65 protein-coding genes are annotated in these 55,180 nt (G+C 46.2%); 38 read left to right on the forward strand and 27 right to left on the reverse strand.

The genetic code is table 11. The features are described from left to right. Positions 1-129: 129 nt before the first annotated feature. Positions 130-645: a CBO0543 family protein gene (locus LCM00_RS22365; RefSeq protein ID WP_318247647.1), complete on the reverse strand. Its 516-nt coding sequence runs from the start codon at positions 643-645 to the stop codon at positions 130-132. Between the two features lie 154 nt (positions 646-799). Here LCM00_RS22365 and LCM00_RS22370 point away from each other — a divergent pair, with 154 nt between their 5' ends. The 7 genes from LCM00_RS22370 to LCM00_RS22400 all read left to right on the forward strand — a co-directional run bounded on the left by LCM00_RS22370 (position 800) and on the right by LCM00_RS22400 (position 5,345). Further along, a complete protein-coding gene (locus LCM00_RS22370) occupies positions 800-1,648 on the forward strand; it encodes a P-loop NTPase family protein (protein WP_224906129.1) in 849 nt (282 codons plus the stop codon). Between the two features lie 86 nt (positions 1,649-1,734). Next, positions 1,735-1,908 (forward strand): hypothetical protein, encoded by a 174-nt coding sequence (locus tag LCM00_RS22375; protein ID WP_224906131.1) that lies wholly within the window; start codon positions 1,735-1,737, stop codon positions 1,906-1,908. 169 nt (positions 1,909-2,077) lie between these two features. Continuing rightward, positions 2,078-2,374 carry a hypothetical protein gene (locus LCM00_RS22380; RefSeq protein ID WP_224906133.1) on the forward strand — a complete coding sequence of 99 codons (297 nt, stop codon included), beginning with the start codon at positions 2,078-2,080 and terminating at the stop codon, positions 2,372-2,374. Between the two features lie 178 nt (positions 2,375-2,552). Further along, on the forward strand, positions 2,553-2,690 hold the full coding sequence (locus LCM00_RS24810) for a YczI family protein (protein ID WP_318247648.1): 138 nt from the start codon (positions 2,553-2,555) through the stop codon (positions 2,688-2,690). Between the two features lie 95 nt (positions 2,691-2,785). Continuing rightward, complete coding sequence (locus tag LCM00_RS22390) at positions 2,786-2,998, forward strand: PF20097 family protein (RefSeq protein ID WP_224906145.1); 213 nt, start codon at positions 2,786-2,788, stop codon at positions 2,996-2,998. An 820-nt stretch (positions 2,999-3,818) separates the two neighbouring features. After that, positions 3,819-4,313 (forward strand): GNAT family N-acetyltransferase, encoded by a 495-nt coding sequence (locus LCM00_RS22395; RefSeq protein ID WP_224906147.1) that lies wholly within the window; start codon positions 3,819-3,821, stop codon positions 4,311-4,313. Between the two features lie 15 nt (positions 4,314-4,328). Beyond that, positions 4,329-5,345, forward strand: coding sequence for a S66 family peptidase (locus LCM00_RS22400; RefSeq protein ID WP_224906149.1), 1,017 nt, complete (start codon positions 4,329-4,331; stop codon positions 5,343-5,345). Positions 5,346-5,400: 55 nt separating this feature from the next. On the opposite strand, the gene LCM00_RS22405 is transcribed toward LCM00_RS22400, so the two are convergent. Continuing rightward, entirely contained in the window at positions 5,401-5,712 is a 312-nt protein-coding gene (locus LCM00_RS22405) for a hypothetical protein (RefSeq protein ID WP_224906151.1), read from the reverse strand. A gap of 94 nt (positions 5,713-5,806) precedes the next feature. Here LCM00_RS22405 and LCM00_RS22410 point away from each other — a divergent pair, with 94 nt between their 5' ends. Continuing rightward, positions 5,807-6,151: a hypothetical protein gene (locus LCM00_RS22410; protein ID WP_224906153.1), complete on the forward strand. Its 345-nt coding sequence runs from the start codon at positions 5,807-5,809 to the stop codon at positions 6,149-6,151. Between the two features lie 219 nt (positions 6,152-6,370). Here the strand turns inward: LCM00_RS22410 and LCM00_RS22415 are convergent, their stop codons facing one another. The 3 genes from LCM00_RS22415 to LCM00_RS22425 all read right to left on the reverse strand — a co-directional run bounded on the left by LCM00_RS22415 (position 6,371) and on the right by LCM00_RS22425 (position 8,209). Next, complete coding sequence (locus tag LCM00_RS22415) at positions 6,371-6,553, reverse strand: DUF1272 domain-containing protein (RefSeq protein ID WP_224906155.1); 183 nt, start codon at positions 6,551-6,553, stop codon at positions 6,371-6,373. Between the two features lie 109 nt (positions 6,554-6,662). Beyond that, entirely contained in the window at positions 6,663-7,484 is an 822-nt protein-coding gene (locus LCM00_RS22420) for an SPL family radical SAM protein (protein WP_224906157.1), read from the reverse strand. Positions 7,485-7,495: 11 nt separating this feature from the next. Then, positions 7,496-8,209 carry a 2OG-Fe(II) oxygenase gene (locus LCM00_RS22425; protein ID WP_224906160.1) on the reverse strand — a complete coding sequence of 238 codons (714 nt, stop codon included), beginning with the start codon at positions 8,207-8,209 and terminating at the stop codon, positions 7,496-7,498. A 120-nt stretch (positions 8,210-8,329) separates the two neighbouring features. On the opposite strand from LCM00_RS22425, the gene LCM00_RS22430 reads away from it, so the two are divergent. Further along, complete coding sequence (locus LCM00_RS22430; RefSeq protein ID WP_224906161.1) at positions 8,330-8,458, forward strand: YrzO family protein; 129 nt, start codon at positions 8,330-8,332, stop codon at positions 8,456-8,458. 61 nt (positions 8,459-8,519) lie between these two features. Here the strand turns inward: LCM00_RS22430 and LCM00_RS22435 are convergent, their stop codons facing one another. Next, positions 8,520-9,467 (reverse strand): L-lactate dehydrogenase, encoded by a 948-nt coding sequence (locus tag LCM00_RS22435; RefSeq protein ID WP_224906163.1) that lies wholly within the window; start codon positions 9,465-9,467, stop codon positions 8,520-8,522. A 201-nt stretch (positions 9,468-9,668) separates the two neighbouring features. Further along, the gene (locus tag LCM00_RS22440) at positions 9,669-9,995 is read right to left on the reverse strand and encodes a hypothetical protein (protein ID WP_224906165.1); all 327 of its coding nucleotides are present in this window, start codon (positions 9,993-9,995) and stop codon (positions 9,669-9,671) included. A gap of 118 nt (positions 9,996-10,113) precedes the next feature. Between LCM00_RS22440 and LCM00_RS22445 the strand changes: the two genes are divergently transcribed. The 4 genes from LCM00_RS22445 to LCM00_RS22460 all read left to right on the forward strand — a co-directional run bounded on the left by LCM00_RS22445 (position 10,114) and on the right by LCM00_RS22460 (position 11,766). Continuing rightward, positions 10,114-10,266 (forward strand): YfhE family protein, encoded by a 153-nt coding sequence (locus LCM00_RS22445; RefSeq protein WP_129613668.1) that lies wholly within the window; start codon positions 10,114-10,116, stop codon positions 10,264-10,266. Between the two features lie 251 nt (positions 10,267-10,517). After that, entirely contained in the window at positions 10,518-10,940 is a 423-nt protein-coding gene (locus LCM00_RS22450; RefSeq protein WP_224906168.1) for a DUF1801 domain-containing protein, read from the forward strand. A gap of 18 nt (positions 10,941-10,958) precedes the next feature. Next, a complete protein-coding gene (locus tag LCM00_RS22455; protein ID WP_224906170.1) occupies positions 10,959-11,498 on the forward strand; it encodes a GNAT family N-acetyltransferase in 540 nt (179 codons plus the stop codon). Positions 11,499-11,511: 13 nt separating this feature from the next. Then, the gene (locus LCM00_RS22460; protein ID WP_224906172.1) at positions 11,512-11,766 is read left to right on the forward strand and encodes a hypothetical protein; all 255 of its coding nucleotides are present in this window, start codon (positions 11,512-11,514) and stop codon (positions 11,764-11,766) included. A gap of 25 nt (positions 11,767-11,791) precedes the next feature. Here LCM00_RS22460 and LCM00_RS22465 read toward each other — a convergent pair whose 3' ends face one another. After that, on the reverse strand, positions 11,792-12,457 hold the full coding sequence (locus LCM00_RS22465) for a hypothetical protein (protein WP_224906174.1): 666 nt from the start codon (positions 12,455-12,457) through the stop codon (positions 11,792-11,794). A gap of 93 nt (positions 12,458-12,550) precedes the next feature. On the opposite strand from LCM00_RS22465, the gene LCM00_RS22470 reads away from it, so the two are divergent. Beyond that, on the forward strand, positions 12,551-13,387 hold the full coding sequence (locus LCM00_RS22470) for a GNAT family N-acetyltransferase (protein WP_224906176.1): 837 nt from the start codon (positions 12,551-12,553) through the stop codon (positions 13,385-13,387). Positions 13,388-13,520: 133 nt separating this feature from the next. Continuing rightward, the gene (locus LCM00_RS22475; protein ID WP_224906178.1) at positions 13,521-15,566 is read left to right on the forward strand and encodes a catalase; all 2,046 of its coding nucleotides are present in this window, start codon (positions 13,521-13,523) and stop codon (positions 15,564-15,566) included. 45 nt (positions 15,567-15,611) lie between these two features. Here LCM00_RS22475 and LCM00_RS22480 read toward each other — a convergent pair whose 3' ends face one another. Next, a complete protein-coding gene (locus LCM00_RS22480; protein WP_224906180.1) occupies positions 15,612-16,862 on the reverse strand; it encodes a GGDEF domain-containing protein in 1,251 nt (416 codons plus the stop codon). A 402-nt stretch (positions 16,863-17,264) separates the two neighbouring features. Here LCM00_RS22480 and LCM00_RS22485 point away from each other — a divergent pair, with 402 nt between their 5' ends. Further along, positions 17,265-17,465 (forward strand): cold-shock protein, encoded by a 201-nt coding sequence (locus tag LCM00_RS22485; RefSeq protein ID WP_129613661.1) that lies wholly within the window; start codon positions 17,265-17,267, stop codon positions 17,463-17,465. A gap of 105 nt (positions 17,466-17,570) precedes the next feature. Here LCM00_RS22485 and LCM00_RS22490 read toward each other — a convergent pair whose 3' ends face one another. Beyond that, on the reverse strand, positions 17,571-18,827 hold the full coding sequence (locus LCM00_RS22490) for a cytochrome P450 (RefSeq protein ID WP_224906183.1): 1,257 nt from the start codon (positions 18,825-18,827) through the stop codon (positions 17,571-17,573). Between the two features lie 176 nt (positions 18,828-19,003). After that, entirely contained in the window at positions 19,004-19,513 is a 510-nt protein-coding gene (locus LCM00_RS22495) for an SRPBCC family protein (RefSeq protein WP_224906185.1), read from the reverse strand. A gap of 233 nt (positions 19,514-19,746) precedes the next feature. Here LCM00_RS22495 and LCM00_RS22500 point away from each other — a divergent pair, with 233 nt between their 5' ends. The 3 genes from LCM00_RS22500 to LCM00_RS22510 all read left to right on the forward strand — a co-directional run bounded on the left by LCM00_RS22500 (position 19,747) and on the right by LCM00_RS22510 (position 21,842). Continuing rightward, complete coding sequence (locus LCM00_RS22500; RefSeq protein WP_224906187.1) at positions 19,747-20,373, forward strand: metal-dependent hydrolase; 627 nt, start codon at positions 19,747-19,749, stop codon at positions 20,371-20,373. A gap of 213 nt (positions 20,374-20,586) precedes the next feature. Further along, positions 20,587-21,105 (forward strand): LemA family protein, encoded by a 519-nt coding sequence (locus LCM00_RS22505; RefSeq protein ID WP_404802187.1) that lies wholly within the window; start codon positions 20,587-20,589, stop codon positions 21,103-21,105. Continuing rightward, the gene (locus LCM00_RS22510) at positions 21,105-21,842 is read left to right on the forward strand and encodes a TPM domain-containing protein (protein WP_224906191.1); all 738 of its coding nucleotides are present in this window, start codon (positions 21,105-21,107) and stop codon (positions 21,840-21,842) included. The genes LCM00_RS22505 and LCM00_RS22510 overlap by 1 nt, the downstream gene beginning before the upstream one ends. A 265-nt stretch (positions 21,843-22,107) precedes the next feature. Here LCM00_RS22510 and LCM00_RS22515 read toward each other — a convergent pair whose 3' ends face one another. Further along, positions 22,108-22,428 carry an AlkZ-related protein gene (locus tag LCM00_RS22515; protein WP_455768457.1) on the reverse strand — a complete coding sequence of 107 codons (321 nt, stop codon included), beginning with the start codon at positions 22,426-22,428 and terminating at the stop codon, positions 22,108-22,110. Between the two features lie 36 nt (positions 22,429-22,464). Continuing rightward, positions 22,465-23,901, reverse strand: a complete 1,437-nt coding sequence (locus LCM00_RS22520) for a carbon starvation CstA family protein (protein ID WP_224906196.1) — start codon at positions 23,899-23,901, stop codon at positions 22,465-22,467. Positions 23,902-24,201: 300 nt separating this feature from the next. Here LCM00_RS22520 and LCM00_RS22525 point away from each other — a divergent pair, with 300 nt between their 5' ends. The 3 genes from LCM00_RS22525 (at position 24,202) to LCM00_RS22535 (ending at position 26,511) form a co-directional block, all read left to right on the forward strand. Beyond that, positions 24,202-24,762 (forward strand): hypothetical protein, encoded by a 561-nt coding sequence (locus LCM00_RS22525; RefSeq protein WP_224906198.1) that lies wholly within the window; start codon positions 24,202-24,204, stop codon positions 24,760-24,762. A 109-nt stretch (positions 24,763-24,871) separates the two neighbouring features. Further along, positions 24,872-25,603, forward strand: coding sequence for an HAD family hydrolase (locus LCM00_RS22530; protein WP_224906200.1), 732 nt, complete (start codon positions 24,872-24,874; stop codon positions 25,601-25,603). 8 nt (positions 25,604-25,611) lie between these two features. Beyond that, on the forward strand, positions 25,612-26,511 hold the full coding sequence (locus LCM00_RS22535; protein ID WP_224906202.1) for a gluzincin family metallopeptidase: 900 nt from the start codon (positions 25,612-25,614) through the stop codon (positions 26,509-26,511). 115 nt (positions 26,512-26,626) lie between these two features. Here the strand turns inward: LCM00_RS22535 and LCM00_RS22540 are convergent, their stop codons facing one another. Beyond that, positions 26,627-27,022 carry a YndM family protein gene (locus LCM00_RS22540; RefSeq protein WP_224906203.1) on the reverse strand — a complete coding sequence of 132 codons (396 nt, stop codon included), beginning with the start codon at positions 27,020-27,022 and terminating at the stop codon, positions 26,627-26,629. A 239-nt stretch (positions 27,023-27,261) separates the two neighbouring features. On the opposite strand from LCM00_RS22540, the gene LCM00_RS22545 reads away from it, so the two are divergent. Continuing rightward, positions 27,262-27,459, forward strand: a complete 198-nt coding sequence (locus LCM00_RS22545; protein WP_224906205.1) for a hypothetical protein — start codon at positions 27,262-27,264, stop codon at positions 27,457-27,459. A gap of 40 nt (positions 27,460-27,499) precedes the next feature. Further along, positions 27,500-28,231: a ZIP family metal transporter gene (locus LCM00_RS22550; RefSeq protein ID WP_224906206.1), complete on the forward strand. Its 732-nt coding sequence runs from the start codon at positions 27,500-27,502 to the stop codon at positions 28,229-28,231. 78 nt (positions 28,232-28,309) lie between these two features. Here LCM00_RS22550 and LCM00_RS22555 read toward each other — a convergent pair whose 3' ends face one another. Both LCM00_RS22555 and LCM00_RS22560 read right to left on the reverse strand, forming a co-directional pair. After that, on the reverse strand, positions 28,310-29,029 hold the full coding sequence (locus tag LCM00_RS22555; RefSeq protein ID WP_224906209.1) for a DUF3784 domain-containing protein: 720 nt from the start codon (positions 29,027-29,029) through the stop codon (positions 28,310-28,312). A 110-nt stretch (positions 29,030-29,139) separates the two neighbouring features. Then, a complete protein-coding gene (locus LCM00_RS22560; RefSeq protein WP_224906211.1) occupies positions 29,140-30,816 on the reverse strand; it encodes a glycoside hydrolase family 55 protein in 1,677 nt (558 codons plus the stop codon). A gap of 172 nt (positions 30,817-30,988) precedes the next feature. Between LCM00_RS22560 and LCM00_RS22565 the strand changes: the two genes are divergently transcribed. The 5 genes from LCM00_RS22565 (at position 30,989) to LCM00_RS22585 (ending at position 36,232) form a co-directional block, all read left to right on the forward strand. Beyond that, positions 30,989-31,924, forward strand: coding sequence for a DODA-type extradiol aromatic ring-opening family dioxygenase (locus tag LCM00_RS22565; RefSeq protein WP_224906213.1), 936 nt, complete (start codon positions 30,989-30,991; stop codon positions 31,922-31,924). After that, a complete protein-coding gene (gene pepV / locus LCM00_RS22570) occupies positions 31,917-33,326 on the forward strand; it encodes a dipeptidase PepV (RefSeq protein WP_224906215.1) in 1,410 nt (469 codons plus the stop codon). Before LCM00_RS22565 ends, pepV begins: the two co-directional genes overlap by 8 nt. 207 nt (positions 33,327-33,533) lie before the next feature. Further along, entirely contained in the window at positions 33,534-34,973 is a 1,440-nt protein-coding gene (locus LCM00_RS22575; protein ID WP_224906217.1) for a PstS family phosphate ABC transporter substrate-binding protein, read from the forward strand. A 112-nt stretch (positions 34,974-35,085) separates the two neighbouring features. After that, positions 35,086-35,424, forward strand: a complete 339-nt coding sequence (locus LCM00_RS22580) for a DUF6054 family protein (protein WP_224906219.1) — start codon at positions 35,086-35,088, stop codon at positions 35,422-35,424. Positions 35,425-35,521: 97 nt separating this feature from the next. Continuing rightward, positions 35,522-36,232: a hypothetical protein gene (locus LCM00_RS22585; RefSeq protein WP_224906221.1), complete on the forward strand. Its 711-nt coding sequence runs from the start codon at positions 35,522-35,524 to the stop codon at positions 36,230-36,232. On the opposite strand, the gene LCM00_RS24725 is transcribed toward LCM00_RS22585, so the two are convergent. Further along, the gene (locus LCM00_RS24725) at positions 36,220-36,345 is read right to left on the reverse strand and encodes a hypothetical protein (RefSeq protein WP_263623472.1); all 126 of its coding nucleotides are present in this window, start codon (positions 36,343-36,345) and stop codon (positions 36,220-36,222) included. The two genes, LCM00_RS22585 and LCM00_RS24725, sit on opposite strands and share 13 nt — an antisense overlap. A 123-nt stretch (positions 36,346-36,468) precedes the next feature. On the opposite strand from LCM00_RS24725, the gene LCM00_RS22590 reads away from it, so the two are divergent. After that, positions 36,469-37,188, forward strand: coding sequence for a YebC/PmpR family DNA-binding transcriptional regulator (locus LCM00_RS22590; RefSeq protein ID WP_129613642.1), 720 nt, complete (start codon positions 36,469-36,471; stop codon positions 37,186-37,188). A gap of 45 nt (positions 37,189-37,233) precedes the next feature. Here the strand turns inward: LCM00_RS22590 and LCM00_RS22595 are convergent, their stop codons facing one another. After that, a complete protein-coding gene (locus LCM00_RS22595; RefSeq protein WP_224906224.1) occupies positions 37,234-37,689 on the reverse strand; it encodes a DinB family protein in 456 nt (151 codons plus the stop codon). 186 nt (positions 37,690-37,875) lie between these two features. Between LCM00_RS22595 and LCM00_RS22600 the strand changes: the two genes are divergently transcribed. After that, positions 37,876-38,268: a VOC family protein gene (locus LCM00_RS22600; protein WP_224906226.1), complete on the forward strand. Its 393-nt coding sequence runs from the start codon at positions 37,876-37,878 to the stop codon at positions 38,266-38,268. A 36-nt stretch (positions 38,269-38,304) separates the two neighbouring features. On the opposite strand, the gene LCM00_RS22605 is transcribed toward LCM00_RS22600, so the two are convergent. From LCM00_RS22605 to corA, 3 genes are all read right to left on the reverse strand, one after another. Beyond that, the gene (locus tag LCM00_RS22605) at positions 38,305-39,177 is read right to left on the reverse strand and encodes a flagellar basal body L-ring protein FlgH (protein WP_224906228.1); all 873 of its coding nucleotides are present in this window, start codon (positions 39,175-39,177) and stop codon (positions 38,305-38,307) included. 578 nt (positions 39,178-39,755) lie between these two features. Beyond that, a complete protein-coding gene (locus tag LCM00_RS22610) occupies positions 39,756-40,463 on the reverse strand; it encodes a hypothetical protein (RefSeq protein ID WP_224906230.1) in 708 nt (235 codons plus the stop codon). Positions 40,464-40,490: 27 nt separating this feature from the next. Further along, positions 40,491-41,441 (reverse strand): magnesium/cobalt transporter CorA, encoded by a 951-nt coding sequence (corA, locus tag LCM00_RS22615; protein ID WP_224906232.1) that lies wholly within the window; start codon positions 41,439-41,441, stop codon positions 40,491-40,493. 208 nt (positions 41,442-41,649) lie between these two features. Between corA and LCM00_RS22620 the strand changes: the two genes are divergently transcribed. Both LCM00_RS22620 and LCM00_RS22625 read left to right on the forward strand, forming a co-directional pair. Next, positions 41,650-41,919 carry an IDEAL domain-containing protein gene (locus LCM00_RS22620; RefSeq protein ID WP_224906234.1) on the forward strand — a complete coding sequence of 90 codons (270 nt, stop codon included), beginning with the start codon at positions 41,650-41,652 and terminating at the stop codon, positions 41,917-41,919. 164 nt (positions 41,920-42,083) lie between these two features. Beyond that, a complete protein-coding gene (locus tag LCM00_RS22625; RefSeq protein ID WP_224906236.1) occupies positions 42,084-44,315 on the forward strand; it encodes an EAL domain-containing protein in 2,232 nt (743 codons plus the stop codon). A 40-nt stretch (positions 44,316-44,355) separates the two neighbouring features. On the opposite strand, the gene LCM00_RS22630 is transcribed toward LCM00_RS22625, so the two are convergent. Together LCM00_RS22630 and LCM00_RS22635 are read right to left on the reverse strand one after the other, a co-directional pair. Beyond that, a complete protein-coding gene (locus LCM00_RS22630) occupies positions 44,356-45,099 on the reverse strand; it encodes a MerR family transcriptional regulator (RefSeq protein ID WP_224906238.1) in 744 nt (247 codons plus the stop codon). Positions 45,100-45,564: 465 nt separating this feature from the next. Beyond that, positions 45,565-45,936, reverse strand: coding sequence for a winged helix-turn-helix transcriptional regulator (locus LCM00_RS22635; protein ID WP_224906240.1), 372 nt, complete (start codon positions 45,934-45,936; stop codon positions 45,565-45,567). 174 nt (positions 45,937-46,110) lie between these two features. On the opposite strand from LCM00_RS22635, the gene LCM00_RS22640 reads away from it, so the two are divergent. Next, a complete protein-coding gene (locus LCM00_RS22640; protein WP_224906243.1) occupies positions 46,111-47,319 on the forward strand; it encodes an MFS transporter in 1,209 nt (402 codons plus the stop codon). Positions 47,320-47,353: 34 nt separating this feature from the next. Then, a complete protein-coding gene (locus LCM00_RS22645; protein ID WP_318247649.1) occupies positions 47,354-48,190 on the forward strand; it encodes an aldo/keto reductase in 837 nt (278 codons plus the stop codon). A gap of 44 nt (positions 48,191-48,234) precedes the next feature. Here LCM00_RS22645 and LCM00_RS22650 read toward each other — a convergent pair whose 3' ends face one another. Then, entirely contained in the window at positions 48,235-49,662 is a 1,428-nt protein-coding gene (locus LCM00_RS22650; protein ID WP_224906247.1) for a vWA domain-containing protein, read from the reverse strand. Positions 49,663-49,868: 206 nt separating this feature from the next. Between LCM00_RS22650 and LCM00_RS22655 the strand changes: the two genes are divergently transcribed. Further along, positions 49,869-50,417 carry a glutathione peroxidase gene (locus LCM00_RS22655; RefSeq protein WP_224906267.1) on the forward strand — a complete coding sequence of 183 codons (549 nt, stop codon included), beginning with the start codon at positions 49,869-49,871 and terminating at the stop codon, positions 50,415-50,417. 44 nt (positions 50,418-50,461) lie between these two features. On the opposite strand, the gene LCM00_RS22660 is transcribed toward LCM00_RS22655, so the two are convergent. Continuing rightward, the gene (locus LCM00_RS22660) at positions 50,462-51,055 is read right to left on the reverse strand and encodes a hypothetical protein (RefSeq protein WP_224906249.1); all 594 of its coding nucleotides are present in this window, start codon (positions 51,053-51,055) and stop codon (positions 50,462-50,464) included. Between the two features lie 171 nt (positions 51,056-51,226). Here LCM00_RS22660 and LCM00_RS22665 point away from each other — a divergent pair, with 171 nt between their 5' ends. Continuing rightward, a complete protein-coding gene (locus LCM00_RS22665) occupies positions 51,227-51,661 on the forward strand; it encodes a DUF2383 domain-containing protein (protein WP_224906251.1) in 435 nt (144 codons plus the stop codon). Between the two features lie 341 nt (positions 51,662-52,002). On the opposite strand, the gene LCM00_RS22670 is transcribed toward LCM00_RS22665, so the two are convergent. Then, positions 52,003-53,496: a peptide MFS transporter gene (locus tag LCM00_RS22670; protein ID WP_224906253.1), complete on the reverse strand. Its 1,494-nt coding sequence runs from the start codon at positions 53,494-53,496 to the stop codon at positions 52,003-52,005. A gap of 354 nt (positions 53,497-53,850) precedes the next feature. Next, positions 53,851-54,558, reverse strand: coding sequence for a nitroreductase family protein (locus LCM00_RS22675; RefSeq protein ID WP_224906255.1), 708 nt, complete (start codon positions 54,556-54,558; stop codon positions 53,851-53,853). 218 nt (positions 54,559-54,776) lie between these two features. Between LCM00_RS22675 and LCM00_RS22680 the strand changes: the two genes are divergently transcribed. Then, positions 54,777-55,127, forward strand: coding sequence for a hypothetical protein (locus LCM00_RS22680; protein ID WP_224906257.1), 351 nt, complete (start codon positions 54,777-54,779; stop codon positions 55,125-55,127). Positions 55,128-55,180: the final 53 nt, after the last annotated feature.

The raw sequence follows: 55,180 nt of genomic DNA on the forward strand, positions 1-55,180 counted from the left end.
GCAAAGCTGATTTTCGAGCTTTAAATGGCTGTACTCGTTTGTCATTTTTTCACCGCTTATCGTTATAGTCTGTATGTATACTATAACCTCCGCACTGCATTTAATAAACTAAACTGCATACCGTTTTCCTTAATAGGGAGTCGGAACATCAAATATAAGATAGAGAGCTGCTATAAAAATCCCGCCAAGGAGCCATGCGGTCCACGGCTTGCGACAATGGGCAATCAGAAGTGTGAACGTCACAATATTGAACAGAAAGGACCAGCGGAAGGACCAGCCATGATGGTGGTCAATGCTGTCATTTATATAGGCGATGAGCTCCACCCCTGTAAAAAAAATCGACCAGACGAGTATCCACCCTGCCTGGCCCCGCAGCTTTAGCGGAAGCCTTCCAAGAAAAACAGGCAGCACAACAGGGTAGATGATAAATGCAATGGCCATGGAAATGGCGGTATGAGTCGGCAGAAGAAGATGGTCAAATCCGACAGGCTTGAATTCCCAGACCTGAAAGCTGGATAACAGCAGTTCATAAATCAGATTGGCAATAATCCAGTACAAAAGCGTGCTACAGTACTGAGCAAAATTTCTCCAAACTCCAAAAATGATTCCAAAAATAATGAAGAAAATCGCGAATGAAGACTGCATGTCTTTACCCTTCTTATAAATGATATAAGGATAGGTTATCCAGCCGGCGGAAAAATAACCTCCTCCCAGAGGCCGGCTGAAAAAGGAAAATCGGCAACTGGCGGCGAATTAGGAGAAAGCAGAAGTTTATCTCAAGACAACAGAGGTGCAAAGAATGAAAACCAAACTAATACTCGTTGAAGGGCTTCCCGGCTTCGGCAAGTCAACAACTGCCCAATATACAAAAGAGATACTTGAAGAGGCAGGGAAGGAGGCCAGGTTATTCCTTGAAGGCAATCTCGACCATCCTGCCGACTATGATGGAGTCGCTTATGCAGCGGAAAAAGAGATGGAGAAGCTGCTGAAGGAAGCAGGAGGCCAGGCAGAACTTATTAAACCATATACAATTGAAAAGGAAGGCTATTATCTAGTTCAATATGAAAAAATGAAACGGAAATATCCTGATGCATTTCCTGATGGCCTGCTGGATTCTATTTTCCGGAACGATATTTATGAATTGCCGATGAAGCTGCATATGGAGCTGATGGAGGCAAGCTGGCGCAGCTTTGCAGAGAGGGCAGCCAATGAAGATGCCGTCTATATATTTGAATGCTGCTTCATCCAGAACCCTTTAACCATCGGTATGATCAAGTACAATGAGCCGGCAAATGAAATAATGGCTTATGTTAAGCGGCTTGGAGAAACGATTAAAGAACTTGATCCGCTTCTGATCTATCTGGAGCAGGATGATCTGGAGTCAGCTTTCAGGAAGGCTGTGAGAGAGAGGCCGATAGAGTGGTCAGAGGGATTTACTGAATATTATACTGGTCAAGGGTACGGACTCAGCCGCGGATGGAAAGGCCTGGAGGGAACGCTGAAGGTGCTGGAGGCAAGGAAGCAGCTGGAGCTGGACACGATGGAACAGCTTGATCTGAAAAAGGCTGTAGTGAATAATTCCTGGTTCGATCCGGACAGCCATAAGGAATTGCTCAGGCAGGAGCTGAAGGAACAAGGAGTCATTTAGGAAGAAATCTGTTTCAAGGACAGCCTAATGTGTTTTATGAAGCAGGTGTGCGGGAATTTCCCCAAAACAGGCGATGGGGATTAGAATTGAAATTCAATAAAGATGACCTCACAAAAGTGATTAAAACTGCAGCAGATAAAGTAAGTGGAGACAATGCAGGCCAAACATCCAATAGTGATGTTCAAACCCAGATAGACAGCATCAACAGGCGGCTCTCATTGCTTGAGGAAGAGCTTAGACAGATGAAGGAGAAGATATAAGGGCCATGGAGGCCCTTTTTGTTTAGGGCAGAAATATTCATCCTGGTCAGGAATTGGCTTTAAGCTACCGCAAATTCTTCTATTTAATAAATCCTGCCGTCCGGGATGCAGGCTGAAACCTTCCCTTTTCTATAAACGTATATTAATGAAAGGCATGGGAGGGTTTCAAATGAAAAGGTATAAAGTGCTGGCTATAGCTGCTATTCTAATCATCTTATTCCTGCTTGCCGGAAACCATTTCATCATACATACAGGAGAAGCAGAAGCGGGGGCAGTCGAAGATAAAGGAAAAGAGGGCACAGAACTTTATGTTCTCCTTGATGGGCAGAAGCTGCTGGTCGAGGACGAAAATGTCTGGAATCTGATCGAAGTGGGCGGAACCTATGACATTGCTTATGAATGGTATGGAAAGAAAGATCCAGTTATAACAAGCATTACATTTCCCGGGGATGAGGGCAGCCATTGATGGGCGGCTGGATTAAAAGATGTTAATTCTACGGGTTATTGAAGCCCGGCAGGTTTGCATATAAGGCTATTATGGGGTGTTTTAATTGTTAATGATTTTAAGAGTAATTCTTGCAGTAATCAGTGCTAGTATTGCAGTATATGGATTAATTACTGCAAATTTTGAGTTCCAATCGTATATGTTATTTTTTCTAGGTTTAATGATGCTCGTAATGGGTTTAGAAGAATTTCAGAAAGAACGAAAAGTGATGGGGTGGATTAGCATCATGGCTTTTGTATTTGTATTATTTGTATCACTTCAAGGCTTCTTTTTGTAAACAACGGTCTTATTTTGCTGCTAAACCAGGCAGCTTTTTTCGAATAGTAAATAGAAATAATTGAAGAGGAAATTGGAAATGGCGGGTGAGTAAATATGATCGATATTGAAAAATGTCCAGAATGCAGTAATGAGGCAGAGCAGGGGTTTATTTTTTCTCCTCGGAGAATTTGCTGGTCAGAGTCGGCTGATTCAATTCTTGCTGATTTTGGAAGTGAAGTATTAGTAAAAGATGCAATTTTAAAAATACGTAAAATACCGGTAATTAAATGTGAAAGATGTAATTTAGTTACTTTTAAATACAATTAACCAATCCTTCCCTTTAACTAACGAGTTTAGGTTCAAGATCAGCTGAAAATTAGACAGCTTTTCTTATTTAAAAAAGGAGCAGGTTAGCAAAAGAATAAATTGTATAAATAGGTAGTACTTGAAGGAAAAAAATTTGATATTCCAAACCAGTATATAAGTGAGGATTGAGATAGTAGGGAGCTGGAAGATGAAAAATAAAAAAAGGAATAGAGGCGGCTTTATTAAAGATGGACTAATTGAACTAATTGGAGAAGTCATTTGGAACATCTTAATGTTTATACCAAGATTGATCATTCGCTTAATAAGTAATATTTGGTGAAGCAGTTATAGTCAACCGCTGGGAATGGTTTTGGAAAAGAAGTATTATCCATATTTGAGTGACCAGCAAGCCTTAAGATAAGCGGAGAATTTCCGGTTAAGCTGCTGAATATGGCACGGGTGGGTGTAAATAAGCGGCGAATTTCCGGTTAAGCGAAGCGAAGTTGCTTCTTTTCCTGTTTGTTGAGTAGATAGTGGGAATTTCTCCGTCTATTTGGGCTATTTTTATAGATTTTTCAAAATTAGGGGGAATCTCTCCGCTTATTTTTCAAGGAGTCACTGATTCCCTCATTCAGGTCCGGGGAAGGCCTGTTCTTTTTGGGTGGGCGGGAAAGAAAAAAATTGCTCTTGCGGCTTTCGTCGAGTCTATTACTTTTTTGAAAATATTTAGGACTAGGCAGGAATAAGAGCCTGCATAATCGAATATACGTTCTTTAATGAAAGGCTGGATACCCATGGTGATTTGCGGCATCAGGGCCTGAAAGATAGAAGGTGGCTTTTATTGGAACATACAGCAGTGAAGAAAATAGTTTCCCTGAAATTGTACAAAAACGAAGATGAAGAGCGGCTCAAGAGCTATCAGCTCCCGGAAGAGCAGCTTGCCTTTACCTCAATGCCGATTCCTGCGATTGAGGCCTGCCTGCAGGAGGATGACCGGCATCCTGTTATCATTCAATATGGAGAAGATATAGCCGGCTTCTTTGTCCTTCATGGCGAAGGCGGGGCCATTAAATACAGCCCGAATGAACGGGCGATCCTGCTTCGTGCCTACTCAGTCAGCTCTGATTATCAGGGGAAAGGAATTGCGGGTGAATCATTGAGGATCCTGCCTGACTTTGTAAGAAAGCATTTTCCTGGCAAAAATGAAATTGTCCTGGGCGTCAATCACAGCAATCATGCGGCCCAGCATGTTTATAAAAAGGCTGGATTCATTGACCAGGGACTGAGGATCACCGGAAAAAAAGGCGAGCAGTATGTGCTGCACATGCAGCTTTAGAAAGGGAATGAAGATATGATTAGATATCCGATTTTAAAAAATGATGCCGTAATTGGTGTAACAGCAACATCGTCAGGGGTGCCGGAAGAGCTTCATGACATGATCCGCTCCGCCTGCAAGCGCATGGAGTCAAGGGGATTCCGTGTGAAATGCGGGGACACTCTGTGGACACAGGAAAAAGCAAAGTCGGCCCCGGCACCGGTTAGAGCGGAAGAATTTAATGAAATGATGGCAGACAGCGAAGTAGACTTAATTATTCCTCCGTGGGGCGGGGAGCTTTTAGTAGAAATATTGGATAAAGTCGATTTCGCCGGAATGAAAGAAAAGTGGATATTAGGCTATTCAGATACAAGTTTGCTGCTATTGGCCTCCACTTTGATGACAGGGATGGCGACGGCCCATGGAACCAATCTTGCCGATCTGCGCGGCGAGCAAATGGATGAGACAACGGCCAGGTGGCTGGATGTTTTGAAAACCAAAGAGGGAGGGTCGGTCAAACAGGAATCTTCCCGCAACTATCAGAAAGAATGGCAGCATGATAACCCTTCACCATATGTATTCCATTTAACAGAATCAACGAGCTGGAAAACCATATCCGGCAGTCCGGAGAGGATGGAGGGCAGGCTGCTTGGCGGATGCATTGATGTCATCAGGCATCTGATCGGCACCCCTTATGGCCGTGTCCGTGAATTTCAGCGGGAGCACCTTGGCGGGGATCCTATTGTCTGGTATTTTGAGAACTGTGAAATGACAACAACCGATCTGCGGAGGACCTTGGTCCATATGAAGCTGGCAGGCTGGTTTGAAGACAGCGCGGGAATCATGTTCGGGCGCAGCAGCGCCAACACAGCAGTTGGCGGGTATACTGCAGAGGATGTATACAGAGAGCTTTCATCTGAGCTCAAGGTGCCGGTCATCTATGATATTGACTGCGGCCATGTTCCTCCACAGGTCACTTTGATTAACGGAGCATACGCGGAAATTGAAGCCCGGGACGGGAAAGGCATCGTAGTTCAGCATTTTAAAGCATAAGAAAAGGGCAGGCTGCGGAGTCTGCCTTTTTCATCGTATCTAATGGGGAAAGGCATTAAGCTTCACCATAATACTCAGCAAAATAAAGGAAACCGAATTTCCTGACGAGATAGTTTCTTAACTGTCCAGCAGTTGCTTTTTCAATAGGAGGCTCTGTAAGTGTATAAGCTTTGCCGTTTAGCCTGGAAAATTTCCCGGAATCTGCTTTGTTATGATAGTTATCCTCGATAATTCCTGAAGTCAAAGCAGCACCAGGATAGCCGCTTATAAAAACATGGGTCCTGAGGGCAAGGTGAGGGGTTGAATGCAGCAGCAGGAAAATGATCACTATACCGGCAAGAACCAGTTTCTCTTTTTTATATTTCATGAAAGATATTCTCCTCACCTTTAATTTCTTATAACTATTCCATGGTCCGTATAATAATCCTGCTAAAATCTATCAAAAAGGAGTGAAGCAAAATATGAAGAGAATAGTCCTGTTTCTTTTTATGGCGGCTGCTGCCGGTCTGGCTGGAGCCTGCAGCGCATCCGGCCAATCCCCGGGAAGCTATCAAGTCGTTATCATTGGGGGAGATGAGGAATTGAGCGGTGCATTCAGTGATTTTGCCGGCAATGGCGGACCGGTTGGCGAGCTTCGGTATATTGCAGATCCTGAGGAGGCCCGTAAAGAGTTTCCGAAGTATGACTTTGAAGAGGTCCCGGCGATATTCATTTTTGAGACCGGGGGAAGCGGCGCAATGAAAAAGCTTGTGCTGGAAACGAATGAGGTGGAAGAGGCACAGGCATTTTTAGAGGGAAAGGACTAAAAAAGAGGCAGTTGGTAAATTAACTGACGAAGTTGGTAGAATAATGAATGAAGTCGGTAGATTATGCCCTGAATCGGTAGAATAACCGGCGAAGTTGGTAGATTATCAGGCCGATTAATAGAATGAACCCAAAAAGGGGCCGGCTGCCTGCTCTCCCAGCGCCATACTGCCTGTAAACCGGCTTGAAGAACGCTATCCAAGCCGGCAAAACAGCTTTCTTCATGCATCAGCAGTCATTCTTGGCCTCCTGACAAGCTCGCCGCCGCAGTTCGGGCAAATATTCTCCATCTCCCCCGTGCAATCCGAGCAAAAAGTGCATTCATGTACACATATAAAAGCTGTTTCATCCAACCTCAAGGGAGCACTGCATCTTTCACATTCTTTTTTCATTTCCAAACCCATAGAAAGCCCTCCATCCGTCTATTTTCATAGCTAAGATTAGCAGAGATTGGGGCAATCTTTCAGGGACAGATCCCAACTATTTTCTGGGGTCAGCAGCGGCTGAAAAACCTTATCCCGGAAGGAAGCCTTCCTTGCTGATCAAAACCTGTTCCGGGGGAAATACTTCTGTAAATCTTTTATATACCTTTCTATAAGCGGTCCTGTTGTACCATTCTTTTAGATTCAGTTGTTCGTAAAGAGAAGGGATGCCGATCTTTTCCGTTCTTCGGCCACCGCTTCCATCTCCCATAAAATAATCATCAATGCAAATCCGGTTTACAAGGGGGAGAAGCAATTCCGGGAACCTCTCACTGCTGGGGAGCAGGGGGGCAATGGCAGCCTGGACGGGTATTCCCGCTTCCTTCAGCTCCCGCAGGGCCTTCAGCCTTGCCGGGATAGGCGGCGCTGAAGGTGTGAAATGCTTTCTTATTTTCTCGCTGTCCGTTTCCACTGTCATGCTGATCCGCACCTTTTCTCCAAGCTTTTGAAACAGATCCGCATCCCTTGATGCAAGGGGGCTTCTTGTTTGGACAAACAAGAAATCCGGCTGATTTTCTGTCATAGCTTCAAGCAGGGAGCGGGTGATTTTTTCAGAATGCTCAGCCGGCTGATAGGGGTCTGTGCTGGAAGACATGAAAATGGTCACAGGGCCTTTCTTTTTTGCTTTTGTTATTTCTTTATCAAGCAGTTCTGCGGCACCCTGCTTTACGTCGACCCAGCTGCCCCATTCTTCGCTGCGGAAGATGGAGACGGGCATTTCCCTGACATAGCAGTAGGAGCAGCCGAACGCACAGCCTGTATAAGGGTTAAGCGAGTGGCTGTAGCCGGAAAGGAACCCGGTGCCTTTTGTCAAAATGGTCTTAGGAGTTTTATAAGCTATATTAGCTTTCATTGTTATCATCCTTATTTTGCATTGTGGAAGATGATTCCCAATCCATACCTGGTACCGGAGGAGAGTGTGCTGACACCGTGGCGGACAGTGTTCTTGTAATAGCCTCTTTTCCCCTGGACCGGCCTGCTGCTCGTAGGGAAAATCAATGCCTCGCCCTGTTCGAGCGTAATCACATGCCCCCGGCTTTGGGCCCTTGGGCGCTGTTCGACGAGCAGGGATTCACCGCCGGTGTAATCCTGGCCTCTTCTGCTTAATGTGAATAATACCTGGAAAGGAAAATACACATCTCCGTACAGATCCTGGTGCAGGCAGTTGTATCCTCCCTGTTCATATCTCAGGATAAGCGGGGTTGTCCGTTCCTGGCCATGCTGCCTGCACTCTTCCAGGAATTCTTCCAGGGTGCCGGGATAGGCAGGCTGTTTGCCAAGCAAGACAAGCCAGCGGTTGGCAGCTTTCGCAAGCTCAGGGTAAAAAGCGGTGCGGAGCTCCTGCAAAAGAGGGGGAAGCGGATCCGTGAAATATTTGTATTCACCTTTCCCAAAACGGTAGCGCTCCATATTGATGATGCTTCTATAAAGGCTTTCATCTTCATACATACTGATGAAAGAGTCGCATTCTGCAGGGGATAGAAGGGTACCTAATTTTACAAATCCATCTTCATCCAAGGACTGATGGAGTACCTCCCAATCAAGGGTGCTTATCTTATTGCCCATTTCACTGTCCATACTGTGGCCTCCTTTATATGTAATGATATTGTCTATTATTTGCAAAGTCTTGTATTAAGAGTGAGTTATAATGTGGTAAATAAAGGATATATGGACTGATATTCAAAAAGGAGCAATACGATGATCATATTTATTGTGCTTGCCGCTTTTATCACACTATTTTCCATTGAGGTAAATCTGCGGAAGACAGTAAAACAAAATCAAGAAATGATTGAATTGCTAAAGGAGATGAAGAAAGGAGAAAAGTAGATTGAATGCCTCTAAAGCAGAAAAGAGCCGGCAGCATGGTTCAGCCGGCTCCTTTCTGATATTAAAGTGTATTGGCCATAATCTCCTTTAATACTTTAGCAGAGTGGCTGAACTGTTCTTTTTCTTTCTCATTCAGATCAATTTCAATTATTTCACGGATGCCTTCCCGGTTGATGATGGCGGGAACACCTATATAAAGATCCTTTTCTCCATATTCGCCGTCCAAATAAGCAGAAATAGTCAGGATGCAATTTTCGTTATGGAGGATTGCTTTTGTAATCCTGGCCAGCGACATTCCGATCCCATAATAGGTCGCACCTTTTCTTTGGATAATATCGTAGGCTGCATCACGTACATTGATGAATATTTTTTCGAGACAGTCCGGGTTCACGTCTTCTTTGCGCTTCATAAAGCTGCCAAGGGGTTCAATTCCGATACTGCTATGGCTCCAGACAGGGAATTCCGTATCTCCGTGTTCCCCGATGATCGCTGCGTGGACATTCCTTGTATCCACATTAAAATACTCGCCCAGCTTAAAGCGCAGCCTGGCTGAATCAAGGACAGTGCCGGAGCCGATGACTTTTTCTTTCGGGAGGCCGGATTCTTTCCATGTTACATATGTCAGGATATCAACCGGATTTGTTGCGACCAGGATAATGCCGTCAAAGCCGCTCGCCATAATTTGTTTGACAATGGTTTTGAAAATGCCGGTGTTCTTCGCTACAAGGTCAAGCCTTGTTTCACCAGGCTTTTGGGGCAAGCCTGCAGTAATGACAACAAGATCAGCTTCCCTGCAGTCGTCATAAGTTCCGTTCCACAGCCTGACTGGTGAAGGGGCAAAAGGCATCCCGTGATTAAGATCCATTGCTTCACCTTCGGCCTTAGCTTCGTTAACATCAATCAGGACAATTTCTTCTGCAGCACCCTGGTTGACCATTGAGTAAGCAAAGCTGCAGCCCACAGCTCCAGTGCCGATTACAACAACTCTGTTCACTTTATTTGTTTTCATCCTGAATTTCTCCCTTCAATTATAAGAGTCATACTTATGCTTATATCCCGCGAGGCAGTTATTTAAGATACTTTTATTATATATTATAAATGTGAAATTTATCACAAACTCTATGGCTATTTTGTGAAAAGTTTCACAAAGACTCCGGAAAATAACGGCTATGATCCTGTCATAGCCGCTAAACCAGCTGTTCTGAGCCTTTTATTCAGCCCGGTCCAGCCTTTTTCTGAAGTCTGAGGGGGAGAGGAGAGTGTAATCTGTATTTTTCTTTAAACCTTCAAGGAAACTAAGATCGGCTTCGTAAAGCTCCTCTTCATCGTATTTATTGCTGTAATAAAGCTGTTCTGAGCCATTTTGGAGAAGGAGACTAAGCTCCAGAGCCATCGAGGAGCCGCTGGGACTGTCTTCGTCTCCAAGCAAAGCACCCGGATGAGAGGATTCCTCCTGGCTGATGTATAAACGGGAATCGTCCGCATGTTCCGCCGCCTTCACCAATTCGGGAAGCGTTCCTACCTTTTTCAATGTCATTCTTCATCACCTCTATTATCTGTTTACCTAATTAAAGGGGGCTTCTAAACTTTCCGTTTGCAGGAATGTCTGGAGGGTAAAAGAATAATGAATATAAATTGGAAAGGAGAATGCTGAAGTGGCAGACAAAAAGGCACCATACAAAGGGTTCAACACAGAACAGAACAACGGGCTATCCGATGCCCAGGAAGTGAACTACAGCAGTGATTTCAAGAAAGCCTATAAAGCTGAAAAGAAACAAGACTCTGATTCCAGCGAAAAAAGTGAATAATGGGAAGGAAAAGCCCTGCCGGCAGACGGCGGGGCTTTTTGCTTCTTATAAAAAGGTTGTGTTAGTGTACCTTGCTGATTTTGGGCTCATTCGTGTGAAACTTTGTTCCACACGCATTTCAGCACAGCTGAAATGAGCCCAAAATCAACAACAATGTTTAACAAAGCCTATAAAAAGGCCGTCTGCAGGAAGGAGTTCAGCTCTTCCTGTAGAAATGTACACTAACAAAATAGAACTTAAGGAGGGAAATGATGTACGAGCAGAAGACGAAGGAAAACGATAAAAGTGTAGAAGAATTCATCGAAAATGTAGATAGCCCGAAGAAACGGCAGGATGCATACAGACTGATTGAGATTTTTGAAGAAACAAGCGGATTCAAGGCGAAGATGTGGGGAGACAGCATTATCGGATTTGGATCTTATCATTATAAATATAAGACCGGACATGAAGGGGACGCACCGCTTGTCGGCTTTTCTCCGAGGAAGGCTAAGATCAGCCTCTATTTTGCCACAGGGGACAGCCAAAGAGGAGAGCTGCTTGAAAGATTCGGCAAGCATACAGCCGGCAAGGCATGTGTTTACATAAATAAGCTGGCAGATGTAAATGAAGAGGTCTTAAGGGAGCTGATTCTCCAATCGATACAATTTCTAAGGAATACATATCCGGAATCCTAGGAGATGGGAGGTAGAAGATTGAAGATCAGAAGAGCGGAGGACCAGGATGCAGAAGGAATCGCCAAAGTCCATGTGGAAACGTGGAGGACTGCTTATAGGGGCATTATTGATGATGATTATCTTTCAGCCCTTTCCGTGGAAAAAAGGACAGAGCTGTGGCACCGGAATATAGCGATACCCGGAAACATCGTCCTTGTGGCAGAGGAAAATGGCAGGATAGTTGGCTTTACAGACGGAAGCCAGGAGGAAACAGGCGAGTATGACGGCTTTAAGGGGGATGTCACCTGTCTTTATGGGCTTGAAGAGCATCAGGGAACTGGACTTGGGAAGGCACTCCTGCATGAGCTTTTTCATGCATTTCAAAAAGAGGGGATTCGTTCTGCTATAGTAAAGGTTTTGAAAGAAAATGACGCCTGCAGCTTTTATGAACGCACGGGTGCAAGACTGCTGAAGGATGCTATCCCAATAAAAATCGGCAGCGGCCGGGAGCTCGAGCTCTGTGTGTATGGGTGGAAGGACTTTAACCCAGCATTTTTGCAGCAGGAAAATCAAGAATAGGAGAGACAAAACGATGAAACTGGCTCTAAAAGCATGTATCCTGTCAGCAGCATGCCATCTGATGTATGCGGCTTATTCTGTGGTGAATGGCTATATACAAACCAAAAACTATGAACCTGATATGGACAGGGCCTGGCATGAAGCTGCCTCAGCACCGGCCTCGGTTTCGTTTGGACTGGCACCTTCTCCCTGGATATTACCTCTGACTTTTATAGCCGGTGCCTGCCTGTTTGGAGCAGTGATGTCGTGGAAAAGGAGTGACCGGTGACAGGGCCATAAGAAATCCTCCAGCATTATGCCCTGCTGGAGGATTCCTTTTTATTTTCATATTCACTTGCACCGGTTCTCTCTATCCCTATATTTTCAAGCAGATGTTCTATTGCTGTTAAGTGCTTTTTGTCCGGCACAACAATGACGCCTGGCTGAAACAGGCGATTCTTCACCTTGAGCTTTAATTGATAGCCATTGTCTGCGCGGGAGTCCAGCCCGTAAAGGGGATGCCAGCGGACAATTTTCTCTGTTTCAAAAGAGCGGATTTCGCTCTGGCTGTAAAACCTTCCGTGCAAAATGATGCCGTCCTTCATGATAAATAGATTTTGCGGCTGGCGGATGAAGCTTGCAATTGTAGTGAATATATAAGCCGCATTCAAGAAGGCGGGGTCAAACCAATCTGTTATAAGCAGGAGCAGGAGGAAACCGGCCATGAGGAAAAAAGCACATATCGTTCCCCATTTTATATACTGATAGGATTTAGTATTTTTCGTGATCGGCTGCATTTCCTTCCATTCGCCTGGCAGCAGGATGCCTGAATATTCTTCCTGTGACCGCGGGAATAGTGCTTGTCCCGACAAATCGGCCGCTTTTTTTATACGAAGCCGGAGCTGCAGCAGGTAATAGCATCCGATGAGGAACATGATGATAAAGAAAAGGTCAAGCCACATAGTTTTCCGTCCTCTCATTGTCTAAAATTTTTGCTCCTTGCTGTACTAATTAATACGGAGGAGATGGAAAAAGGTTCCCTATTTCTTAAAAACAGAAGGAGGCTCAGAAAAATGAGAATGACAGACCGCCTGAAAAGAATCATCCATCTGGCAGAAGGAGAACGAAAGAAGACTGGCTGCCAGTTTATCCAGCCTGAGCATCTGCTATCAGGCTGCCTGCTTGAAAGAACCGGGGCATTTGCGGAATTGGCGCAGAAGTGCCGTTTAGACATAAGCAGCCTCCGATCAGCTGCAATGAAAAATTCTGAAGAAGGAGGGAACTTGCTGGATGGATTTCCGGCAGAGATATCTGAGGAAACAAAGCTTGTGATGGAGGCAGCGGCCGGATATATGAAGAGATACGGCCAGATTATCCTTAATGAAGGCCATCTCCTGAAGGCGCTGCTTTCTTGTAATTCTCTTGCTGAACTGGCAGGGGAGAAAAATAAACAGCAGATGCTTGCAATCGGGGCAGCCGCCAGAGACTTAGCTGTACACCTGGCAACGTACTCACCGCCTGACAAGCTGTACACCACAGTCAGGAGAGCCGGAAAAAAGGATAGAGAGATGCTTGCCGCATTTACAGAAGACAATTTTTCGGCTGAATGGGCCCAAACGGCCGAAGCTGGAATGGAGCAGGAGGAACCGCCGGTCTTCGTAGCCTTCAGTGGAGATGGTGAGCTGATCGGGTTTGCTGCGTTTGACTCTTATAAGGGAAAAAAGGGCTATTTTGGGCCGATGGGAGTTGCCAAAGGCATTCGGGAAAAAGGAACAGGAAGTGCCCTTCTCCATGCCTGCCTCATGAATATGAAGGAAATCGGCTATGAATATGCAATTATCGGCGGAGCAGGACCGATTGAATTTTATGAAAAAGTGTGCCGGGCTGTTGTCATTCCATATCCAGATTGAAAAAGATTGTTCGAAAAATTGAAACGTTTAGCATGATCTCCTCTGTTTAGCCGCTTCTTCATATGGGAATGGGTAAAGGACTTGTACATAGATGTCAGTCAACATGAGCCATTCTATATTAGGAGGAGACTGAATGAAAGATAACCGCAAAGTAAATGAATCCAGTAAAAACGAACAGCTCGAGCAATTCCGGACAGATGACCGCGGGGAAAAGCTGACAACCAATCAGGGAGTCAAGGTATCAGAGGATGAGTTCTCGCTTAAAGCCGGTGTCCGGGGGCCAACCTTGCTGGAGGATTTTCATTTCCGGGAAAAGATGACTCATTTTGACCACGAACGAATCCCGGAGCGGGTCGTTCATGCACGCGGATTTGCAGCCCATGGGGAATTCCAGGTATATGAATCTATGAAAAAGTATACAAAGGCAAAGTTCCTGCAGGACCCTGCTGTGAAAACCCCTGTGTTTGTAAGATTTTCAACAGTCGTCGGCTTCCGCGGGTCAGCCGAGACTGTCAGGGATGTGCGCGGGTTTGCGACAAAGTTTTATACAGAAGAAGGCAATTATGACCTTGTAGGAAATAATATGCCAGTATTTTTTATCCAGGATGCGATAAAGTTTCCGGATCTTGTTCACTCAATTAAGCCGGAGCCGCATAATGAAATGCCGCAGGCTTCTGCTGCCCACGATACCTTCTGGGATTTTGTCGCCAACAATCAGGAATCCGCCCATATGATCATGTGGGCTTTATCGGACCGCGCTTTGCCAAGAAGCTTCCGCATGATGGAAGGGTTTGGCGTCCATACATTCCGCCTTGTGAATGATGAGGGGATCTCCCATTTTGTGAAGTTTCACTGGAAGCCGGTGCTGGGCGTCCATTCCCTTGTCTGGGACGAAGCGCAGAAAATAGCCGGCAAGGATCCTGATTTTAACCGCAGGGATCTTTGGGAGTCTATTGAGCAGGGCAACTATCCTGAATTCGAGCTGGGGATCCAGGTGATAAAAGAGGAAGATGAATTCTCCTTTGATTTTGATATTCTGGATCCGACGAAACTCTGGCCGGAGGAGGACATACCTGTTCAAATCGTTGGGAAAATGACACTCAACCGGAATGTGGACAATGTTTTTGCCGAGACTGAGCAGGTCGCTTTCCACCCGGGCCATGTAGTGCCGGGCATTGATTTCACCAATGATCCGCTGCTTCAGGGGCGTCTGTTCTCCTATACAGACACACAGCTTCTTCGCCTTGGCGGGCCGAATTTTCACGAAATACCGATTAACCGCCCGGTTTGTCCTTTCCATAACAACCAGCGGGATGGTTTCCATCGGCAGACCATCAATAAAGGGCCAGTGAGCTATCATAATAATTCAATCGCGAGTAATACCCCATCACCTGCTTCAGAGGAGGAGGGCGGGTATGTTCATTACCAGGAGAAGGTCGAGGGGCGCAAGGTCAGGGCGCGGAGCGACAGCTTCAAGGATCACTTCTCACAGGCGAAGCTTTTCTGGAACAGTATGAGCGAACCGGAAAAGCAGCATATCATCGATGCGTTCAGCTTTGAACTCGGCAAAGTGAAGAGCAAGTCAATCCAGCAGCAGGTTGTGGATATGTTTGCCAATGTCGATCTTGAAATGACAAAAGAATTTGCAAAAAATATCGGGGCAGCTCCTCCTGAAGAGGGCGGTTCTGCTGTGACAAAATCTTCGCCTGCACTCAGCCAGGAAAACACGAAGAAGCTTCCTGCAACACGCAAGGTGGGCGTCATTGCCGCCGATGGATTTGACGGGGAGGCTGTAAAGGTGCTGGAAGCGCTGAAGGCGGAAGGCATCATGCCAGTGATCATCAGCGACAGGCTTGGGATGATTAAAGGCTCCGATGGAAGTGAACTTGCAGTCGAAGATACCTTCCTTACAACAGAATCAGTCCTGGTTGATGCTTTATATGCCGTTGGAGGCAAGGGTGAGACAAAGAAATTCCAGCAGGATGCAGTCTACTTCATCAATGAGGCTTTCTCCCATTTCAAGCCGATCGGAGCGACACATGAAGGCAGGAAATGGATTGAGAACAGCGGTAAAAGCAATGCTGCAGGAATTATACTTGGAGATGGAGCGGAAAGCTTTGCAGAGGAATTTATCCAGGCAGTTGCCCAGCACCGCTTTTGGGAGCGTCAGCTAGTATAATAGGAAAGCAGCGGAAAATGATTCCGCTGCTTTCTTCTTTGTATGCTAAGTTCCTATTGCTTCGAGGCTGACTAAATCATTCTTAGCCGAAACCCGGTTCCTGCCAAGCTCTTTTGCCTGAAAAAGCAGCTGATCTGCCAGGATATAGGCTTTTTCCATCGGGGTTTCTGCGTTTACTTTTCCATAATAAAGGCCGAAGGAAGCTGTATAGCCGATCTTAATCTTCCTTCCGTGGAAGTCCGCCTCAGCCGGTCTTTCCATCAGCCCCCGGGTGATTTCCTCAATCAGCAGGCTGCATTGATTAAAGTCCCTGCCGCGGAGGAAAAGAGTGAATTCCTCCCCGCCGCTCCGGATCAGGACATCTTCCTCTGAGAGCACCCCTTTCAGGCTATCCGCAAAATGCCTGATGACGCAGTCGCCTACTGCATGGTTATAAGAATCATTGATCTGCTTGAATTTGTCTATATCGGCCACTATGATCCCAACCGTTTCCTGCGCCTTGTCCAGTTCCTTCATTTTTTGGTCCATGAAGGCGCGGTTATGGACGCCGGTAAGGAAATCAGTATAGGCCATCTGTTCAAATTTATCGCGCTCATATTTATGCTGCGCGCTTTGGGACTTGGACAGAAAAGATCTGCTTACAAGATAATTCAGCAGGAACAGGCCAAGCAGCATGTCCCACTTTCCATCCTGGAGGAAAAGAAGAAGGAACCCGTTTGTGAAAGCAATTTTACCCATATCAAGGACACTTCTGCTTTTTATAAAATCGATTGCCTCCCTGCGCGTATTGATCTCTCCGTAGAACCTGAAGATAATGATTAAATAAAGATCTGAGAGAGCCGCTGTAACTGTAATAAGAATCAGCATCAGCAGCCAGAAGCCGAATGGAATGTGTTCCATCCTTGGATAAAGTGATTGAAAGATGAAATAGGCTATGCTGTTATTCAGTGTAAAGGCGCCGATATTGTAAAAAGTGTGGATGAATTCATCCGGGTCTGCTGTTTTGGTCTTGATTTTTGTAAAATAAACCGTAAAACGATAGAGAGACTCAAATATCAGCAGTCCCGCCGGCCCGGCAAAAAGTCCGATTGAAAGGCTGTAGGTGATGCCGTAGTCAATGGTCGAGCTGCCCAGCTTGCTATGTATCCCCAGGTGAAAATAAGAACTGGAAAAGATCCAATAAAAAGCAAGGGCCAGGAGATACACATTCCAGTCAGGAACAATCCATTCCGACTGGGAAGCAACTGCAAGTGAAGTGAAAAAAATAAAAAAGATAAATAATCGCGCCTTTAGCATAATTGGTATTTGGACCCCTTCGATTGTTATATAAAAAGTCAAACAGCTTAATTGCCACAAACCTATTTCCTAATTATATAGCAATTTAAAAATTCAGAACATAAAAAAAACAAATATTTCATGATTTTCCCAACTTAAATAGAAGGTTGTCAGGCACGGCAGATGGACATTTGTCCATCTGTGGTGCCTGACACACAAGAAAATTGTCGAGATTTATCGGATTGTTTCCGTTTTCATTTTTTTGAGGAATAAATTTGCTTATCCCTTATTAATCTGTTATCATAAAGTGAAATTATTTTTGTTCGGTATATAAGGAAAGAACAGTTTTGATACTTTTCGCCTTGATAACTTTGAGCAAGAATAGTAATACAATGTGTGTTTACACGCAAGGAGGCAACAAACATGGCTACAGGTAAAGTTAAATGGTTTAACGCAGAAAAAGGATTCGGATTCATCGAAACTTCAGAAGGTCAAGATGTATTCGTTCACTTCTCAGCTATCCAAGGCGAAGGCTTCAAAACTCTTGACGAAGGTCAAGAAGTTTCTTTCGACATCGAAGAAGGTCAACGCGGACCTCAAGCTTCTAACGTAGTTAAAGCATAATTACGTGCGAGCTGAAAACAGGCACTCAATTGAGTGCCTGTTTTTTTATAGGGACTACACTGAAAGGACACCAGCCCTGCAGGGGAGGTGTCCTTTTTTTGACGGTCATTTTATTCTGATATTGCTCATGATAAAGCCGCTCTCTGGAAATGTCGGCATCCTGGAAAGGCTGAAGCTCAGGTCCTGATCCTCCGGAACGGTATAGTCAATCTCGTTCACAAGGAAGTCAAGGCTTGCTTTCATTACTTCGATGGTTATGCCTTCTCCCGGACAGCGGTGGCCTTTTGAGGCGTCGCCGCCGCCTTGCGGGATTAAATCGAACAGGCTGCCGTCCCACTCTTTGAACCTCTCGGGCCGGAATTCGAACGGCTGCTCCCAAAGCCCGGAATCATGATTGGTTCCGTAAATATCCAGAAGGACAAGCATTCCTTCTTTAAATGCTGCTCCATTCCAGACAAAGTCTTTCTTTACAATCGCCCCAAGAAACGGTCCAAAAGGATAAAACCGCCGCACTTCCTGGACAAACATTTCAAGCTCGCGGCCGCTGCCGGTCTGCAGCATCTCCTTATAGCGGGGATGGCCGTGAAGCGCCAGGGCAGAGAAGGCAATAAAAGTTGAAATGGCAACGATGGGGCGGAGGACATTGATGAGCTCGACAGCTGCCATCTGTGAATCAAGATGGGTGCCATCCAAGTTTTTGTGAAAGGCCATTTCATACAGGGCAGAGCCTTCTTCTGCGGCAAGCTTACCTTCTCTGACATCCTCGATGATACTCCGAATCCAATCTTCAGAGCTGCCCCTCGCACGCCTGCCTTTCCAGTGGCGAGGACCGACAGCCCCGAATGCGTCTACCATATCGGCAAACTCTTCGGCTCTTTCCTTTTCATCCTCCTGCTTCAGCGGGACACCTGCCCAGGCGCAGGCTGTGCGGCAGAGAATGATCTTGGCTTCTTCCATCAGTTCAACATCATTTCCGTCTTCCTGCCATTTGGCGGCTGCTGCCTTCCATTCATTCATGACCATCCCGGCAAGCCTTTTTTGATGGGGCGGGGTCATCAGGGACATGAACAAGAGCTTTCTGTGGATATGCGCGTCACCGTCCATCGTCTGGATGGCATTTTCACCAAACAATGTTTTTTGAATTCGTTTCGGGGCTGCGCCGTTTCTTTGAAAACGGCCTGTATCGTAGAATAGCCGCGCTGCTTCTTGTCCGCTCATGCAAATCACTTTTTGCCCAAGCAGGCGGGCTTCAAATAGCTCTGTTCCGTACCGTTCTTTCCTGTTGGGAATAAACTCATAGCCTTCCTTCATTAGAGTAAGGCTGTTATCAAGGTTTTTATCATGAGGAATCTGCCCGTTCATTGCCATCAGCATCTGCTCCTTTTTCTGCCTGCATTTGTCTTGTATTATTTTTCACTAATTGCAGGCGGTTAAACACCGGCTTCCAGTATTCTTCAATAAAAGCTGCGAAAACGGGAGAATGACTTTTGTGGGAACAAAAAAACTCCCCATAATGGAAAGGGGAGATTCTGCAGGATTTATTTAACCATCCTTAAGTATTCGTCCAGCTGGCTGAAGGTGCTGGAATATTCCTGATGCAAACCATCCAGTGCAGCATCAAAGCTGCGCTGCTCATGGACTTCAGGATTAAGTGGAAATGCCAGCAGCTCTATCTCTGTTTGATTTTCCGAACTGATGAAGTTTACATGGTTGACCACTTCAAGCGGCCATCCGGAATTAAAAGGAGCGCGGACGGCGCTGCCTTCTTCATCTGAAAATGAGTTGATGAATATCAGCTTATCCGGAGGGGAGATTTCATCATATATGAACCGCCCCCATATTTCATAGCCTTCGGGAGACTTCTGGCTGTAGTGGAACATTCCTTTTGGATGGAGTTCCAGCATGGTGACCTTCATGGCATATCCTTTGGGACCCCACCAGTTCTTGAGGTGCTCTGCTTCTGTCCATGCTTTGAATACAAGCTCGCGCGGTGCATCGAATTTCCTGGAAACTACTAGCCCGGTTCGGGTATCTTTTAGCATTGTCATGTCCTCCTCCTTTGAAATATTCAGCCGAGGGAGGTGGGAAAATAGAAGCTGCGATGTCTGGCCCGGCCATAATTATACTATTCTAAATATACGTTAAAAGAATGAAAGCTGTAAATTTATTTATCAAAAATGAAGTTATATTTTTCCTGGAAAAGACTAATTCCCCATGCAATCATATGTTCTATTATGCTAGTATAATAAGTAACTTATAAAAAAACAGACAGGATGACAGCATGAACGGAACAGCGCATATGACAGTCGGGGCCGTAATTGGATTTATGGCAGCCAATGCCGTGCAATCAAGCCCGGCGGAAACTCTTTTACTCGTGGGAATCGGCACAGCTTCGGCCCTCTTGCCGGATGCCGATATCGACGGCAAGCTCAGCAATAAAATTACGATATCACATAAAGCGATCCGCTCGATTGCCCAAACGATTGGGCTTTTGATGTGCTTGTACAGCTTTCTTGAAGGAGGAGATCAAGAACGCTGGCTCGGAATGGGAGCTGGTGCAGCCATTGTGATCCTGGCGTCCTTCATCACGAAGAGGAGGATGCTGACCGTCACCGGGATCGGGATAGCGGCCGGCGGTTTATCTCTTCAGGAAAGCTGGCTATTGCTTTTGGGGATTTACACCATTGCCGCATCATTCGTTTCCCACAGGACCTACACCCATTCAGCGGCTGGCCTGATTTTCTTCGGGGTGATAGCCTATCAGCTTGATAGGTCCCTTGGGGCAGAAGGAGTGTTTAAGACTTGTATGGCTGCCTATGTGAGCCATCTTGTCACCGATATGAAGTTTCTCCCCTTCAACAAGCGCGGCATTAAATTATTGCTGCCATTTTCATCAAAAGAGATATGAGGAAGCGGTCCTGAAAATGGGACTGCTTCCTTTTTTGCTATATATTATCCTTCAAATTCCATTATTCATTCCTCGCACGAAAGTTTAGCTTTCGGTAAAAGAAGGAAAAATAATGTTCAAGCAGACTAAATCACCAATGAATTGGGAGTGGACAACTTGAAAAAGGGTTTTGCAGGAATAGCAATTGCAATTGTGGCCTTAATTATCATTTTTATGATGCTGGGGTCCAGCTATAATGGATTTGTAAATGCAGAAGAAGATGTGGACAAAGCGTATTCGCAGATCGAAAACCAGCTGCAGCGAAGGCTGGACTTAATCCCGAACCTCGTTAATACAGTCAAAGGGTATGCGGCTCACGAAAAGGAAGTTATCCAATCCATCTCTGATGCCAGGGCGAGGCTGGCAGGAGCAAGGACACCTGAAGAAGAAGCGACGGCCAATACCGAGCTTTCGAATGCATTGAGCAGGCTGCTCGTTGTGGTTGAGAACTACCCGAATCTGAAGGCGGACAAGCAATTTACGCAGCTGATGGATGAACTTGCCGGAACAGAGAACCGGATATCCGTAGCCCGCCAGGATTATAATGAGCAGGTGGGAAGCTATAACAAGAAAATCAAAAGATTTCCCGGGGCAATTGTTGCCAATGTGACAGGCTTTGACGAGAAAGAATACTTCCGTGCAGATCCTGCTGCCGCAGAAGCGCCTGAAGTCGATTTTGGGGGCAATGAGTAATGATCCGGCATCGGGCATTCCCGCTTGTTCTGGCGCTGCTCCTGCTGTTTATCTCTGCAGGCGCGGCACACGGTGAAGAAAACGGAATTCCCGCCCCATCCGGGGATATATATGTCCAGGACTTTGCAGATGTCTTAAGTCCGGAGCAGGAAAATGAAATACGGGCCCTTGGGCGCTCCCTTGAAGACCGGACCACTGCCCAGGTAGCAGTCCTGACAGTAGAAACGACCGGGGGGCGGTCAATTGAGGAATACGCAAACCTGGCATTCCGGCAATATGCTATCGGCAGTGCCGAGGAGAACAATGGCGTCCTGCTTGTTCTTGCCATGAAGGACGAAAAAGCCAGGATTGAGGTCGGCTATGGGCTGGAGGGCCGGATACCCGACGGCAAAGCCGGGAGGATACTGGATGAAGTAACGATTCCCAGGCTCAAGGAGGGGCAGCCCGATCAGGCTGTTCTGGACACTTATAAAACACTTGCCGGCGAAGCAGCAGCCGAATACGGCCAGGCTGGTGAAGCACAGCCGGCAGGAGAGCAGGGCACAGGCATTCCTTCCTGGCTTGTATTTATTATCATCATCGGGGTCATCGTGCTGGATTTCATGTTCTTTGGCGGTACATTGACCTATATTCTTCTTTCTGTCATTTCGCGGGGCGGAGGAAGAGGCGGCGGAGGCGGTCCCCGCGGCGGCGGGGGCGGCTCATCCGGCGGCGGGGGTGCCAGCAGGGGCTGGTGAGAGAGGAGAGAAGGGCTGCTTGCGTGCGATTTTGCCGATTCGGTAGAAAAAGGCGGGAAATGATTAAAAAAAGTCAGGAAATAATCAATAAAACAGCGGCTTTAAGTGGATCTATGCTTCAATCGGTAAATTCAAGCACCGCTCTGATTCTAACCCCTTAAAATCAGCAGCTGCACAACCTATCTAAAGGCAGACTCGCAGCTTCAGCCGGACATATGAACAAAAAAGCCGGAAACTGTCATCAGTTTCCGGTTTTTTCACCATTTTAGCTTACTATCTTTGAAATCTTCTTCATTGCTTCGTCCGGGCAGAAAAGGGAGAAATGCTGCAATAGTTTCTCTTTGGCATCCTCTCTGCTGATAGAGAGGCGCTCAATCCCGTTTTTCCCAAGCCATCCTTCCATCGTTTCATAGGAGGTGCTGTTCCAGCCGTTCGTTTCCCCGGCTTCATTATGTTTTTCTTTTATCCCGGATATGACAATATCCATGCTTCCCTGCAGTTCCTGCAAGCCTTGATCAAACGCCTTTTTGTGCTCTTTGCCAAGCAGGTTAGCTTCTTTCCTAAAGGGGCAGTATTGAAGCAACAAAAAAAGGGCCGGGGCCCTTTTTTCTATTCCGGAGTATTAAGCAGCCCGGAAATCCTTGCTGTTCACCCGAAGCTGGCGATATTTGATAATCTGGCTGATATACCAGGCGAGCACAACTGCTGCCAGCGAGAAGCCGATGATCATGGACAGCCTGTAATCCATCCCCAGTCCTTCAGGTGCGTAGAAGATATAGGTGCAGACAACGCCTGTCATGAACATGGCCGGCACCCCGCAGATCCAGTGAAAGCGGCTGTTTTTCAGAAGGTATACAGTGCCTGTCCACAGCATGACGGTAGCAACTACCTGATTGGTCCAGCCGACATATCTCCAGAGGAAGGTATAGTCAATGGTTGCCAGGAAAAGGGCAGGCACTGCTACCAGCACGGTTACCAGCAGGATCTTGATTTTGCTTTCCATGTTAAAGAACTTGGCAAAGATTTCTGTCAGGATCATACGGGAAGAGCGCAGGGCCGTATCTCCTGTTGTGATCGGCAGAATGATGACGCCAAGGATGGCAAGAATTCCGCCGAGTGTCCCAAGAAGGGAGGTAGAGATTTCATTTACGACTCCGGATGGGCCTCCTGCTGCGAGCGCCTCACCAAGGCCGGCTGTTCCATTGAAAAAGGTCATGCCGGCTGCTGCCCAGATAAGGGCGATGACGCCTTCAGTAACCATCGCGCCATAAAAGATTTTGCGGCCGTCTGATTCTTTTTTCATCGTACAGGCTACAATCGGGCTTTGCGTACAGTGGAACCCGGAAATGGCCCCGCATGAAATAGTGACCATCAATAGCGGCCAGATCGGCAGATCCCCGGGATGAAGGTTCTCCAATGTCAGGTTGGGAATGCTTTTATCGGAAAAAAGCAATGAAATCCCGATTGCTAATGCCATGAAAAGCAGGATGCCGCCGAGCAGTGGATAAATCTTCCCGATAACGCGGTTGATCGGCAGGATTGTTGCCAGCAGGAAATAGGCAAAAATAATCAACAGCGAGACCGTAAAGCTGAGAGGCGTCAGCTGGGCGATCAGCTGGGCAGGGCCGGCGGTGAAGGCGGCTGCCACCAGCACCATTAATACAAGAGACACTATGCTGATAATGGTTTTAACGGTTTGTCCGAGGTAACGGCCGACAAGGGAAGGGTACTGCTCCCCCTGATGGCGGAGGGACATCATGCCTGAAAAATAATCATGCACAGCTCCTGCAAAAATTGTCCCTATCACTATCCAAATAAATGCCACTGGTCCGTACAAAGCTCCAGCCACAGCGCCGTAGATCGGCCCGAGGCCGGCTATATTCAGAAGCTGGATCAGGTTTCCCTTCCACCAGCTCATCGGTACATAATCGAGATTGTCCCTTTTCGTATATGCTGGTGTCGGTGTGCTGTCGTTAATGATGAATACGCGTTCCACAAATTTAGAATAAAAAACGTAGCCGAGTACAAGCAGGACCAGTGCTCCGAAAAAAGTCGCCATTATTGTTCTCCTCCTGTTGATTGCTTTTGGAATATGAAACATTTTAACACTTTTATGCATAAAAACAACAGATTTTTCTGAAAAAATATAAAATTTTGTATATTGGTATCTGGCTTCATCCTTGCGCCAGAGGCTGTCTAATAATAAAGAAAGCCCTTACTGTCCAGCTGACTTTTTTCTTGAATTCCTGAAATGTGAGAGATTGCTGCTTCACAGGAAATGGGGTAGATGCAGGTATGATATCAGGATAGTGCGGGACAATAATTGCTATTAAGACATATGACGGCAGGAGCAATTAATATGAGCCAGACAGCAGCCTATTACGCCATATTATGGACCGTTCTGATTGCCACCGGTGCAGGCAGCCTGTATTTAATAAGATATAGCATTCTCCGCTATGGCATCATGTTTATATTGAGCAGTATATCTGCCGGTCTATTATGTGTATTGTTTTTCCGGATGGGCTTTTACCGCTATGCTCTGCCTATGAAAGAAGTTCTGCCGGCAGCAGCCGTCAGCTTCAGTTTTCTGGCTCTATTATTGATAAGATACAGACCTGAAAAAAACACTTTTCCTTTCTTTTTTATCAGCATCACTTTAGTATTTTCCGTTGAAGTTCTTTTAAAGGATTTTGTTGGCTTCATCATTTTCCGCAATGGGTGGGATTATTGGGACTCTTATTCCCTTTATTGGATTTTTCTCCGCCTGATGGGATTTGTGGGGGAGTTTTTTATACCGGGAGCTTACCGCGCGCCAATCAGGCAGGATACAAGGGGTTACTGGATCCTCTTTATTGCTGTGTTGATTTATGCCTGCTTTGGTGTATATATACTCAATAAAGGCTGGGCGGAGATATTATAGTTGTGCAAAAGCTGCCTGCCCAGGCAGCTTTAATTAGTTAAGGTAAATATATCCATTTTTAAGAAAAGGATGTAAAATGGGGGAAACGAAGTAATCGGGAGGAGCTGTAATGAAAGCAGTTTTCTTTGACCTGGATGGGACCCTGCTGGACCGTGATGCTTCTATCAGAGAATTTTCAATTCAGCAGTATCAGAGATATTACAATCAACTCAGCCATATCCCTCAAGCTATGTTCACGAATAGATTTAAAGAACTGGATGCCCGGGGATATGTCTGGAAAGATAAAGTCTATCAGCAGATGGAAGCTGAATTCACTTTCAAGGGGATTACGGCTGAAGATCTTCTAAAGGATTATCTTGATCATTTCTGCCAAAGCTGTGTTCCGTTTCCTCATGTGGCTGAATGTTTATCTGCTCTGAGAGATATGCAGCTTAAGCTGGGGATTATTTCGAATGGCAGATGGGATTTTCAAATGGCGAGCATCCAGGCACTTCGTATTGAGGGATATTTTGAAGCCATTATTATTTCGGAGGAAGTGGGCATCAGCAAGCCTGATCCCCGAATTTTTCAAAGAGCTATGGCCAGGATTGGAGTCATGCCTTCCGGGAGTGTGTTTGTCGGAGATCATCCGGTAAACGATGCAGAAGCTGCCAAAAGCTGTGGAATGGAGGCTGTTTGGAAAATAGATCCGCACTGGGAGGAACCAGCTGTAGATTGGAAGATCGATAGTTTAAAAGAACTTCCGGTAATAGTTAATAAAATTCGGGAAAAATCACATAGGCATGGTGTGTTTGCAGGTGATAAAAATGACCATAAATCAAGAGGGGAAGAGATTTTTTGAAGAGATTAATGGCTTTTTGTTTAGGTGCTTGCTTTTTGGCCGCAGGCTGCTCTAATAATGAAGCGGAAGGCTATGAGGAAGCCAGGCAGGAATCCAAAGCAGATGCAGCTGAAAGTTCAGCCGCTCCACAAACCGGAACAGATATAGTCAAAACAAAGGATGGAATCACCTTCAAAATTATCGATAACGCAGGCATAACAGACAAGAAGAAAGAGCAATTTAAATTAGAATTATCTGATGCCTATAATAAGGTGAGAGATTCCATTCTTACAGATTATGAGCCGGCGAAAAGGATCACCATTTATCTGGAAGATGGATCTGATGCCTCATGGGGGTTCAAAAATGAAGTCGTCTTATATGGAATCAGGAACAATCAGCATCCCCTGGTGCATGAACTTACCCACAGTCTGCTCGGCTATGGCAGCGATTTTGGTTCAGACCGGGGTTATTTCACGCAGGAGGGCTATGCGGTCTATATGGAAAATCAATATGGAAAAACAGGATACCCTGCACACAAAGTGGTGAATTATTTAGCTTCCCAGAATAAAAGAGTCCCTTTGGAAAAATTGATAAGTAAAGATACTGATGACCAGTTTTTCCGTCCCTCCTCCAAAAAGGAAGGCGATATTGCCCTGCAGTGGATTTCTTACACAGAAGCAGGATCATTTATCACCTATCTTATAGATGTATATGGTTTAGAGAGGTTTGAGAAAATCTATAACCAGGACAATCTGGAGAAGAAGCTGTATGAAGTATACGGCAAAAATAGCGGGGAGCTTGAGCAGGAGTGGCTGCAATATATTGAAGAAAATGCAGGAGAGCTGTCGATGCCGGATAAAATGAATATACCAAACTTCTATTATGTCGACGAATCCCTGTCAGCCATTGACAGCAAGTATTTCAAATAGGGCTGCCTGAGCAAATGAGAATGTCCCGGGTGATAATCCCGGGACTCTTTTTTGTTAATGTTCCGTGTTAATTTTAGGTCTATTCGTGCAAGGCTTTGTTTCACACAGCCTTAACTTAATATGCATCTGCTCTATGCTTTTCACCAAAAACATGGCTGTCCAGGTATTTATGGAAGAACCATTCTCCAGCTGCAATGACGAGTGCGCTGATGATGGAAGCGGTGATGATGTCACTGTCATTGGCAACAAGGTTATTGCCCATAAACCAAATAACCAGGAATGCGAGCACCGCGTCTGAAATAGTCGCAATCAAATTTCTTTTTCCCTGGTCTGAACGGTCTCCTGTTGTACGGAAGATTAACAGGTCGCCGGCAATATAAGCCAGAATGGTCAGAACCACACTAATGAGCAGGGAATCGGTCAGACTTACATCAAAAAAGCCGGTTAAAATAATGCCCAATACAACAGCAATCATAACAAATTTAATGATAAGTGCTTTAACATGTTCCATGTGCATCCTCCTTCATGTGCTGTGGGTATATCCATTACATAGCCTGGCCTGCCCCGCCATAAACCCATATATTCCCCTGCTGTTAAGGGAATTAATACCAAAAGCAATCATGCTTAAAAGGATGGCAGGCGGGTAATGATTGGTAAAATCCTGAAAAACTGCTTCATGCTGATTCAATAAAATTGCTGTAATCCAGGGAATATTTGGCCTATATCTAACATGAAACGGAGCTGAGCAGCATGGACGGGAAAGAGACCGGCCAGATCATTAAACTTCTGGAAGATGAGAAAAAGCTCTATGAAGATAAGCAGATCAAGCTGGCTATCGAGAAGGAGAGCAAGGAGAAGGAAGCTTATGTAAAGGGAATTTCAGAAGGATTATCGATTGCAGCAGCCATCATTTCCGGGGCTGGTGAAAAGTCACCCCGGGCGAAGTAAAAGGAGCAGCGGACATTGGTGAGGAAAGGCAAGGGCTGATATGGACAATTCTTTCATTGGCATTATACTATCTGCAATGGCAACAGGATTGGGCGCTGTTCCAATCCTGTTTTTGGATAAAATTAATGGGAAATTGAAGTGCATCCTGCTGGGATTTGCTTCAGGGATCATGATGGCAGCGACAGCTTTCAGCCTTATTCCCGAGGCACTTCAGGCATCTGATTTGCTGGTGCTCTCAATAGGGATGCTTGCCGGTACAATTGTGCTTAACTATGTGAATTCAAAGGTTTCGGAGCTGGATGCCGGCGACATACGCTTTAATCCAGGCGTTGACAGAAAAACACTTATCATCGTAATTGCAATCATGCTTCATAATTTGCCGGAAGGCCTTTCGGTAGGGGTGAGCTACGGCTCAGGCGAGGATAATCTGGGAACGATCATCGCTTTGGCTATCGGGCTGCAGAATGCCCCGGAAGGTTTCCTGGTTGCCATTTATCTATTCTCAGAAAATATCTCAAGAATTAAATCTCTTCTGATCGCCGCTCTTACGGGAGCGGTCGAAATTATTACCGGGACGATTGGCTACTTCCTGGCATCAAAGGTGGATGGCCTTGTTCCATATGGCCTAAGCTTTGCGGCGGGAGCTATGCTGTTCGTAATCTTTAAAGAGCTGATTCCTGACAGCAATGAAAGGAAGGAAGAGAAAATTCCAACTTATGCTTTTGTACTCGGGCTCATTGCCATGCTGTTCCTTGTACAGGAGTTTGGATAAGGTAATGAGAACAGTAATGGCCGCAGGTTCGGAGGATTCCGGAATCTGCGGCCATTTTTCTGGAACAGCCGGCACCACTCACTCAACACTGTTTGTGAGCTGTTCATGCCACCTTAAGGTCTGTTCTTCGTTATCTCCATTGATGAAGATATGCTTTTTCCCCATTTCAATATAAATATAGGGGGCTTCTTTGTGGATAAAAAGGAGACTGCTTCCGTAGCCTTCTACCGTAAAGCGGCCTTTTGCAAGGGTGGACAGGCCAAAGCCGTTTTCCTTCCAGGTAACCTCAGGCATTTCCTCAAGCAGCTCTATCTTCGTAATACTTTCAAGCGGCCATTCATCCCCATACATGCCTGTTATTTCAAACGTTTCTTCTGTGATGGAGAGATCCGGCTTTTGATAGCCGAGATAGGTAAGGCCGATGATGAATCCAATCACGACGAAGGAGAGGATGCTGGTGAACCAATACATCCTTTTTCTTTTGCGGGGAATTTCAAACTTGGACAAATAGATGCTGCCGCCGAGGAGGAAAAGAAGCATAAAGCCAAATTGAACTTCCATTGCATATGTGAAGCCCGTAAAGGCAAGGGGAAGAAGGATAAGCATCCCGATTGCCGTCGCCAGCAGGAGGCCGCCCGTTTTCTGGGGCATTTTATTTTGAATGAGTTCCTCCTGCTCTGCTGCGGGACGTCCGGCAAAACCAGAAATGAGCCAGTAGTTCTTTTTATAGCGGATGGCCCATCCGAGAATAGAAAATAGGACAATAACAAATACCTGTATACCTGCGAGGAACCACATTAAAAGCCACTCCTTTTTTGTTCACTAACTACTTATACGGATGGAGAAGGACTTTGGATTCAGCTTTATGCGATTCCTGAACGATAATTCTGGAGGATTTGTCTGTTTCTTTACGCCATCCCATGCTTTCTGCCTCCAACAGAGATAGGAGTTTTATAGCCTTCCGCGTGTACATCTTTAATACTGGCATGTTCACTGTTATCTGCCAGTCCGAACCTGCCGTTTTCTCCCTCCGCCCGTACATCTGAAACGCTGACATGCCGGATGCCTTCGCCAATGTGGATTCCCTGCTTTGCAGATCCTTGGATGGAGGCTTTGCTGATCTCTACATGATCGGCCCGCTGAGACCCGCCGAACACTTTAATATCAGCTCCTGCTTGTTTGAAGCCCTGGATGGCCAGGCGGTTGAGAACGACATTTCTCGCTCTGTACTGGATGGCAATGATTGGGTTGCCGGCATAGTCATATTCAGGGTCGCCTATCAGCGTGAATTGGTTGATCACAACATTCTTATAAGCTGATACAACCAATCCCCTGGGTTCAGAGCCAACATAAAGGTCTGTATGCACCGGATGTATGCTCACAATCTTTGTTGCCCTGATATTGCGGGCGGTCCGCGATTCCGGGTCGCCGGCTTTATGGTGGCCGATGTGGCGGAAGTTAAAGGAGCGGTTATCATTGACTGAAAGGTGGCCGATGATCTGGACATCAGAGGCGGCTGAAGAATTATGATGTGCCTTGATCTCCACCCCGCCGAAGCATCGTGCGGATGAGTTATTGACGAGCCAGACGTTTCTTGAGCCATCATCCACTTCAATGCCGTTTGAATTGGAGAAGCCTTTTTTGTGGGTGCGGCCGCTTGGATCGCACATATGGCAGTTGGAGATCAGGATATTGTCGCTGTGATGGGTGGTAATCCCATCATCTCCAAATCCATAGCCGTTCAGCTTGTCCAGCCAGACATAGCGGCTGCCTCCGCGTGCGCGGTAGCCGTCTCCTGAATAGTTATAAAGAGTGGACGAAATATCGAAACAGTGAAGGCCGGGATTGATGGCTTCTACATTTTTCACCCATCCATACTTGACGTTTGCATACGTAAGGCAGCTGGAGTGATTTCCCCAGGTGCTTGTTTTAGCCTCATTGCCGAGCCTTTCGACGTTCCAGTCCAGGCTCAGGTTCTCGACAAGGATATGATGGTTTCCTTTCCAATGATTTGAATTGGTCACCAGCCTTGCCGCCTTAGGAGACTGGTCAAGGAGCTTAATGACTGTCAGACCTTTTCCTTCTCCCTGCAGAATAGTCCATGAAGGTAGCTGAATGCCCGACACCAGATAGGTGCCGGCCGGAATGCTCACTTTAGCCTTGCCTCTGCCGATGGCGCGCCTGAAGGCTTCTGTATCATCGGTTATCCCATCTCCAGCTGCTCCGCAATCTTTAACACAAACCTCTTTTTCTAAGGCCTGGAATAGCCGGGTATATTCCTGGTCAAGCTTCTGTTTCCAGAGAGGGGCGGCAATGCCGGATTCATCGACTATGGTACTATCGGTCTCTTCATTTTTCCGGTCTGCGGTCAGGACCAGGTTTTCTGCCGCTTTGATCAATTTTTTGAAAAACCCTTTGCCGTAATCAGGCGTTTTTCCGCTGTGTTCCAGGCCGGAAGGGGTTCTTCTCTCGTTAAACAGCCTGTCTGTCTCCTCGGTAAGCCTTTTAGTATCAAGTCCCTGGCTAAACTTATCTATCAGCTCTCTATTGCGGCAAGGATCATGCTGCTTATCCAAAAATAGCATTTAGGGATCACCTCTATTTCTTTGAGCCTGCTGGGCCATAGTATTATTCCCTTCCGGACATGCTGATAACCTTATTGCATCTGAAGGAAAGGAGGGAGGGGAAAATAGGAAAAGAATAGACAGAAAATTGCAGCTGGGTTAGTTTTAATATAAGAATACATGTGAAAAGGAGATGAGTGCAAAGAAGCAGCAGGTGTTCTGCCTGAAAAAAGTTTCACTTCAGAGGAACAGATGTCCAAATGAAAAAGAGATTATAAACGAAGGGAAGAGACTGATGAACCCGTTTGTATTTGCCTGCATCACTCCGCATGGAGGAGAAATCATACCTGAACTGCAAGGTGAAAAGCCGGACCGCATGGAAAAGACAAGAAAGAGCATGGAGAGGCTTGGGGCTTTGATGGATGAAGCCCGTCCTGACAGCCTAATTGTTCTGACACCCCATGGCACTCGCATCAATGGACAGTTCTCAGTGGCTGTATCTGAAAGGCTGGATGGAGAAGTGGAGGAGAATGAAGCTTCCTTCCGAATGGAGAGGAAAACCGATCTAATGCTTGCTTCCTCTATCCTTGCGGAAGCCGAAGCGGGAGGGCTTCCAGCAGCCGGAATCAATTACGGAACAAGTGCCGGCCCGCTATCCTGCCTTCCCCTCGATTGGGGTGCAATCGTACCATTGCGATTTATGCCTGAGGTGCCGGTTGTGGTCATCACTCCTTCAAGGGAAATAACTTATGAACAGCATATCGCTTTCGGCAAGGCGATCAGAAAAGCAGCCGGGGAAACAGGGAGAAAAGTCGGCCTGATTGCCAGCTGCGACTGGTCTCATACTCATGACAGCGAAGGGCCTTATGGCTATCATCCGGCTGCAGAGGAATTGGACCGCCGTACAGCAGAATTGATAGAGTCAGGGAGACTGGAAGATCTTGCGCTGTTCGATCCGGAGCTTGTTGAGAATGCAAAGCCGGACGGGATCTGGCAGACACTCATCCTGGCAGGGGCCATCCCGCAGGAGGAACGGGACAGCAGGCTGCTCTCTTTCGAAGCGCCCACCTATTTTGGCCTGATTTGCGCCGCTTATTATCAGAACCGGGAGGCAATGGAAAATGATTGATTGGCAAAGGGAAGCAGAAGTACGGAAAAACGATCTGATGAAGGATCTGATTGGAATATTAAAAATTGCCAGCATCAAAGATTTATCCACGGCAACAGAAGAAAGGCCGATGGGGGATGAAATTGGCGAAGCATTGGAATACATGCTGAAGCTTTCTGAAGAAGCAGGCTTTACGGTGAAAAATGTCGATGGAATGGCCGGACATGCCGAGCTGGAAGGCGGCGGAGAGGGAACGATCGGCATTCTTTGCCATGTGGATGTCGTTCCGGCTCCCGGCGAATGGACAACACCGCCATTTGAGCCTGAGGTGAGGGACGGCAGGCTGTATGCGCGGGGAAGCATTGATGATAAAGGCCCGACACTTGCCGCTTTTTATGGATTGAGAATGGTCAGGGAACTGGGACTTGAGCTAAAGAAAAATGTCCGCATCATTTTCGGGACAGATGAGGAGAGTGGCATGAGCTGTATGCGCCACTATGCAGAAGCAGAGCTTATGCCGGAGGAAGGCTTTGCGCCAGACGCGGTTTTTCCGATCATCAATGCTGAAAAGGGGCAGATGAATGCCAAACTGGCAATTGGGACGGGCAGGAAAGAACAGGGGCAGGAGAGTGGCTTAACATTGCTGTCCTTCCAATCGGGCAGCCGCAGCAATATGGTGCCTGAAAGTGCTTCTGCCAGTGTGGCCGGGCCAGATGCCGGGCAGCTGGAAAAAGACTTTATCCTTTTCTGCGATGTGAACGGCGTCCGCGGGGATGTTGCCATAACTGATGATGTCGCTACTTTCAATTTGTATGGAACTGCAGCCCATGGGATGGAGCCTTTCAAAGGTGTGAATGCAGGAACCCTGCTCGCTGTTTTCCTGGCGGATTTGGATGTTCAGCACACAGGAGCGGAATTCCTTTCCTTCCTAAAGCTTCTCCATGGGGATTTTTATGGCCACAGGCTTGGCATTTCATATAAAGACGAAGTATCCGGTCCGCTGACAGTCAATCCGGGCATCATCTCCTTTGACCAGGCTGGTGAAAGCTTTGTGCACCTGAATATCCGCTGTCCGGTTTCCTCCGATTATGAAGACCTGAAAAACAGGCTGGCGGAAGGCGCTGAATCACAGGGGCTTGACCTGGATGAATACAGAGAGTCACAGCCCCATTACGTGGCCCCGGGGGACCCTGTGATTGAAGCCCTTCAAAAGGCATATCAGGAAGAGACCGGGGAAGAGCCGGTCCTTTTGTCAACAGGCGGAGCCACATATGCCAGGTTCATGAAAAAAGGGGTCGCTTTTGGCGCCTGCTTCCCTGGGAAAGAGATGACTGCCCACCAGAAGGACGAATACATTGAAGTTGATGATCTCGTGAAGGCGGCTGCCATCTATGCACGGGCTATTTATGAGCTTGCAAAATGACAAAATATTGTTTTGGTGATCTCTAATACTCATCTTGAGCCTGGTGGCAGTGATTCCTCAGGATTCTAAAAGGTGAACTAAATCGATTTAAGCATTTTCGCTCAGCGTAAAGCTGAGCTTTTTTGCTGTTAATCTTTAATTTATATTGTAAATAATTAATAAAATGTGTAAAATTACACTAATTATAATAAAAAAGGAAGTGCTGGAATGCTTGCTAAATTGATTCTGTATTTGGGGATTGCCCCGTTCCTTCTCTCTATGCTGTCTCTCTTTTTTGCGGGAGCCTGGCCGGGCTATGCCTTTCTTCTGCAGCTTATCGTGCTGGCGGCAGGCGGATTGCTGATTGGTACAGTTAAAAGCAGGAAGGTAAATGAGAACGATTGGCTTCTTGCCTGTGGACCGCTCGTATATACAGCAGCCGTCTGGGCGGTTTTTATGATTGTAAGCGGCGGGTTTGCCGGCCATGATTCCTGGCTGTTTTATGGTATCCTTCACATTCCTTTTGCCCCGATATTCATCTTCTCCTCTCTTATGGGCGAAGGGCGTACCTTTTTATGGGCTCCGCTGGCATTCGAGATGGCGTTCCTGGTGCCTATTGCGGTTTCAATGATTAAGAGGAAGAATGCCATTCGGATGATTCCCAGAAAGAAGGCTATCATCCTATCTTTAGTATTTGCGCTCTCGATAGGCGGCGGAGCCTTCATCCATTGGGAGCGGAGCAGAACCGTCCTGCCTTCTTATGGTTTTGATTATGGCGGCGGCTACTCAAGCACAGATCTGACACCCTATGATATAACCAATACGAACAACCGGCTTCCGAAACTTGAGGGAGGAGCTGATTTTTCGATTTCGGATGCTGATTCCATGCCTGTGCTGGATGGAGCAGAAGCGGCATTCCCTGTATATTCAGCCTTTGCGAACGCAGTTTATAAAAACGTCCGGGAAGTTTCCCTGGAAAAGGAAGTGGTGAGCTTCACTAACACCATCTACGCTTATGAACGCCTCCTGTCGGGAGATGCGGATATTTACTTCGGTGCTGAGCCCTCCGCCGAGCAGCGGGAAATGGCCGAAGATGCAGGGAAGGAACTGGTGATGACCCCAATTGGAAAAGAGGCATTCGTATTCTTTGCCAACCCGGAAAACAGCATTAAAAGCCTTACTGTTGAACAGGTAAAAGACATATATTCAGGAAAGATAAAAAACTGGTCGGAGGTTGGCGGCAGCAGCGGCAAAATCATTGCGTTTCAGCGGCCAAAAAATTCAGGAAGCCAGACGCTCCTGGAAAAAATCATGGGTGATACACCAATCATGGAACCGTTGAAGGAAGAGGTCCCTGAGGGCATGGGCGGGATAATTGAGCAGGTTGCGGATTACCGGAACTATGATAATTCTATTGGATTTTCCTTTCGCTTCTTCGCTACAGGAATGAACGGAAGCGCAGACATCAGGCTATTGGCGATAGATGGGGTGGACCCGAGCCCGGAGAATATAGCCTCTGGGAAATATCCATTCACAGCCTCCCTGTACGCTATTACACTTAAATCCAATCCCAATAAAAACATCACTCCATTCCTGGAATGGATGCAGGGTGAGCAAGGGCAGCAAATAGTTGAAGAAATCGGGTATATAAAGGAATTTGAAAACTGACACGGGTTGCTATAGTTGGGAAAAATCAGGGGATCTGAGCGGGTCCCCTTTTCCAATGGCTGGAACCTTTCCCCTCTTTGGTCCGTAATACAGGCAGACAGGAGGGAACACTATGGATCATTTATCAGAAATCAAGACTTCTATAACTCCTTTTGAATGCGCAATGAAACTGCTGGAATCTGGTACATTGAACAGAGATAAAATTCATGAAGAGTACCATACGCCTGCGGAAGATGCAGAGTTTTGTGTCCTTGTGTTTGAGAAGTACTATTTCCGGACGGGAGGAAGAGCGGCACTGACGGTTATCATGGAAAACCTTAGAGGAGACAACAAAGTGAGATGCATTTCTGCGGGAAGTGCGGAAAGCCTGATCAGCTTTGACTGGGGAGCAGGGCAAAGCTTTGTCAACAAGGTGAGAGATATTCTGGCTCCTTATACATTGGGAAAATAATTCAAACATAACCTTCCGATAAAAGATTCACCCATATCAAATTCCTTAATATGGTAAACTATTCATTAGTACAAGAATAGGTTAAGAGGTGTGTTGCGTGCTTAAAAAGAAAAAGCTGGTAATAGGGATAGGAATTCTTGGTGCACTGGCTATTATGCTGCTGATGGATACTGTTAAAATTTCAAAGGAGAAGCATCCACCAAGTCCTGTGGTCATGATTGACGGGAAAAAAGTGGAGGCCGATCTGCGGGGATATACCTGGCATGGTGAGACACAGGCAGTGAAAAGGGCGAATGCAGCGTCTGTAACAGAAGTAAAACCCCGTTCAGAGATAACGGTACAATTTGGGACAAAGGACGAGCCTGAATCCGTTGCACTGGACACGATTTATGGAACTGACCGCAAGAAACCGGTGTATACAGGCACATATACGTTATCCAACAATCCTGGCCCCATCACGGTGAGAATAAAGGCCAAATGGGAAGGCAAAGGACAGGCAGAATATACAGTGAGCCTGGACGTTGAAGAGGTATCGTCATACCAGGAACTGCTCGCTGAAGAAGCTGGTGAATTTACCGTTCTGGCTATAAGGGAAAATGATCAGGCAGACATGGGCGTTACTGAGGATGTTTATCAAGCTGGCGAAAAACGTATGGAATTTAGAAATCTGGATACAGTTCAGCGATTATATACTGACCTGGAAGTCCGGCAGGCTCCATATTTTATTGTGTTTAGCTTTGAAAAGCCGGTCTTGAGAACGAGCGATCCAGGAGAAGCTGCAGACTACTTAAGAACTCATGCTGACTGAAAGACCGCCTGGCTTAAAAGGGGACAGGCTGCTGCCCCTTCATCAGAAGTCCCTTTCAGCATAGCACGAAGCACATCCATATAAAGCCGCCATTTGAATCTCCACATATTCATTTAACTCGAAATAGCTGCCCTGTTTCATGTATAATAGTGGATGAGACTTACTATTTTCTGCAGGCATGGAATGGTTTTTCCATGCAGCCATAGATCAGATATAAGTGAAAGAGAGTGGAACAGATGGGCCGTAAATGGAATAATATCAAAGAAAAAAAGGCATCCAAGGATGCAAATACCAGCCGGTTATACTCAAAATTTGCACTGGAAATATATGTGGCAGCAAAGCAGGGGGAGCCGGATCCGGAATCCAATCAGGCCCTTAAGTTTGTGCTCGAGCGGGCCAAAACCTATAATGTGCCAAGAGTCATCATCGACCGTGCGATTGATAAAGCAAAGGGCGGCGGAGAAGAGAGCTATGACAACCTCCGTTATGAAGGCTTTGGGCCGAGCGGTTCCATGGTCATCGTGGATGCACTCACCAATAATGTGAACAGAACGGCATCCAATGTCCGTGCTGCATTCGGGAAAAATGGCGGAAACATGGGTGTCAGCGGCTCTGTGTCCTATATGTTTGATGCAACGTCGGTTTTCGGACTTGAAGGCAAATCAGCTGATGAAGTGCTGGAAATCCTGATGGAAGCAGATGTCGATGCACGTGATATCCTTGAAGAAGAGGATACAGTCATCGTTTATGCCGAGCCAGATCAATTCCATGCCGTCCAGGAGGCTTTGAAGGCTGCCGGGGTTGAGGAGTTTACAGTAGCAGAGCAGACGATGCTTGCCCAGAATGAGCTTTCCTTATCTGAAGAAGACCTTGCCCAGTTCGAAAAGCTGGTCGACGCCCTTGAGGATCTGGAAGATGTCCAGCGTGTGTACCATAACGTTGATTTAGGCGAATAAGAAAGAAGCAGGCTCTCACTGAAGGGGAGCCTGCTTTTTTTCTGGTTATTTACTCACGAAAAATGGCAGTTCTTTGACGCCTGCAAGGCGGGCGTATGTAAACAGCTGTCCTTTATGGTGGACTTCATGGTCCTTTGCATTTTCGAGAAGAACGATTCCCGGCATAATCCTGCCATAGAAATCGACTGTTTTCTCAAGCTGATCCTGGGTAAGCTCTTCAAGTGCCGCTTTTGTTTTTGACGTTTCTTCTTGGACAAGCGCTTTTAGCTGCTCCAATGTTTCAATGGCCGGATACTCAGGAGGCGGTGTGAACTCACCATTCTTCACTGTCTGCACGAACATTTCCATAGAACCGGTTATATGTACGGTCAGTTCAGAAACAGACATCGCCTGTTCCCATGCTTTAAAATCCTGCTGGCCTTCTTTAAATGTGCCAAGCAGTTCAATCAGCGCGTTCCTGTGGCCCAGCCAGCCTTGAATGAATCCATTCCATTTTTCCATCAAAATCTTCCTTTCTTTTTACGAAAAATTCAGGCAGCTGCTTCTACGCCCGGTAAAAGCAGCCTGCTGCCATCAGTATAATCCACTTTCTTGTGCCTTTCAAAGCTGATGCCTGCACAAAAGAGCCTTCACTCTAAGGCTGCCTTTGGTAGAATGAATTGTATAAATTCAAAGGGGGATAGGAGTATGCCTGGACATATCCATCATATTGAAATCAACGTATCTGATTTGCAGAAAACCATTGAATTCTGGGGCTGGTTTTTAGAAGAGCTTGGCTATGAACCTTTTCAGGAATGGGAGAAGGGACGAAGCTGGAGGCTGGATGATGCCTATATTGTATTTGTGCAGACAGAGGAAAAATATCTTCATATCCCGTATCACCGCTCGGGAACGGGCCTCAATCATATTGCCTTCCATGCTGACTCCAGCAGCCAGGTCGACCGGATGGCAGAACAGCTTAAAAAGAAGGGGGTCAAGCTCCTGTATAGTGACAGTTACCCCTATGCCGGCGGAGAGGGCCATTATGCATTATTTTTTGAGGACCCTGATCGGATAAAGGTTGAGCTTGCCGCACATTAAAAATGGCCGGAACAATAGATTCCGGCCTGTTTTGTATTATTTTGTACTAATAGTCATTTCCAGAGCTTCAAGCGGCACTTTCTTTGTTTTGAGCTCGTAGATTCTTTCTCCATCTTCCCAGTAAATATCATTTTCGACCTCATTGCCGCCTTGCCTGTAATGAACTTTGATTCGCCCATCATCATGCGGTGCAGGGAGGTAATGGGTTTCAAGATAATCGACCATCTGGCGGGCGATTGCCTGGTCATCCATTTGATCCTCTGAAACTGATCTGATCTGGAGGATCCAATTGCCCTCTTTCCAGCTCAAGTATTTGTGGCCTGCAGCTCCCTCGGCCATGCCCTTAATGCCATGGCCGAGATCAATAGCCATTTCTGCCGGGATTTCTTCATCAACCGACATTGGCGGAAACAATTCCTGTTCATTGTCAGCTGCTGTTTTGTTATGTGCCTTGAAGACAGCGACAACAGGGGCATTTCCATCAGGTGTTAATGAAGGGTCATTAACAGGAACCACTTCATTTGTTTGGTAAAAGGTGACCTGATAGGAATCTGTTTTGTCCTCCTCAATGGAGGCTGAAAGATGGGTGCCTTCCTTTAAAGGAAATGAAGCGGGCAGGATAGCATTCTCCATCTTCAGCTGCCCTTTTACCTTCCCGATGACATCCTCTGTTGTCTGGGTGCTGCCAGACTGGCCGTTATCTTCCTCTGTGCTGTTTTCTTCTGTCCCATCTGCTTCGGCTTCATTTTCATCTGCACCGGGTTCTGAATTCTGATCGTCAGGCACTGTGGTTTGTTCCTGCTGGGAATCTTCCGGAGCAGGAGAACCGGCATCATCCGTACCGGAACAGCCTGCTGCAGATATGGCAAAGGCTAGTGATACCGGTAGCATGAGTCTTTTTTTATGCATTGAAAATCCTCCTATTAGAATTGATATTAGATGTTTTCCCTATCTTTGCTGGAGGAAACGGTGAGCTAATGCAGCGAGTGAAGGAAAGGAGAGTTGAAGGAAGAAAATAATATCCGGCTATATCCATACTATGCACTAACTGGATTGCGATGAAGCAAAGCTGAGAAGCAGGTGGATTCTGCTGGTGAAATGGACGAATATGGTGGGGAGATCCGTCCATGCATCTTGAGCAGTGCCTTCCTGAAAAAAATAAAAGAGAGAACAGAAGAAGTCTTCCGTGCTCCCCTATTTTAGGAAAATAAATAAATGCCTGCTTGATAAATAGTGTAAAATTGGAATCTGCTTTTGACTGCAAACCTGCCCAAAAAGTTTAAAAAACCCTGCTAATTGGAGTGCAAGGCACGCAGACTCCTGCGGGATTGCAGCGGCAAAGCTGAGACCCCGCAGGAGCGGCAGCGACGAGGAGGCTCAGCGCCGCCCCGCGGAAAGCGAAGTGCCTGGAACGGAAATTAGCAGTCTCATCCAAAACGAAACCCTGTAGAGAGAAACTAATTTTACAACTGAAACAGCTGCCGTCCTTAATCCTCCTGCTTCTTAATCTTAGAAGGATTATTGATCTTATAGCGCACATCCTTATTCAGCTTCCGGTCGACGATCTTGGCTTCAAAGGTCAGGCTGTTCCCTTCGGTGAGCTCTGCTTTTTTCAGTGTTTTGCTGTAGCTGCACCAGGCTTCGCCAACTTCGAGCGGGTTTTCTCCTGTAATCATCACCTGCTCAAAGACAATGATTTCTTCATCCGTTTCATTAAAATGATTATATTTTGTGGTGAATTCCTTAATTACTGCCTCAAAAGGCACCTTATCAGACGGAAGGTCAAGGGCGGGAGCTTTTCTCTGTTTCTTTTCTGCCGGCTTTTTGTCCTCAGCCGCCTGTGCCGGAGCCTTCGCCGGCTCTCCTGCCTCTGGAAGCCCGGTATCTTGCGGGGAATCTCCCGTTTCAAGGGAACTGCCTTTGCCAAAGGAAGAACTCTGCATTTCTTTTAAGTATGCAGGGTGGACGCAGTGAAGAGCGTCATTGGAAAATGCCACTACAGCCGTTTCGTGATTTCCTGTCTGCAAAAATCCTTTTATGGCGACAGTATAAGCGGCAGCCCCGCGTTTATAAGAGAATTCCTGCTTAGCGTTTTTGGCGGAGGCTGTAATCAATCCCCACTCCCTTAATTTAGCCGCATAGTCATTTTCATCGGCAAAGGTGAAAAATTCTCCGGGTGGTATCGTTTTGAACATGGATGATCATCCTCCAATCTTTAGTTTCTACTTGAACCAGCCTTTTTTCTTGAACCAGGCAAACATGGCAAGGCCGATGGTGAGCATGACCAGCAGGGTGGCAAAATAGCCGCTGTCCCATTTGAGCTCTGGCATATGCTCAAAATTCATCCCATATATCCCTGCGATGAAGGTGAGTGGCATGAAAATGGTCGTGATGACCGTCAGCACTTTCATGACCCTGTTTGTCTGGTGGGCATTCAATGATATGTAGCTGTCCCTGATATCGGTGGTCAGCTCCCGGTTCTCTTCAATCATCTCGGCAAGCTTCAGGAGGTGGTCATGGATATCGGAAAAATATTTGATTTTTTCCTGGAAGCCTGCGAGCCGCTGGGAGTTCAGCATCCTGTAGATAAGATCCCTCATCGGGGCGACAGTGTGCCTCAGTGCCAAAAGGTCGTGCCTGGCATCAAAGAGATCTTCCAGCAAAAGCTCCATCGGCCTGTCCTTTGAATTTTCGTCAATATCATTCAGCGTGTCCTCCAGCTGGTAGACGAGCGGAAAGTAGTTGTCCACGATTTTATCAAGAATATGGTATAAAACCAAGAGCGGCTCCCACTTATCAGGCGAATTGGACAGCCTGAGCCTTTCCCTGACTTCTTCTATTTCAGTGGAGGGGTGGTGATGGAAAGTAATCACATAATTTTGCCCGAGGAAAAAATTAACCTCTTCACGGTCAATCGTATCCGGATTGACACTGTGTGTAACAAAAAATGCATAGTCTTCATAATAGTCCAGCTTTGGCCGCTGAAGCACATGGATACAGTCCTCAATGGCCAGGGGGTGGAAGTTCAGCGGCTTTCTCAGCAGCTCGATTTCTGCATCGGAAGGGTTGCTGAAATCTGCCCAATACCAGAGAATATCCTCTTCCAGCAGCCTGGGGATATCCCAATTGCTTTTAATTTCCTGATTCTTCGTTACCGCAATCGTCCTGATCATAATATCTCCTTTTAACAGTACATCATCTCTATAATATACGAAATAAAGGCTGAAATAAAATCTGAAAATAGGTTGATGATACGGGCTTTTTAAGTGAAATAAAGACATAAGACCGATTGACCCGTTATTTTTCAGGAAATTCGGGTAATAAATAAGTACTAACACAATTGAATGATATTATCTTATAAAAACAGGAGGCAGGAACGATATGAATTCCGAGTACAAACCGAACCAATTCAACCAGGATCAGTATTTATCATCCATCCATGACTTAGCGGATAAAGACAGCTGGAAGACAAGAAAGATTCTGTCTCAGGAAACAACAGAATACACAGATGCAGTGAACGAAGTTATTGGAAAAGTGCAGGGCGAGTGGCTTGAAGCTAAACGATATGAAGAGATAGACAAAGCTTTGGATAATAAAGATGAAGAGCGTTTTCAGGCCCTTACATCAGAAAATTGGGAAGCGGTGTTATAAAACAGAATGAATAGAAGAAAGAATATATTTATATTTCCGAGATCGGGCCCTTCTTTTTCAATTTGGAAATGAGCCCGATTTTTTTTGTTGTTTATCCGTTAATTATGGGATAATAGTGAAAATAACGGATTCTTTTAATAGCCTATACATAGGAGCTTGCCACAATGAGATTTTTCGCCAGGAATTATTCCATGCTGGTATGGATTTTTATATTATGTTTCATATTTTTAGTAGATGAAGCTATTAAAACAGCCCTTGCCTATTATTTTCCTCAACGGAACTTTTGGGTGTTCGAATTGATCCATACAGTGATCAGCGCAGGGCTCTTAATTGTATTGTTCCTCATTTTTATTCAAAAAGGCATCCAGAAAACGACAGCCGAGCTGAGAAAAAGCAATCAAAGGCTTAACAATATTTTTGATACCCTGGATGTCGCCATCTGGCATCATAATATGAAGAGCGGCAGCCTGATGATCACCTCCGGAATTGAAAAGCTGTATGGCTTTCCGCGGGAATCGTTTTATAATGATCATGATTTATGGAGAAAAGTCATCCATCCGAATGATGTATCAGTCCTGAAAGAACGGGAACAAAGAGTTGAACAGGGAGAACCGGTTGTAAGTGTATACCGGATCATCCGCCCTGAAGGGGGAATCCGGTGGATCCAGGACCGCGGAATCCCTGTTCTTGATAAAAAAGGCAGGCTGATTGAATTTTCAAGCGTCTTGTTTGATGTCACAGACAGGAAAGAAAGTGAGGACCGCTACCGCGGCCTTGTTGAGCTGTCTCCTGATTTCATTGGCGTTATTTCCGGGAATGTCATTGTTTATATCAATGAAGCAGGATGCAGGCTGATCGGCGCCTCCAGTAAAGAACAGCTTCTTGGGAAGCCTATTATTAACTTTGTTAATAAAGAGGCGACCTATGAAATTTATAATACGCTGCTGGCAGCAGACAGCGATGCGGCTGGGAAGAGGCGCTTTGAGGTGCAGGCGAAAAGGCTTGATGGCGTCCTTGTTGATGTGGAAGTATCCTCCATGCCGATCCGGTACGGCGGCAAAGCAGCTGTCCAGGTCATTGGCCGGGATATTACTGAACGGAAAAAGTCTGAAAGGACCATGGAGTATATGGCCTTTTATGACACATTGACAGGCCTGCCGAACCGGAATGAAATCATGAGGCGGCTGCAGGATATTTTAAACAGCGGAAAAGAGAAAGCGGCGGTTTTATTCCTGGACTTGGACCGCTTTAAAATTATCAATGATACAAAAGGCCATTCTACTGGCGATCTGCTCCTTAAGAAGGCGGGGATCCGCCTGGAGGATACGGTAGGGAGCCTCGGGCTTGTAGCCAGGCAGGGCGGTGATGAATTCATCATCCTTTTTGAAGAAAAGGAAAAGCACCAGATAGAAGGGGCAGCGAGGGCAATCATCGAGCAGTTCAACAAGCCCTTCATCCTTGAAGGGGAAGAGTTTTTTATCACTCCCAGCGTAGGCATCAGTCTATATCCTGAGCATGGCACTGATCAGGAAACGCTGATCAAGCATGCGGATACAGCCATGTATTTGGCTAAGGAGAGGGGAAAGAATAATTTTCAATTCTACACCTCTTCCCTTGAGGGGCTGTCCTCCCGAAAAATGGCTTTGGAGAATGGATTGCGCAAAGCGCTTGACCGCGGAGAGCTTCTGCTTCATTACCAGCCGCAGATAGATTTGAAGACGGGGAAGCTGAAAGGGACGGAGGCGCTCGTACGCTGGCAGCGTCCGGATGGAGGGCTTGTACCTCCCGGGGAATTCATACCGCTGGCAGAAGAGACCGGCCTGATTGTGCCGATGGGAAAATGGATCCTGCGGACAGCATGCGAACAGCATAAGCGCTGGAAAGAGGAGGGAGCCGGATCGGTGCCGATAGCAGTCAATATATCAGTCCGGCAGCTTGAAGATCCAGAATTCATCATGTATGTAAAATCGGTTCTGTCTTCCTGCGATATTGAGCCCGGCTGCCTGGAGCTGGAGATAACAGAAAGCATCATGCAGAATATCGAAAAGGCGACTGTGGCCCTGAATGAATTAAAAAAGATTGGCATCAGGCTTTCCATTGATGATTTCGGAAAAGGCTATTCTTCATTGAGCTATTTGAAGCACCTGCCGATCGACACCATTAAGATTGATAAGTCGTTCGTAGACGATATACTGGATCCAGCCCAAAACGGGTCGCTTGTGAAGGCCATAATCGATATGGGGTTAAATTTGCATTTCAGTGTAGTCGCTGAAGGCATTGAACATAAAGAACAGGCAGAGTTTCTGCTGAAAAACAATTGCCCGGTTGGCCAGGGATACTATTTTAGCAGGCCTGTGACAGGGGAAGACTTTAAGGAGTTCATTAAAAGTTTATAATAAGGAAAACCCAAGCCGCAGAAGGGCTTGGGTTTTCTCTTTATTTATTTTTGTCTGCATATACAGCCATGCTGTCGCGCATAAAGCTGGCGAGGCCATCACCGAATTGATCGATATTTCTGGTGAAGCGTTCATCATCGGCATACATCTGTCCGAGCCCCTTAAAGGCGTCCAAAGAATAGCTGCCCATTTTGTTCAGGAATACATACCATTCTTCAATGGCTTCCTGGGCTTCATCAGAGTCAGGGGCCAAGTGGCGCACTTCCGCGAGACGCCGGTAAATCCCGTTCATGGAATTTCCCAGTTTCTGCTGTTCTTCCTTTGTCATTTTGGCAATTTTATTATTGGAAGCATCCACGGCTTCGTCTCCCCAGCGTTCACGGGCTTCCTGCTCATAGGGGCTGGAACTGAAGTCAAAGCCTTCAAATCTTTCTTTATTCGACATGTGTATCTCTCCTTTTGCATGCCTGATCGTTTTATCCAGCGATGCAATCATCCTATCCAGGCGGCTGCGTTTTTCAAGCAGCATTTCCCGATGCAGCTCAAAAGCTTTCTGCTGGTCAAACGAAGGGCTGCTGATGATATCTTTTATTTTCTTCAAAGGGAAGCCAAGCTCTTTGAAAAAGAGGATCTGCTGCAGCGTTTGCAGATTTTCATCGGAGTACAGCCGGTAGCCTGCCTCTGAGAGCTCATCGGGGACGAGGAGTCCAATTTCATCATAATGATGCAGTGTGCGCACACTGATGCCAGCCAGCCCGGCGGCTTCTTTTACCTTCATGGCCATTGTTCCGGCCTCCCTTCAACAATTACTTTAAAGTATTACGCAGCGTGAGAGTCAACATGTAAAATTAAAAAAATTTATAAAGAGGCACAATAAAAAAAAGGCCCGCAGCGGCTAGCCCCTCGAGTCATAAGCCACTTCAGGATTGAAGGCAAAGAACGCCTTCTATCCTGAAGCGTCTTATGCTGGGCCCACAGGATGTGGGTCATGCAGGCGTTGCCACAGGACGTGGCGTCTTTAGCCTGCGTTCCTAAATTTCTGTGCAAGCGCCCTCCGCATTTCTATTTGTCCAGCTCCAGCGGCTAGAGCCTCGAGTCATAAGCCACACCAGAATTAAAGGCAAAGAACGCCTTTTATTCTGGCGCGTCTTATGCTGGGCCCACAGGATGTGGGTCATGCAGGCGTTGCCACAGGACGTGGCGTCTTTAGCCTGCGTTCCTAAATTCTGGGCAAGCCGCTTCCGCTTTTCTATTTCAATTTATCGTTCAGTATGCTTTCTTCCAGAACGGAAAATTTATCGCCATAGACTTTGGTGATATGCCGTTCTCCCCAGGCGCATAGGGAATCAAGGATGCTTTCAAGTGATTGGCCGTATTCGCTGAGCTCGTATTCAACCTTGGGGGGAACCTGGTTGTATACGATCCTGTTGATGACACCGTCCTCCTCAAGCTCGCGAAGCTGCTGGGTGAGCATTTTCTGCGTGATATTCGGCATAAGCCGCTTCAGCTCGCTCGTCCGTTTCTTCCCATGGGTCAGGTGGCAGAGAATCACAGTCTTCCATTTGCCGCCGATTACTTCCAGGGTGGCTTCCACCGATATATTGTATTTCTTTTTCTCCATCATGATCACTCCTGTTTCATAGGCACCAAAAAGTGCCTACAGAACTTTTCGGTTCCTATAGCACTATAAAGTACGTACTTTTCAAAAGGAACGCTATATCCCATAATAGCATTTGCCGGCAGGAAATTGCTATACTCATAAAATTTTCATAGATAGGAATAGGAGGAGAAAAGTATGCCATCTGGCAAAACGAGTTTGCTTCCGCTGCTTGCACTGGCAGTCAGTGCATTTGCAATCGGAACAACTGAGTTCATTTCAGTCGGGCTGCTGCCGATGATTGCGGAAGATTTGAGTATTCCCGTCACCACAGCAGGGCTGACTGTTTCTATATATGCACTGGGAGTCATGTTTGGAGCGCCGGTCCTTACCGCGCTCACAGCTAAAATGTCCCGCAAAGCACTTTTGCTTTGGATCATGGTGGTATTCATAGCGGGGAATATCATTGCCGCTGTTTCAGGCAGCATAGGCATTCTCCTTGCAGCGAGAATTATTTCGGCCCTGAGCCACGGGGTGTTCATGTCCATCGGCTCTACCATTGCCGCCGATTTAGTGCCGAAGGATAAGAGGGCAAGCGCCATCTCAATCATGTTTACAGGTCTGACTGTTGCCACAGTAACAGGCGTTCCGTTTGGGACATTCCTCGGCCAGCAGTTTGGATGGAGATTTGCTTTTATGGCCATTGTCGTGATTGGCGTCATTGCCTTTATTGCCAACAGCATACTTGTGCCGAAAAACCTTTCAAAAGGCTCTAAAGCTGCATTCGGGGATCAGATTAAACTGATCACGAACGGCAGGCTGCTGCTGGTTTTCATTATTACTGCGCTTGGATATGGCGGCACATTCGTTGTGTTTACGTATCTATCACCGCTGCTGCAGGAAGTGACCGGCTTTAAAGCTGGTACAGTGGCTGCCATATTGCTTCTATATGGAATTGCCATTGCGATAGGAAATATGGCCGGCGGCCGCCTGGCGAACAAAAATCCGATCAGGGCTCTCTTTTATATGTTCATCATCCAGGCCGTGGTCCTGCTGCTGCTCACATTTGCAGCACCTTATAAAACAGCAGGCTTAATCGTCATCCTGCTGATGGGGCTGTTTGCCTTTATGAACGTTCCCGGGCTGCAGGTATATGTCGTCATGCTGGCAGAACGGTTTGTCCCCGGAGCGGTGGATGTTGCTTCTGCCATTAATATAGCAGCCTTCAACGCCGGAATTGCGATTGGCTCTTACTTGGGAGGCATCGTCACAGATTCCATCGGGCTGATCCACACACCGTGGATTGGTGCCAGCATGGTGCTTGGCGCTGTCATTCTTACAGGCTGGAGCATGAAGCTGGAAACCCGGGATAGGAAAACAAAAACTATCAATGAGGGAGCTGCTTAAACAGTTCCCTGAAAATTAAGGAGGAATAGTGATGATTAAAAGCATTCAAGATAAAACAGTCCTGAATAACGGTGTGGAAATGCCATGGATGGGATTGGGCGTATTTAAAGTAGAAGAAGGGCCGGAGCTTGTTAATGCCGTAAAATCAGCAAAGCTTGGTTACCGGAGCATTGACACGGCAGCCATCTATGGGAATGAAGAGGGTGTCGGACAGGGAATCAGAGAGGGAATTGCAGAAGCAGGCATATCCCGTGAGGACCTTTTTATCACTTCAAAGGTGTGGACCAGCGATTTAGGCTTCGAATCAACAATCAAGGCGTATGAAACAAGCCTGCAGAAGCTTGGTCTTGAATATCTGGATCTGTACCTTATCCATTGGCCGGTGGAAGGGAAGTATAAAGATGCATGGCGGGCGCTTGAAACCCTTTATAAAGAAGAAAAAGTAAGAGCTATCGGCGTGAGCAACTTCCAGGTACATCACCTGGAGGAATTGTTGAAAGATGCTGATGTCAAGCCGGTGATCAATCAGGTAGAATACCATCCGCGCCTAACCCAGCAGGAAGTAAAAGCATTCTGCCGGGAAAATGATATCCAGCTTGAGGCGTGGAGCCCGCTTATGCAGGGGCAGCTATTGGACAATGAAATCATTACTAGCATTGCTGAAAAGCATGGCAAATCTGCAGCTCAGGTCATCCTTCGCTGGGATCTGCAGAATGGTGTCATTACAATCCCAAAATCCACGAAGGAGCACAGGATAGCTGCCAATAGTGCCATATTTGATTTTGAGCTATCTGGCGATGAAGTGGAGCAGATCAGTTCACTGAACCAAAATATGCGTGTTGGGCCAGACCCGGATAATTTTGATTTTTAATAGGAAAACAAAAAGGCCCCGGCAATGTCCGGGGCCTTTTCATATCAGTTTTCGTTCTTTAATACCTCATACCATTTATCCTTCCAGGCTTCTACTTTGCTGTTGATATCATCTCTTGCCTTTTGTGCTTCTTCTTCTTTTTGTTCGTATAATTCCTTGAAATGTGAGTCGCGGATTTCATGCCTGGTTTCCGCCAGTTCCTCTGCTTCTTCTGCCGCCTCCGGTGTGATCAGCTCTTCACTCCTCAGGAAGGAAACTGCATTTTCAATCCTGTATTTTTCCCTATCGGAAGCCAATCTGATCGGGGTTGATATATCGAGGAGCCTTTCTTTCTGGTCTACCGTCTCATGCAATGGTATTCCCAGCTGGGAGAATATCTGGCCCAGGCTCGGCTTCCATTTTTTCAGCACCTGGTCCTCCAGCTCGTCTTTATTCTTTACGGTTGCATAAGTTCCGCCGCCAGCCTCTGCAACCTCCTTTAGCTGTTTTTGCCCTTCGTCATCAACATCAAAGCCGATGATATTGACCTTTGCCTCAATATTGCTGCCCTGCAGCTTTCGCGCTGCTTCTACAGGGTCACCGTCACAAGTCTCAACCCCATCGCTGACAATATAAATGGTGTTTTTATAATCCGTGCTGTTATAAGCGGACAAAAGCTCCCTTGACTTGTCAATCGCTCCTGCCAGAGGGGTCCAGCCGCTTGCCTCAAAAGAATCCATAGATTGATTAAAGGCAGTCTTCTCATAGGCCCCTAAAGGAAATACCTCCTCAATGCGGCTGCAGGATTCAGCTTTATCTTCATCGCTCCCTGTCCCTATATGTCCATACGCCATTAAGGAAACGCTGGCATCATCTTCAAGGGAACTGGTAAATTCCTTAATCGCTTCTTTGGCGACTATCATCTTATTGCCGCCGCTGACGTCAGCTTTCATGCTTCCGCTGGCATCCATCAGGATGACGACATTGGACTTTTGTTCTTTTGCCTGCTGTATCTCATCTTCCCCATCAGGCAGTTCCGGCATCCCATGACCATGCTCAAAAGAAACAAGGTCGTCATAATAGGATTGATATAAACCTGAACCCAGCTGATAGACGAGATAGTCATATACCTGGCTGCCGGATAAATCCTTGTGCTCAGAAAAATATGCTTTCATTTCTTTCTCAGCTGCCGGCTGAAGTGTCTGCTCATTAAAATTGGTGTATTTTTTGGAGTCCCATAGATCCGCAACCTCTATCTCGGGCTCCAGTTTGCCTTCAAGTATCTTTCCGGGCTTCTGGGCAACCATGCCTTCAATATCTTCCGCTGCCTCCGGTATCTTTTCATCAGAAGCTGTTTCCTGCTCCCTGGCCTCTTCCTGGGGAGCATCATTTTTCTTTTCACCTGAAGCTTTTTCTTCTTCCCCGCTGCAAGCTGACAGAACCAGAATGCATAGAGCGAATAAGCTTAAAAGGATATGTATTTTTCTTTTCATTTCTCTGCCCTCCTCTTTAGAGATTTTACATTATTTACTAAGCAGCTGCCCTTTTTTACCCGAAATCAGGCATTTAGTAACCCGCCTTATTAAAAATATAGGAAAAAAGAGGTCCAGAGAGTTTAAACTTTCGAAACAAGGGAAATGTCTTTATAGTTATAAAGAACCATTACATAATGACTATACAGATAGATGGGGGAATTACAGTGAGTGTTTATCAATTTTCAGCTCCGGCCATGAACGGAAGACAAATCTCTCTGGAGGAATACAGGGGCAAGGTAATGCTGATTGTCAATACAGCAAGCCAGTGCGGCTTTACTTTTCAATATCAGGATCTGCAGAAGCTTTACGACCGCTACAAAGAAAAAGGGCTGGTTATATTGGGGTTTCCTTGCAATCAATTTGATAATCAGGAGCCTGGGAGTGACGAGGAAGTCCAATCCTTCTGTGAGCTCCGCTATGGTGTATCGTTCCCGATGTTTCAAAAAATGGATGTGCGCGACGGAAATGCCCATCCTTTATTCAATTACCTGACTGCACAGAAGCCGTTTGAAGGATTCAATGAGAATCATCCGGTTGCAAAAATCCTCATTCCTCTGTTGAAGGAAAAGCATCCTGAATACCTGTTCGGCGACTCAATCAAATGGAACTTCACAAAGTTCCTAGTTGATGGAGAGGGAAATGCGGTGAAAAGGTTTGAGGCTACGACAGATCCGTTCGAGATGGAAGCGGACATAGAACAGCTGCTGGGCTGATAGCAAAAAGGAGCTCCATTGCCGGAGCTCCTTTTTGTCTGCAGTTATTCCGGAAACTCCCTGGTCACCTGGATGCCCTTTTCCTGAAGCTTCACATTAAAGATCGGATAAGCCTTCCGCACGGTTTCTGTAATGAGGAAGCTGTACTGTTCCCCGTCTTTAAAAACAAAGGTCAGATTCTTATCCTTCAGTCCATTTTTTTCTTCGACTGCAATCTGCTTCGCTTCCTTTACATCGGCCCACAGAAATTCCTTTTCGCCAAAGCCGAAAAAGGGATTGATATAAATGCCATTTCCGTTCATATAGTGATAATGGTCTACACTTAAGACTGACAGCAGGATGCTTACAAAGATGCCGGCAGCAATCAATCCCTTGGCCAATTTATTTTTTGCCAAGCCGGAAATCATCATGAGCAGGCTAAGGCTCAATAAAATGAGAGAGCCGGTGAAAATAAAATAAGCTGATCTCGGCGGCTCCAGGAACCAGTATCCGAATGGATGATACAGGGCCTGCTGAAGAGGGAGCAGCACCACCAGCGGTATAAAGAATGATCCCAACAGAAGAACAAAGGAAATGCCAAGGATATATTGATTTTTGTCCCGTTTCTTTTTTTTAGTAATGGTATAGCTGCTGGACATTGTTGAACCACCTCTGATTTGATAATACCAGACAGTCAGCAGAAAAATAAGAAAAATTTTAACTATTCTAGCAAATGAGCTGGTTTGTTTTTGAGGTTGGCCATATGAATTTGATTTGAAGGTTATGATAACACTAATAATACTAGAATCTTTTTAAGGTGGGGACAAAAGGTGGATAATCACTCAGTTGCCAGGGAGCTGAACAAGTTCCTGAAAGGAATGTACATGGGCATCCATGCGTATGAGCATTTCATTGAAAAGCTTGAAGATGAAGGGGTTAGAGCGGAATTCCAGAGGATGCAGCAGGAGCATAAGCATAATGCAGCGATGATAGCGGAAAGAATCCAGAACCTTGGGGCTGTACCTGCTGACGATGAAGGCATTGCCGGTTCCATCCAAGGATATATCAGCAGTTTCTTCCTGCCGGACAAACAAGATGCAATAGTCGATAAAACCCTTACCGGCGAAGACTATTATGCCATTCAAATGTCCGAAGAAAACGTAAGAGGAGACCTCGATCCAGAAAGCCGCCGTCTAGTCGAACAAGTCCTCGACACAGACCGGAAGCATGTGGAATATTTAAATACATTGAAGGGCAGAGTTTGAAGCCCTATCTAAAAGCAAGGGTACTGGAGGGGGCAGCCAAACAAAATATTAAACCCTGCTGATTGGAGAGGAAGGCACGAAGACTCCTCATAAAATGCATGCGCATTTTCTTCGTGCGGTGTGATTTCGGGGAAGAGGATTCAACGTCCTGAGGGAATGCAGCGAAAATGTTGAGACCCCGCAGCGCGGAGCGCGAGGAGGCTAAGGCTTCGCCCCGCGGAAAGCGAAGTGCCTGGAACGGAAGTCAACAGACTCCATTTATAAGCAAAAAAAGACTGCAGGCAAACTCAGGTCTCCTGAATTTGTCTGCAGCCTCAGCAGTGCATCGATGCACTGCTTTTTTATTTAATACCCTTCATCAACCTCTGAATAGAAGGCGACATGAAAATCAGGACCCCGCCTAAAACAACAGCCAGAAGTCCAAGCGTACCAAAATACATAATCTCATTATTAGGATCATACAGCTTAACAAGCTGAGCATTTACCGCCTGTGCTGCTGCATTGGATAAGAACCATAAGCTCATTGTCTGAGCCGAGAATGCCGCCGGCGCAAGCTTTGTTGTAGCTGACAGCCCTACAGGCGACAGGCACAGCTCACCGATAACGACAAGGAAGAAGCTCAGTACAAGCCATAATGGATTAACTAAAGACTCTCCGCCGCTCATATAAGCAGGGATAATCAGGACAAGGAAAGACAAGCCCGCGAAAATCAAGCCAAGTGAGAACTTCTTAGGCGTTGAAGGCTGCCTGTTTCCTAACTTAACCCAAAGCCATGCAAACAATGGTGCGAGTGCGATGATAAACAATGGATTAAGGGATTGGAACCATGATGCCTGCAGGTGGATGCCTGCAAAGTCCAGGTCAGTACGCTTGTCCGCATATTGAGCAAGGATGATGGAACCCTGTTCCTGGATCGCCCAGAACATAACTGATGCAATAAACAGCGGGATGTAGGCAATAATTCTTGACCGCTCATCTGAAGTTGTTTTCGGACTGCGGTACATCACTATAAAGTATGCAGTCGGAATGGCAATCCCGAGGATACTGATCAGTACCGTGAAGCGGTTAATCGTTAAGAACCCGGTTGAAATACTGATAAAAGCAATAATAGCAATAATAGCTGCGGCAATGGCAATGCGGCCGAATACTTTTTTGCGCTCTTCAGGGAGCAGCGGGTTTGGTACATAGCTGCCTGCAAGCCCAAGGTTTTTCTTTCTTGTAGCAAGATAAGTGATCAATCCAACCAGCATACCGATTGCTGCAATCCCAAAGCCCCAATGGAAGTTATACTTTTCACCGATTGTTCCGACAATTAACGGTGCAATGAAAGCACCAGCGTTGATTCCCATATAGAAAATGGAGAAACCGGAATCACGGCGTACATCTTCTTTGCTGTAGAGGTCGCCGACAACGCTCGAAACGTTGGGTTTTAGTAGACCTGTACCAATGACAATCAATGCCATGGAAATGAACAGGGCTGTAATGCCTCCAGGGAATGCAAGGGCAATATGTCCGAGCATGATAAGGACACCGCCGTAGAATACGGTCCTGGCAGTTCCGAGTATACGGTCGGCAATCCAGCCTCCGATTACCCCGGACATATATACGAGTGAGCCGTATACAGCCATTACAGAAGCGGCTGTCGTCTCATCGATCCCGAGTCCGCCCTTAGAAACTTCATAATACATATAGTATAGCAGGATAGCTTTCATCCCATAGTAGGAGAAGCGTTCCCAGAACTCTGTGAAGAAGAGCGTGAACAAGCCCTTAGGGTGGCCGAAAAAGCCTTTCTGTGGCACACTATTCACAATTTTCTGTTTATCAAAAGCTGTCATTGTTCTGCCTCCTTTAGTACAAAAACCATCATACTAAAATTGAATTGTGATTGTCAAAAAATTTTGGGGATATAATAAAAAAGTACCAGGCATTTATACCATATATCTACTCCTCTTTCTTTATTTGGAAACAATTGAGAGTTTACCCTATTATATTTGTCTGAAACCAGGATAAATGGATCATTAATAGTGCGGTATTTCAGGTGTGAGTCCTGCCAGTTTGCGGGCTGTCTGTTTATATGATGCCCTTTCAGAAAATAAAACTAATCATACAGTGATAAATAACTCCCATTTCTATCCTCATGAATCAAAAGCCGCAAAAATACCCGGGCCATCCAGGCCCGGGCAAGTTAATTAGAATTTGTTCCAGTTTAACACATCATCCAGAGGCAGGCGGTTTTTCTCAAAGCCTGCCTTTTTGCCTTTTCCTAAGGAAATAAGCATTACTGGCTTGAAGTTTTCCGGCACATTAAAGGCTTCAACAAATTGCCCTTCGTCATAGCCGCCCATTGGAACTGTGTCATAGCCTTTTGCTTTAGCTGCCAGCATCAGCTGCATGGAGACAAGTCCGCCGTCGATCATGGCAGTCTTAAGCGCCCTCTCATCAGAAAAACCGCCATAGGTTTTCATGATGGATGCTACATAGGAATCTTTAATTTCTTCCGTCATGCGGCCCATCTTTACTAGGCCTCCGTAAATTTCTCCTGCCTTCTTATAGGCGTCTACATCAGCAAGTACTGCAACGACTACAGATGCATCCGTGATCTGCTGCTGGTTGTTTGCGATCGGGAGCAGCTCTTCTTTCGCTTGCTGGTCCTTGATGACAAGGAATCTCCATGGCTGGAGGTTGGAAGAAGACGGTGCCAGGATGGCAGCTTCAAGGATTTCACGAATTTCACTGTCTTCCATAATATAGTCAGCATCATACTGGCGGACAGAGCGGCGCTCTTTTGCCACCGTTAAGAAATCGGTATCTTCCAGCTCCTTTGGCGCTTCAGTGGTTTGATCAAGATCTTTTACTTTATTTAAATATTCTTCTTTGCTCATTGTATTATTACTCATATATGTCAGCTCCCTTTAACTGTGGTTATTACAAGAACAGTATATGGCGTTACTGTTCTTTTGTCAAACACAGTTTATTTTGGAAAAGGAGGAAAGAAAGGAGAGCCTTCTATTTGCAGATAAAAGTCTTATAAATAGCATGAGGGTAACCTGCCTGATCCGGAAAGCTGAAACCAATTGCTTCCCAGCCCGTAGAAGTTATAAAGGGAGGGATGGTTTTGCAGGTTGATTATAAGCCGGCTTCAGAGCAGGTGCTGAAAGCTGATCAAGCAATATCTGTTCAAAAACTTCTCAACATTGCGGGGAGCTTCATGCTGCTTGGCCTGCTGGCCAGCATCTACACTGTACCATTTTCATTAAATGAAGAGCTGCGGCTGTATTATGATAACAAGCTGGTCCTGAAGGGAGAAAAGCTGGAGGAGTTTCTGTCTTTTGTTTTTGCAGCAGGCTTCGCTTACTTCATGCTGGTCCGCTTGTATTTTACGCAGCGGAGACTTTTCTATATTTTCTTGTGGTTCATACTTATCGACTCCATCATCATGGTATTTCTGTTACCCCGATCTCATTGACAGAAGCTGTGTGAATAAAAAAGGAAACGAAACATAATGATGTCCCGTTTCCT

The sequence above is a fragment of the Bacillus infantis genome (genome assembly GCF_020171945.1).
Taxonomy (GTDB): Bacteria; Bacillota; Bacilli; order Bacillales; family Cytobacillaceae; genus Bacillus_AB; species Bacillus_AB infantis_A.

Bases quoted from the DNA above. Each gene is read 5' to 3' on its own strand.
- LCM00_RS22620 (WP_224906234.1), top strand. From the start codon at position 41,650: ATGAATTCCGAGTACAAACCGAACCAATTCAACCAGGATCAGTATTTA.
- LCM00_RS22670 (WP_224906253.1), bottom strand. From the start codon at position 53,496: ATGACAGCTTTTGATAAACAGAAAATTGTGAATAGTGTGCCACAGAAA.
- LCM00_RS22500 (WP_224906187.1), top strand. From the start codon at position 19,747: ATGAACGGAACAGCGCATATGACAGTCGGGGCCGTAATTGGATTTATG.
- LCM00_RS22580 (WP_224906219.1), top strand. From the start codon at position 35,086: ATGGATCATTTATCAGAAATCAAGACTTCTATAACTCCTTTTGAATGC.
- LCM00_RS22480 (WP_224906180.1), bottom strand. From the start codon at position 16,862: ATGCTAAAGGCGCGATTATTTATCTTTTTTATTTTTTTCACTTCACTT.
- LCM00_RS22675 (WP_224906255.1), bottom strand. From the start codon at position 54,558: ATGAGTAATAATACAATGAGCAAAGAAGAATATTTAAATAAAGTAAAA.
- LCM00_RS22475 (WP_224906178.1), top strand. From the start codon at position 13,521: ATGAAAGATAACCGCAAAGTAAATGAATCCAGTAAAAACGAACAGCTC.
- LCM00_RS22465 (WP_224906174.1), bottom strand. From the start codon at position 12,457: ATGAGAGGACGGAAAACTATGTGGCTTGACCTTTTCTTTATCATCATG.
- LCM00_RS24725 (WP_263623472.1), bottom strand. From the start codon at position 36,345: ATGAATATGTGGAGATTCAAATGGCGGCTTTATATGGATGTGCTTCGT.
- LCM00_RS22485 (WP_129613661.1), top strand. From the start codon at position 17,265: ATGGCTACAGGTAAAGTTAAATGGTTTAACGCAGAAAAAGGATTCGGA.
- LCM00_RS22410 (WP_224906153.1), top strand. From the start codon at position 5,807: ATGAAGAGAATAGTCCTGTTTCTTTTTATGGCGGCTGCTGCCGGTCTG.
- LCM00_RS22535 (WP_224906202.1), top strand. From the start codon at position 25,612: ATGGCTTTTTGTTTAGGTGCTTGCTTTTTGGCCGCAGGCTGCTCTAAT.
- LCM00_RS22575 (WP_224906217.1), top strand. From the start codon at position 33,534: ATGCTTGCTAAATTGATTCTGTATTTGGGGATTGCCCCGTTCCTTCTC.
- LCM00_RS22640 (WP_224906243.1), top strand. From the start codon at position 46,111: ATGCCATCTGGCAAAACGAGTTTGCTTCCGCTGCTTGCACTGGCAGTC.
- LCM00_RS22625 (WP_224906236.1), top strand. From the start codon at position 42,084: ATGAGATTTTTCGCCAGGAATTATTCCATGCTGGTATGGATTTTTATA.
- LCM00_RS22430 (WP_224906161.1), top strand. From the start codon at position 8,330: ATGATCATATTTATTGTGCTTGCCGCTTTTATCACACTATTTTCCATT.
- LCM00_RS22540 (WP_224906203.1), bottom strand. From the start codon at position 27,022: ATGGAACATGTTAAAGCACTTATCATTAAATTTGTTATGATTGCTGTT.
- LCM00_RS22425 (WP_224906160.1), bottom strand. From the start codon at position 8,209: ATGGACAGTGAAATGGGCAATAAGATAAGCACCCTTGATTGGGAGGTA.
- LCM00_RS22380 (WP_224906133.1), top strand. From the start codon at position 2,078: ATGAAAAGGTATAAAGTGCTGGCTATAGCTGCTATTCTAATCATCTTA.
- LCM00_RS22400 (WP_224906149.1), top strand. From the start codon at position 4,329: ATGATTAGATATCCGATTTTAAAAAATGATGCCGTAATTGGTGTAACA.
- LCM00_RS22630 (WP_224906238.1), bottom strand. From the start codon at position 45,099: ATGGCCATGAAGGTAAAAGAAGCCGCCGGGCTGGCTGGCATCAGTGTG.
- LCM00_RS22560 (WP_224906211.1), bottom strand. From the start codon at position 30,816: ATGCTATTTTTGGATAAGCAGCATGATCCTTGCCGCAATAGAGAGCTG.
- LCM00_RS22590 (WP_129613642.1), top strand. From the start codon at position 36,469: ATGGGCCGTAAATGGAATAATATCAAAGAAAAAAAGGCATCCAAGGAT.
- LCM00_RS22440 (WP_224906165.1), bottom strand. From the start codon at position 9,995: ATGACATTGAAAAAGGTAGGAACGCTTCCCGAATTGGTGAAGGCGGCG.
- LCM00_RS22370 (WP_224906129.1), top strand. From the start codon at position 800: ATGAAAACCAAACTAATACTCGTTGAAGGGCTTCCCGGCTTCGGCAAG.
- LCM00_RS22505 (WP_404802187.1), top strand. From the start codon at position 20,587: ATGATGCTGGGGTCCAGCTATAATGGATTTGTAAATGCAGAAGAAGAT.
- LCM00_RS22510 (WP_224906191.1), top strand. From the start codon at position 21,105: ATGATCCGGCATCGGGCATTCCCGCTTGTTCTGGCGCTGCTCCTGCTG.
- LCM00_RS22450 (WP_224906168.1), top strand. From the start codon at position 10,518: ATGTACGAGCAGAAGACGAAGGAAAACGATAAAAGTGTAGAAGAATTC.
- LCM00_RS22390 (WP_224906145.1), top strand. From the start codon at position 2,786: ATGATCGATATTGAAAAATGTCCAGAATGCAGTAATGAGGCAGAGCAG.
- LCM00_RS22525 (WP_224906198.1), top strand. From the start codon at position 24,202: ATGAGCCAGACAGCAGCCTATTACGCCATATTATGGACCGTTCTGATT.
- LCM00_RS22545 (WP_224906205.1), top strand. From the start codon at position 27,262: ATGGACGGGAAAGAGACCGGCCAGATCATTAAACTTCTGGAAGATGAG.
- LCM00_RS22495 (WP_224906185.1), bottom strand. From the start codon at position 19,513: ATGACAATGCTAAAAGATACCCGAACCGGGCTAGTAGTTTCCAGGAAA.
- LCM00_RS22605 (WP_224906228.1), bottom strand. From the start codon at position 39,177: ATGCATAAAAAAAGACTCATGCTACCGGTATCACTAGCCTTTGCCATA.
- LCM00_RS22460 (WP_224906172.1), top strand. From the start codon at position 11,512: ATGAAACTGGCTCTAAAAGCATGTATCCTGTCAGCAGCATGCCATCTG.
- LCM00_RS22635 (WP_224906240.1), bottom strand. From the start codon at position 45,936: ATGGAGAAAAAGAAATACAATATATCGGTGGAAGCCACCCTGGAAGTA.
- pepV (WP_224906215.1), top strand. From the start codon at position 31,917: ATGATTGATTGGCAAAGGGAAGCAGAAGTACGGAAAAACGATCTGATG.
- LCM00_RS22610 (WP_224906230.1), bottom strand. From the start codon at position 40,463: ATGTTCAAAACGATACCACCCGGAGAATTTTTCACCTTTGCCGATGAA.
- LCM00_RS22435 (WP_224906163.1), bottom strand. From the start codon at position 9,467: ATGAAAACAAATAAAGTGAACAGAGTTGTTGTAATCGGCACTGGAGCT.
- corA (WP_224906232.1), bottom strand. From the start codon at position 41,441: ATGATCAGGACGATTGCGGTAACGAAGAATCAGGAAATTAAAAGCAAT.
- LCM00_RS22600 (WP_224906226.1), top strand. From the start codon at position 37,876: ATGCCTGGACATATCCATCATATTGAAATCAACGTATCTGATTTGCAG.
- LCM00_RS22520 (WP_224906196.1), bottom strand. From the start codon at position 23,901: ATGGCGACTTTTTTCGGAGCACTGGTCCTGCTTGTACTCGGCTACGTT.
- LCM00_RS22405 (WP_224906151.1), bottom strand. From the start codon at position 5,712: ATGAAATATAAAAAAGAGAAACTGGTTCTTGCCGGTATAGTGATCATT.
- LCM00_RS22420 (WP_224906157.1), bottom strand. From the start codon at position 7,484: ATGAAAGCTAATATAGCTTATAAAACTCCTAAGACCATTTTGACAAAA.
- LCM00_RS22550 (WP_224906206.1), top strand. From the start codon at position 27,500: ATGGACAATTCTTTCATTGGCATTATACTATCTGCAATGGCAACAGGA.
- LCM00_RS22490 (WP_224906183.1), bottom strand. From the start codon at position 18,827: ATGAACGGGCAGATTCCTCATGATAAAAACCTTGATAACAGCCTTACT.
- LCM00_RS22595 (WP_224906224.1), bottom strand. From the start codon at position 37,689: ATGGAAAAATGGAATGGATTCATTCAAGGCTGGCTGGGCCACAGGAAC.
- LCM00_RS24810 (WP_318247648.1), top strand. From the start codon at position 2,553: ATGTTATTTTTTCTAGGTTTAATGATGCTCGTAATGGGTTTAGAAGAA.
- LCM00_RS22555 (WP_224906209.1), bottom strand. From the start codon at position 29,029: ATGTGGTTCCTCGCAGGTATACAGGTATTTGTTATTGTCCTATTTTCT.
- LCM00_RS22530 (WP_224906200.1), top strand. From the start codon at position 24,872: ATGAAAGCAGTTTTCTTTGACCTGGATGGGACCCTGCTGGACCGTGAT.
- LCM00_RS22415 (WP_224906155.1), bottom strand. From the start codon at position 6,553: ATGGGTTTGGAAATGAAAAAAGAATGTGAAAGATGCAGTGCTCCCTTG.
- LCM00_RS22470 (WP_224906176.1), top strand. From the start codon at position 12,551: ATGAGAATGACAGACCGCCTGAAAAGAATCATCCATCTGGCAGAAGGA.
- LCM00_RS22565 (WP_224906213.1), top strand. From the start codon at position 30,989: ATGAGTGCAAAGAAGCAGCAGGTGTTCTGCCTGAAAAAAGTTTCACTT.
- LCM00_RS22650 (WP_224906247.1), bottom strand. From the start codon at position 49,662: ATGAAAAGAAAAATACATATCCTTTTAAGCTTATTCGCTCTATGCATT.
- LCM00_RS22660 (WP_224906249.1), bottom strand. From the start codon at position 51,055: ATGTCCAGCAGCTATACCATTACTAAAAAAAAGAAACGGGACAAAAAT.
- LCM00_RS22365 (WP_318247647.1), bottom strand. From the start codon at position 645: ATGCAGTCTTCATTCGCGATTTTCTTCATTATTTTTGGAATCATTTTT.